This window comes from Marichromatium sp. AB32, assembly GCF_003718675.1.
In the GTDB taxonomy this organism is placed as follows: Bacteria; Pseudomonadota; Gammaproteobacteria; order Chromatiales; family Chromatiaceae; genus Marichromatium; species Marichromatium gracile.
Window position 1 is genome coordinate 170569 of record NZ_RHFJ01000001.1, and the last position, 56190, is coordinate 226758.

Consider the following 56190-nt stretch of genomic DNA (forward strand, 5'->3'; position numbering starts at 1 on the left):
ACGCACTCGCTGCGCTGCTGGGCGAGATAGGCCTCGAGACGCGGGTACATCGCCACCGCCTCGTCGAGCTGGGGATCGGTGCCCTTGCGATAGGCGCCGACGGCGATCAGGTCGCGGTTGGCGGCATAGGTGGCCATCATGCCGCGAAAGCGCCGCGCCGCCTGTTCGTGTTCGGGGCTGATCAGCGCGCTCATCACCCGCGAGACCGAGGCGCCGACGTCGATCGCCGGATAGCGCCCGCTCTGGGCGATCTCGCGCGAGAGCACCACGTGCCCGTCGAGGATGCCGCGCGCGGCGTCGACGATCGGGTCGTTCTGGTCGTCGCCCTCGGCGAGCACGGTGTAGAAGGCGGTGATCGAGCCGCCGCCCTTGTCACCGTTGCCGGCGCGCTCGACCAGCGCGGGCAGGCGCGCGAACACCGAGGCCGAGTAGCCCTTGGTCGCCGGCGGCTCGCCGATGGCCATGGAGATCTCGCGCGCGCCCTGGGCAAAACGCGTCAGCGAGTCCATCAGCAACAGCACGTCGAGCCCCTGGTCGCGGAAGTACTCGGCCACCGTGGTCGCCACCAGCGCGCCGTGCTGACGCAGCAGCGGCGACTGGTCGGCCGGCACCGCCACCACCACGGTGCGCCGGCGCGACTCGTCGTCGAGGATGTCGTGGATGAACTCGTTGACCTCGCGACCGCGCTCGCCGATCAGCCCGACGACGATGACGTCGGCGGCGGTGAACCGGGTCATCATCCCCAAGAGCACGCTCTTGCCCACGCCACTGCCGGCGAACAGCCCGAGGCGCTGACCGCGACCGACGGTGAGCAGTCCATTGAGGGTGCGCACGCCGACATCGAGCTGGGTGCGGATCGGGTCGCGGGTGAGCGGATTGATCGGGCGCCCGTCGATCGGCATCTCTTGCTGCGCGCGCAGCGGCCCGGCGCCGTCGAGTGGCTCGCCGTTGGCGTCGATCACCCGCCCCAACAACTGCGGCCCGACGGCGATGCGCCGCTGCTGGTCGAGCGGCTCGATCCGCGCCCCCGGCACCAGTCCCTCGATCCGCCCCTCGGGCATCAGGAAGGTGCGCTCGCCCTGGAAGCCGACCACCTCGGCCGAGACCCGACCACCGCTGGCGGTATGGATGGCCGCGCGCCCGCCGACCGGTAGCCGGATCCCCTCGGCCTCGAGGGTCAGTCCGACCATCCGCGAGAGCTGCCCCTCGGGCTGGGGCGGCGCCACCTTGTCGATGCGCCGCCCCGATTGTGCCAGGCGCTCGCGCAACCCGCTGACCAGATCGCGGGTGCCCTGCTCGCGCAATCCATCGATCAGCTCGCTCATCGCTGCTCGACCTCTTCATCGGCCAGTGCGACGTCTCCCGTCTCCGGCGCGGCGTCAACGTCGGTAACGGCAGCATCCACCGAAGCCGCCGGCGACAAGGACTCGGCGCCGTCGACCACTGGCTCGTCAGGCGCCGGTTCGACCTCCCCCCAGAGCGCCTCGACACTCTGACGCAACCGCTCCTCGAGGGTGGCGTCGATCCGACTCGGGCCACTCTCGATGGTGCAGCCGCCACGGGCGACACCCGGGTCCGGGCGCCAGCTGATGCGCTCGTCACGGTCACGGGCATAGGCCTCGAGGATCTCCGCGTCCTCGGGGTTGATGCGCACGCGGATCTCGCGATTGCGCGAGGGCAGCTGCCCGAGCGCACTGCCGAGCACCCGGGCGACGTGTTCCGGGTGCTGCTCGAGCTCGGCCATCACCACCCGTCGCGCCATCGCCACCACCAGTGCCAGCAGCTCGGGCTCGAGCGCATCGGCGGCGGCAGCCAGGGGATCGGCGAGATCGCGGGCCACGCCCTCGAGGGCTTCGACCGTCTCGCGTACCTTCTTGTCGTAGCGCGCCCGGCCCTCCTTCTCCGCCTCACCCTGGCCGAGTTCGCGCCCCTCCTTGTAGCCGGATTCGAAACCGGCCTCGTAACCGGCATCACGCGCGGCCTGCTCGATCGCCTCGATCTCGGCGGCGGTCGGCAGATAACGCTCGGGTTCGGGCTCGACCTCGGGTTCGGGCTCGGGTTCGGGCGCGGGCGGCGGCGCGCCGACATCCGGCGGCTGCCAGCGTTGCACCGGCCCGTCGAGCAGGTCGGCATAGAGCACCGAAGATCCGGAGCCGCTCACACCATCTGCTCCCCGCCGGCCCCGCCGAGAACGATGTCACCGCTCTCGGAGAGTCGACGCGCCACGGCAAGGATCTCCTTCTGCGCCCCCTCGACGTCGCTCAACCGCACCGGCCCCTTGGCCTCGAGGTCCTCGCGCAGCATCTCGGCGGCGCGCTTGGACATGTTCTTGAAGATCTTGTCCTTGAGCGCGTCATCGGCGCCCTTGAGCGCAAGCACCAGCGAGTCGGTGGAGATCTCGCGCAGCAGGGTCTGGATACCGCGATCGTCGACGTCGACCAGGCTCTCGAAGACGAACATCAGCTCCTGGATGCGTTCGCCGAGATCCTCGTCGACCTGGGTGACCCCGGACATCACGTTGGTGCTCTGCGAGGCGTCCATGAAGTTGAGGATGTCGGCGGCGGTCTTGACCCCGCCGACCATCGAGGACTTGGCGGTGTTCTTGCCCGAGAGCTGGCGCTCGAGGATCTCGTCGAGCTCGTGGAGCGCTGCGGGCTGGACGCCGTCGAGGGTGGCGATGCGCAGCACGATATCCGACTGCATCCGGTCGGGGAGATAGGAGAGGGTCTCGGCGGCCTGGTCGGCGTCGAGGTGCGAGAGCACGATGGCGACGATCTGCGGGTGTTCGTGACGGATCATCTCGGCGATGGCGCGCGGATCGAGCCACTTGAGCGCCTCGAGCCCCTTGGAGTTGCGACCGAGCAGGATGCGGTCGATCAGCCCCGAGGCCTTGTCCTCGCCGAGCGCGGAGTTGAGCACCGAGCGCACATAGTCCTCGGCGCCGATCCCGAGCGAGGTGTGCTCCATGGCCGTCTCCGAGAAACGTTTCAGCACATAGTCGATATCGGTGCGCGAGACCCGCTCGAGCGAGGCCATGGCGGTGCCGATCTTCTGCACCTCCTTCGGTCCCATGTGCTTGAGCACCTCGGCGGCTGGCCCCTCACCGATGCTCATCAGGAAGATTGCCACCTGCTCGGGGCCGGGGCGCTTGGACGGATCAGTTGCCATCTTCGTTCAGCCAGCTCTTCATCACCTGTGCCACGCGTTTCGGATCCTCTTTGACCAGCTCGCGCACCGCCTCGAGATCGACCTGCTGCTGATCCCCGTCCTTCGGCCCGGTGAGCGCGGCGATCGCCGCGCTCTGCTGGGTGATCGCCACGGTATCCTCGCCGAGCTCGCCCTCGCCGCCGGCCCCACCGCCCTCGCCCGACTGGTCCTCGAGCGCGGCGGCAGCCTCGTCGGCGGACGGCGGCGCGAGCTGACGTACCGCCGGACGCACGATGGTCAAGAGTACCATCAGCGCGAGGATCAGCCCGGCGCCGATCTTGGCCAGCTCGAGGAACCACGGCTGGGTCCAGACCGGCTCGGCGTCGGTGGTGTCGGCGGGCGTGAACGAGGCGGTGATCACGTTGAGCGAATCATTGCGCGCATCGTCGAACCCCACCGCCTCACGCACCAGCGCGCGAATGCTCGCCAGCTCCTCCTCCGTGCGCGGCACCCGCACCACCTCGCCTTCCTCGTTGAGCTCCTCGCGATAGTCGACCACCACCGCCGTCGACAGCCGGCGGATATTGCCCGGCATCTCGCGCACGTGCGAGATCGCGCGATCGATCTCGTAGTTGCGCGTCTTCTGCATGCTGCGACTGCTCGGCATCATCGGGTCGGCCACCGGCGCCGCGCCGACGGCGCCACCGGCCGGCGGCTGGTTGGTCAAGGCGCCGGGGATGCCGCCGATCGCCGGGTCGCTGCCGACGCGCTCCTGCTCGCTGAGCTGCTCGGAGCGCACCGCGGTGCGCTCGGGATCGAACGACTCCTGGGTGCGCTCGACGCGGGAGAAATCGATGTCCGCGGCCACCTGCACCCGCACCCCGTCGCGCCCGATGATCGGCACCAGCAGGGTCATCACCCGATCGACATAGCTGCTCTCGAGACGGCGGATGTAGTCGAGCTGGTCGGCCGAGGTCGACAACCCCATCTCGTCGTCGTTGCTGGTGAGCAGCCGACCGTGCTGGTCAACCACGGTGACCTGCTCGGGATCGAGCGCCGGGATGCTCGAGGACACCAGATGAACGATGGCTGCGACCTGGGTGTCGTTCAAGGCCCGGGTGCCGCGCAGATGGACCACCACCGAAGCGCTCGCCGGCTTGCGCTCGCGCACGAACACCGAGCGCTCGGGCAGCGCGAGATGAACCCGCGCACTCTCCACCGGATCGAGCGCCGCGATCGAGCGCGCCAGCTCGCCTTCGAGCGCACGCTGATGGCGCGCTCCTTCCATCAAGCGACTGGCGCCGAATCCCATGTCCTCCTGCAGCAGCTCGAAGCCGAAGTCCGAGGCGCGTGGCAGCCCCTGACCGGCGAGCAATAATCGGGTCTGGGCGATCTGGGCCTGGGGGATCTCGATCCGTCCGGAGAGTTCATCGATGCGGTAGGCCACGCCGAGCTGATCGAGCGCCTGAACCACCTCGGCGGCCTCGGCATTCTCCATCCGCGAGAACAGCGGCGCATAGGTCGGGCGCATCGCCCAGTAGAGGATGGCGCCAGCCACCACCAGACCACCGGCGATCATCCCCAGCAACGCGATCTGCCGACCCACCGGCAGTTCGTTGAAGGTCTTGATTCCAGTAGAAAAGGCGGCTGTCAGCGAAGACGCCATGGATGAATCTCTCCGTGGATCTGCGCGCCGTCAGCGCTCAGACCTGCATGCTCATGACTTCCTGGTACGCCGACAACAGCCGGTTGCGCACCTGATTGGTCGCCTCGAAGGCGAGACTCGACTTGTTCATCGCCACCATCACCTGCGGCAGACTGGTATTGGCCTCACCGAGCTCGAAACTGGTCTGCACCTGCTTGGCCTCCTGCTGCAACGCATTGACCGAGCGCAACGAATCGCGCAGCGCGGTGGCGAATTCACCGCCCTCGCTCGGCGCCGTCGGCTGCTGCGTCGCAGGCATGCTCCCCTCGACCCGTCCCGACTGCGAGAGCGCGCGCATCTGCTGCAAGACGTTCTGGATCTGCATGTCACTCACGTTCACAATCTCCCATCTCTTCAATCCACGTAATCCGGTTGGATACGCAGGTGCAGCGGCGTACCCGACCCTTGGACACGATATGGGATATTGCAAATTAAGTGCCAAAAACCTCAGGCATGGCGGCAGGGCCTGACGGACAAGGGCTGCGGCAGGATTGCGCAACCCCGGGCGCAGATGACGAGCAGCATCATCACCGACAGGACGTCGAATTCTTGACGGGCAATCTCGGTCTCCCGCTCGGCCGGGGGGGCTTTGCTAGTCGCCGCCGCGCCCCAGGCCGAACTTGCGCATGCGCTCGACCAGGGTGGTGCGACGCATGCCCAGACGTCGCGCGGCACGCGCCACCACCTGATCGTTCTGTTCCAGGGCGGTGACGATCATGCGGCGCTCGAGCTCGTTGAGATAGCCGCGCAACTCCACCCCCTCAGGCGGCAGGGCGCCTTCCTCGCACCCTCCGGGGAGCGCCGGGGCGGCGACCGGGGCCGGGGGCAACCCCTCAAGCACCTCGGCGGCCGCCTCGGGGCGAAAGCGCGGCGGCAGCTGCGCCAGGTCCACCGGCTCCCCCGGATAGAGGATCGCCAACTGCTCGAGCAGATTGGAGAGTTCGCGCACATTGCCCGGCCAGGGCAGCTGCGCGAGATAGGCGATGACCGCCGGGGTCAGCCGCGCGGTCTCCACCGACTGCGCGCGCAAGCGCTCCTCGAGCGCGCCGATCAGCAGCGGGATGTCGCTGCGCCGTTCGCGCAGCGCCGGCAACTCGATGGGAAAGACGTTGAGACGAAAGAACAGATCCTGGCGAAAGGCGCCGGCATCAACCGCCTCCTGGAGGTCTCGATGGGTGGCGGAGATGATCCGCGCCTGGGCCTGGATCGGCTTGTTGGAGCCGACCCGCTCGAAGGTTCGCTCCTCGAGCACGCGCAACAACTTGACCTGCATCGGCAGCGGCATGTCGCCGATCTCGTCGAGAAACAGCACGCCATCGGCGGCGAGCTCGAAGCGCCCGGTGCGAGCGGTGAAGGCCCCGGTGAAGGCCCCCTTCTCGTGACCGAACAGCTCGCTCTCGAGCAGGTCGGGCGGGATGGCGCCACAGTTGACGGCGACGAAGGGCTTGTCGCACCGCGACGAGGCGGCATGGATCGCGCGCGCCACCACCTCCTTGCCGGAGCCGGTCTCGCCGAGGATGAGCACCGTGGCATCGCTGTTGGCGACCTGGGTGATGGCGCGCTTGACCCCACGCATGATCGGATGGGCGCCGACCAGGCCCTCGATCCCGGACGTCTCGACGGCATCGGTCGCGTCCGCCCGTAACCACTGCAACACCGCCAGCACCCGCCCGACAACAGGCGGCTCGTCGACCACACAGACATGCCCGGGCAGCGCCTCGCGGGCACCGTCGAGCGGCTGACAGATCAGTGGCAGGGAGGGTGGACGGACACGCTCGAGCTGCTCGGCCAGACGCGCCCCCGGCGCGCACAGCCAGAGTGCTGCGAGTGACATCGTGTCGAGTTCGTCGAGGGCCTCGAGTGGCTGCACCTCGCAGCCGAGGAACTCCAGGATGTGTCCGGTCCTGTCGCGCGCCGGCTGATCACCGAACACACCGATCCGCACGCGTTGCTCAAATGGGTTGCCCTCGCTCGGCATCGTAAACGCAATCCTTCCGCGGTGAACGCAGCCCCGCGCTCGTGACACTCGCGCCCGCGACACGCGGAAGGCGAGCAGACGGCCGCCGAACCGGCTTGCTGTTTGCTCCGGAGAGGGCGCATCGCGATTCTTGATGGAGCGACGAGTTTCTAACGTCCGCGTCGGCCACTGTCAAGCACGCAGACCCCATGGTGCGACCGAAGGCGCGCTATCGCCGCGCCCGCGCCACTGCGCGCCGGTGCATCCGAAACACCCAACGCCCCAGCGCCTCGCGCAGCCCGTCATCACTGAACCGCCAGCGCGCGCCCATCGCACCATCGAGTTCGCAGACCGTCTCGAGCCCGAGCACCAGCGGCTGGGCGAAGGCTGTCGAGGGGTAGAGCTCGAGCCGATCATCGGCAGTATCGAGCAGCGCGGCGGGCAACACCACCCCCTCGGCACTCAGGGTCGCGCTCACCGGCGCCGGGAGTTGCGCCTGCATCCAGGTCGAGAGCAGCTGCATCAGCAGGTCGACCTTCGCCTCGAGTCGCTGCAGCTCCAGCGAGGGCGTCTCGTCGCGCCCGCCACGGCCACCGTCTTCGAGCATCGCGATGGCATCGAGCAGCCGAACCCCCGACTCCGCCGGGGTCGGGGGGCGACGGCTCGGCGCCAGCGCCAGCACCAGGGTGATGGCCAGGCCGTCGCCCAGCACGCCCCGCCATGCGGCGGGAATGGCGGCATCGGTCGAGCCGTGTCGATCGTGCATCTTCGCTCCTTTGGGATCGAACTCGGGACTTGCTGGACGACACGCCCTGCGTCATGGTCGAGATCGCGAGGCTTCGGCTAAGATAGCGCCGACCCATGGCGCATCGTGCCCACCCCGGGGCCGGCGCCATCCCGATAGGCAGAACCGGAGTCGACCGTCATGCTCTCCAGCATCGAGAATCACTATGAACGCCTGGTCGCCGCGCGTATCAGCGAGCTGCTCGCCGAGCGCGGCGAAGCCTTCGACGCAGACTACTTTGACGATCTCGCCTGTGTCGCGCTCAATTATCTGCCGCCGCGCTACGTACGCCACAGCATCGACTTCGCCTCGCACCAGAGCGACGAGGAACGCTCGCGCATGGCCGAGGAGGTCGCCGACGCCGTGGCCTTCGCCTTCGAGACCACCCGCCGCCGCCGCACACCGCGGCCCCACGAGGAAGACTGACCCCGACAGCGAGGCTCAGGCCTCGGCGTCGAACGACCCGCGCGTCGGCGCCGCCGGCCCGGGATCCAGCGCCGCGCTCAAGCGCGCCTCCCCGCTCGTCTGCGAGGTCGTGGAGGCGGGTTCGGCGGTGTGCTCGCCGGCCTCGAGTGCGAGACGGACGCGGGCGCCGATCTCGCCACCCAGCACTGCGCCGTCGCGCGCCTGTTCGTCGCTCGGGCGGCGCGGGCCGACCGCCTCGGGATCGTTGACCGGACGTGTCGACTCGGGGCGCGTGGCCACCCGCCCGAGCCCAAGCCGCTCCGACATGCTCGGACGCGCACCGGTGGGGACGAAGGGAACCGAAACCGGGACATCGATCATGGTGCTCACTCCTGCGCTGACGCTGAACCAACACGCCTTGCGACATCCTTTTCGTCTGCCCACAGTATAGGGGAACCGGCCCGGGGACGACGTGGCCGCGGTTGAATCACGCCACGCGGCAGCCATGTCATGGAACATGATGGCCGACCAGGACCCGCGCCAACGGCTGCGCGTGGTCACCTACAATATCCACGGCGGGATCGGCCGCGACGGTCGCCGCGACCTCGGACGCATTGCCACGGTGCTGCGCGCGCTCGATGCCGACCTGATCGCGCTCCAGGAGGTCGACTCGACCCCGACAGCACACGCGCCCTCGGCACAGATGCACGAGCTGGCGCAACTCGGCGACTATCACGCCATTCCCGGTCCGACCATCCTCACCCACGATCGCCACTACGGCAACGCCCTGCTCACCCGGCTGCCGGTCATCGCACTCACCCGTCTCGACCTCAGCGAACGCCGGCGCGAGCCGCGCGGAGCCATCGTCGCCGACCTGCGCACCGTGCACGGCACCCCGCTGCGCTGTCTCGCCACCCATCTCGGGCTGAGGACCCGGGAGCGACGCCGCCAGGTCGAACGCCTGCGCCCCTGGATCAGCGACTCACCCGCCCCCCTGGTGGTACTGGGCGACTTCAACACCTGGTGGCCGCTGGCGCGCACCGAACGCCAGCTCTCCCGGCTGCTCGGGCCCACCCCGAGGCTCGCCAGCTTCCCCGCCGCCTGGCCACTGCTCGCGCTCGATCGCGTCTGGACCCGACCGGCGGGACTGTTGCAGCGACTCGAACGCAGCCGCGACCCACGGGCCCGCATCGCCTCCGACCACCTGCCGCTCTACGCAGAACTGGCGCTGCCGCGCGCCACCCGAACAGGATGACCCCCCGATGGAACGTCACACGCCCAACCCATTGCTGGTACCCGGCGAGACCTGCTGGCAGATCACCGGCACCCGCCGTCTGGCTCCACTGATCGATGGCGAACGCTACTTCGCCACCCTGCGTCGGGCACTGATCAATGCCCGGCATCGCATCCTGATCCTCGGCTGGGACCTGCACAGTCAGCTCGAGCTGGTGCGCGAGGACCCCGGCGACGGGCTGCCGACCCGACTCGGCGAGCTGCTCCATGCCCTGCTCGAACGCACCCCCGGGCTCGAGGCCTGGATCCTGCTTTGGGACTATGCGCCGATCTACGCGCTCGAGCGTGAACCGCTGCTCTTCGGCATCCACCCCTGGCGCCAGCACCCTCGCCTGCACTTCGCCCTCGATGACAATCATCCGCTGGCGGCCAGTCACCACCAGAAGCTGGTGGTCATCGACGACGCACTGGCCTTCTGCGGCGGCTTCGACCTCGGCAAGTGGCGCTGGGACAGCAGCGCGCACCAGGCCGAGGATGCCCGCCGACGCGATCCCGACGGCAAGCCCTACCCGCCCTTCCACGACCTGCAATTGATGGTCGACGGCGAGAGCGCCGGCGCACTCGCCGAGCTGGCGCGCGCGCGCTGGGCGCGCTGCGGCGAGGAGACGCCCGCGCCGAGCCCACCACCGGTACACGATCCCTGGCCCGAAGGGGTCGCTGCGCTGCTGCGCGACCAACCCTGCGCCATCGCCCGCACCCAGCCGCAGCAACCGGCGCGCGACGACCAGGCACCGGAGCGGGAGGTGCGCGAGGTCGAGCAGCTCTATCTGGCGTTGTTCGCACGTGCCGAGCGGCTGATCTATCTCGAGAACCAGTACCTGACCTCGACCACCCTGTGCAGCGCGCTGTGCGAACGCCTCGGCGAGGCGCACGGCCCGGAGGTGGTGATCGTGCTGCCGCGCGAGACCGGCGCCTGGCTCGAACAGCACACCATGGACATACTTCGCGCCCGCCAGCTCGAGCGCCTGCGCGAGGCCGATCGGCACGCTCGACTGCGCGTCTACCACCCCGAGGTCCCCGGCCTCGAGAGCGGCTGCCTGATGGTCCACGCCAAGCTGGCGATCGTCGACGACCGCTGGTTGCGGGTCGGATCGGCCAATCTCAGCAATCGATCGATGGGGTTGGATACTGAATGCGACCTCTGTCTCGAGGTCACCGACGAGGAGGGACGGGCACGCATCGCCGCGCTGCGCCGCGAACTCATCGGCAACCTGCTCGACTGCGAGCCGCAACACCTGGCAAGCGCCGAACGGGAGGCCGGCGGACTGATCGGGGCAATCGAAGCGATCCGCGCCGATGCCCCTCCGGGGCGCAAGACCCTGACCCCGCTGGAGGGCGCCGTCGACCCGGAGTGGGAACGCCAGCTCCCCGACGAGCGGCTGATCGACCCCAAGCGCCCGCTCAACGTCCTCGATGTCGGCGACGCCGTGGTCGGGCGTCGTCATCTGCCGCACGCGCGGCGCCGACTCAGATTCGGGATCGCGCTGGTCGTGCTGCTCGCCGCGCTGGCGATCCTCTGGCGCTGGAGCGGCCTGGGCGAATCACTCGATCCGCAGCAGCTCGCCGAGCAACTGACCGATCAGCTCCACGCCCCCTGGGGGCCGGCGCTGTTGCTCGCGGGTTTCGTCGTCGGCAGTCTGCTGGCGATCCCGGTAACCCTGCTGATCCTGGTCACCGCGCTGGTCTACGGCCCCCTGGCCGGGGCCAGCTATGCCCTGCTCGGCTCGCTGCTCGCGGCGCTGGCGGCCTACGGGCTCGGTGCCTATCTCGGTCGACCCGCCGTCAACCGGCTCGCCGGCGGGCGCATCCACCGCCTCAGCGAGCGCCTGGCACGGCGCGGCATCCTCACCATCATCGCCGTGCGCATCGTCCCGGTCGCCCCCTTCACCCTGCTCAACCTGCTCGCCGGGGCCTCGCACATCCGCCTGCGTGACTACGCCATCGGCACCCTGATCGGGATGCTGCCCGGGGTGGCGACGATGGCGGTGTTCGCCGAGGGGTTGATGGCGTTGCTGCGCCGCGCCGGTCCCGAGCAGTTCCTGCTGCTCACCCTGGCACTGGCGCTGATCGTCGGGCTGACCCTGCTCGCCCGACGTCTGCTGACGGTGTTCGTCGAGCAACGCTGAGCGCTCGCCGCGACAGTGTTCCGACCGAGCTCAGCCGCGCCCGGGGTCGGTGGCGATCGCCGCCAGCAGCTGTCCCTGGAGGACCTCGGCGCGCGCCAGCGACACCTCGAGTATCTCGATCTCGGTCTCATCGCGCAGCGCGACATCGAGGGTGCGGCACAACCGCTGTAGCTCGACGAACCCCAGGGTCCCGGCGACACCGCTCAATGCATGTGCGAGCCGCCGCGCCTGATCGCGATCGCCCGACTGCAACGCCCGGCGTAGCTTGGCGAGATCCTCGCGATGATGCTCCGCGTACATGCCGACCAGTCGCGTATAGACCTCGCGCTTGCCATGCAGGCTCCTGAGGGCGAAGCTCAGATCGACATGACCGAGCTGGGCGAGCCGCTCCAGGACGTCGCCGGTGGCGACCTGTTCGTCCCCCTGCTCCAGCACCACAGCGCCCGCAGCGACGGCGCCCGATGGGGGCGCACTCGGTGTCTCGGTCATGGTGCGCGAGAGCCAGTCGAGCAGGGTGGCATAGAGGGTCTGGGGGTCGACCGGCTTGGAGACATGACCGTTCATCCCCGCCGCCTCGCAACGGCGCCGGTCGTCATCATAGGCATTGGCGGTCATCGCGATGATCGGTCGCTCCTCCCAGCCGGGCAACCGGCGCAACCGCCGGGTGGCCTCGAGTCCGTCCATCTCGGGCATCTGCAGATCCATCAGGACCAAATCATAGTGAACCCGCCGCGCCATGGTCACCGCCTCGCGGCCATTGTCGGCGACGTCGACCTCCAGCCCGACATCCTTGAGGATCTCGGCGGCGACCTCCTGGTTGACCTGGTTGTCTTCCACCAGCAGCACCCGGGCACCACGATGGCGTTCGCTCAGATGCGCCGCCGCATCCCCTTCCTCGCGTGGCACACCGAGTTCGATCGGATCCTGGTTCTCGGCCTGACCGAGCCAGGCGGTGAACCAGAAGGTGCTGCCCTTGCCGGAAACGCTCTCGACCCCGGTCTGGCCTCCCATCATCAAGGCCAGCCGGCGAGTGATCGCCAACCCCAGCCCACTGCCCGAATAGCGACGGGTGGCGGAATTGTCGACCTGGGTGAAGGGCTGGAACAGCTGCTTGAGATCGGCGGGCTCGATGCCGATCCCGGTATCGGTGACGGCAAAACGGATCAACAGGCGTCTGCCACGGGTCTCGAGGACCTCGGCACGCAGCAGGATGCGGCCCTCGTGGGTGAACTTGATCGCATTGCCCAGATAGTTGAGCAACGCCTGGCGCAGTCGCGTACTGTCGCCATGGAGCACCGCCGGCAGCCCTTCGGCCTCGCAGTCGAGTGCCAGCCCCTTGGCCGCGGCCTGCGCCTGGACCAACGCCTCGACCTGGTTGAACAGCTCGGCGATGGCGAAGTCATGGGTCTCCAGCGTGAGCTTGCCCGCCTCGATCTTGGAGACGTCGAGGATGTCGTTGATGATCGACAGCAGGTGGTTGGCCGCCCCCTTGATCTTGGCCAGGGTGGCACGTTGCTGCGGCGTTGCCATCTCGCGCCCGAGCAGATAGGTCAGCCCGAGGATGGCGTTCATCGGCGAGCGGATCTCGTGACTCATGTTGGCGAGGAAGGCGCTCTTGGCCCGGCTGGCCTCCTCGGCGCGCTCACGCGCCTCGGAGAGCTGACGGGTGCGCGCCGCGACCAGCTCCTCGAGATGATCGCGATAGCGCTCGAGCTCCTCGGCGATGCGCTTCTTCTCGGTGACGTCCTCCTTGACCGCGACATAGTGGGTGATGCGCCCGTCGGGTTGACGGATCGGCGCGATCACCGCCATCTCGATGTATTCGCTGCCATCCTGACGACGGTTGACGAACTCGCCGCGCCACACCTCGCCACGGGCCAGCGTCGCCCAGAGGTCGCGATAGGTCGAGCGCGGCGTGCGCCCCGACTGCAGGATGCGCGGGTTGGCGCCGATCAGCGCCTCGCGGGCATAGCCGCTGTTGTGCACGAAGGCCTCGTTGACATACTCGATGGTGCCATCGGGGTCGGTGATGGCGATGCTCTCCGGGCTCTGCTCGATCGCCAGGGAGAGCTTGCGGATATGTTCCTCGGCGGCCTTGCGCTCGCTCAGGTCGATGTCGACGCAATACATCTGCGGCTCGCCGTCCGGGCCGCGCAACATCACGTGACTGGAGAAGACGTGCGCCGGCGAGCCATCGGCGCGACGCAGGGTCATCTCCCCGGCCGGCGGGACCGGGGCACCGTGGACCCAGGAGTCGACCGCGCTGATCACATAGTGACGCAGCGCGTCGGGAATGATCAGGTCCTCGAGCTTGACGCCGAGCGCCTCGGCCGGGCGGTAGCCGTAGAGCACCTCGCTTGCCGGGTTCCAGTAGATCACCCGACGGTTGCGATCATAGCCCTGCACCGAGATCGCCTCGACCTGCTCGAACAAGGCGTGGAACCGGGTTTCGGTATCCCAGGCCGCCTCGGCGGCGCGGCGACGCTCGGTGACATCGCGCGCACTGCCGAGCAGCGCGAACCGCCGCCCCTGCTCATCGCACAGCGGCGCACAGCTGATCTCGAACCAGCGCGACTCACCGCCACCGGGACGCTCGAGACGCTGGTCGCGGCGCGACTCGCCCCCGTCACCGAGCACCGCCGCGGCCTGCTCGCCGAGCGCGGCGGCAAAGGACGGCGGAAACAGGTCGGCCTCGGTGCACCCGATCACCTGCTCGGCGGCGATGCCGAAATGCTGCTCGAAGGCGGGATTGCAATACAGATAGCGGCCATCCAGATCCTTGACCCAGGTGGGATCGGGGAGCTGGCGCACCAGGTTCTCGAAAAAGGCCTCGGCGTTCGCGGCCTTACCGGCCCCACGCTCGCCAAGTCGGAAAAGCCATGCCATGGACTTGTCGGAAATCGCTCGATCCGTTGTTGCAAGACTCGCGCGCCTGCCGCCAGTCACGACGGGCAGGAGGTGTCGCGCACGCCCGGGTCGTCAACGTGATGTTCGTCTCCGACGACTTGCCCCACGTCACACGCTGGCGATCTCGCCCACCCCGATCAACGCGTGACGCGCCCTCCGTGACAGCGCACCCGCCGTGGTCTCTCGGCAGCATGCGCCTTGGCCATCCTTAAAGTCAGACCCCTTCGTTACATCCGGCCCGAGGGGCCGGGGTCGCTCACCTGTTTCTGGCGGCCAGCGCCGTGCTTGTCAAGCCTGGGGAGGCGCCATTCGTCTGCCCGAACATCCCCGACAGCAGGTCTGGGGAATCGGCCCGGAGGTCTACAATCGCATGTTTCGACGAGGAAAACACGACCGCCGGATGACCGTCGGCAACGCCCCACAGGGCCACCGTTCGAGCACCGACCAGACCATTGTCAACTGGAGCCATCGAGACGCAGCTGATACCATCGACTGAGAGCAGGCCCGAGGCATCCGCCCCGCGCCAGACCAGCACGGAGACCCTCAAGGTGACCCAAACCCTGGTTCGCTACTCCAAGGTCGTCGAGATCGTCGGAGACATCCTCAAGGTGAGGGTCCCGAGCCGCGGCGGCAACACTCAGACCCGTGTCGCCTTCGACGATCTGGCGCTGGTCGAGGACCCCGGTGGCTTCAGCTCGCTGGCGCGCGCCATCCGCATCGACCGCGACCTGGTCTCGCTGCAGGTCTTCGCCGGCACCAAGGGGCTCTCCACCGAGGCCTCGGTACGCTTCCTCGGGCACCCGATGCAGGTCACCTACTCGGCCAACATCCTCGGGCGGGTATTCCGTGGCGACGGCGAGCCCCTCGACACCGCCCCCGACCTCTCCCAGGACCCCAAGCTCGACATCGGTGGTCCGCCGGCCAACCCCGCGCGCCGACTGCTCGCCTCGAAGATGATCCGCACCGACGTGCCGATGATCGATGTCTTCAACTCGTTGGTCGAGAGCCAGAAGATCCCCATCTTCTCGGTCGCCGGTGAGCCTTACAACCAGCTGCTCGCGCGCATCGGCATCCAGGCCGACGCCGACATCGTGGTGTTCGGTGGCCTCGGGCTGATCTTCGACGACTATCACTACTTCCTGCGTCGCTTCGAGGATGCCGGGGTGTTCGCCCGCACGGTGATGTTCGTCAACCTCGCCTCCGACCCGGTGGTCGAGCGGCTGCTGGTGCCGGACATGGCGCTGGCGGTGGCCGAGCGCTTCGCCGTCGAGGAGGGCAAGCGGGTGCTGGTGCTCCTGACCGACATGACCGCCTATGCCGACGCCATGAAGGAGGTCGGTATCGCGATGGAGTCTGTCCCCTCGAACCGAGGCTACATGGGCGACCTCTACTCCCAGCTCGCGCGCCGCTACGAGAAGGCCGCCGACTACAAGGACGGCGGCTCACTGACCATCCTCTCGGTCACCACCATGCCCGGCGACGACGTCACCCATCCGGTCCCGGACAATACCGGCTACATCACCGAGGGGCAGTTCTATCTGCACGACGGCGCCATCGACCCCTTCGGTTCACTCTCGCGACTCAAGCAGCATGTCATCGGCAAGGTCACCCGCGAGGACCACGGCCAGATCATGAACACCATGATCCGCTTCTACTCCGGCGCCCGCGACGCCGAGCAGAAACAGGCGATGGCCTTCGAACTCTCCGAGTTCGACCACCGCCTGCTCAGGTTCGGTCGGCTGTTTCGCGAGCGCTTCATGGACATCGAGGTCAGCCTGCCGCTCGAGGCCGCGCTCGATCTCTGCTGGCAGACCCTGGCCGAGTGCTTCGAGCCCGCGGACCTGTTGATGAAGCAACAGCTCATCGACAAGTACTTCCCCCGCCTCGACGACCCGCACGACGCGGTCGCCTGACCCCGGGAGCGCGGCCATGGCACGACTGAGCCTGAGCAAGTCATCGCTGGCCAAGCAACAGCGCCAGCTGCAGACCTTCGAGCGCTATCTGCCCTCGCTCGATCTCAAGCGCCGCCAGCTACTCGCCGAGCGCGCCCGCGCCCAGGACGAGCGCACCGCGCTCGAGCAAGCCATCGCCACCCTGCGCGAACAGGTGCGCGAACAGCTGCCGATGCTCGCCAACACCGAGATCCCGCTGGCCGGACTGACCCGCGTCACCCAGATCCGCATCGACGAGGAGAATCGCATGGGCACCCGGCTGCCGCGGCTCGTCGGAGTCGACTTCGACCGTGTCGACTACGGCTGTCTGAGCCGCCCGCACTGGGTCGATCCACTGGTCGAGCGGCTCGAACAGATGCTCGAACTGCGCATCCGACTGCGTCTGCAGCAACAGCGCGTGACCCTGCTCGAGACCGCAGTGCGCAAGGTCACCCAGCGCGTCAACCTGTTCGAGAAGGTGCTGATCCCACGCACCCGCGCCCATATCAAGCGCATCCGCGTCGCCCTCTCCGACGCCGAGCGCGCCGCCGTGGTGCGTTCCAAGATCGCCAAGGCCAAGCGTCAACGGGGAGGTCTGGCATGAGCATCATGACGATGCGCCGCGTCACCCTGGCCGGACTCGCGGCCGACAAGGACGCGGTGCTCGAGCAGCTCCAGCAGCTCGGTTGCATGCACCTGGTCGAACTCGGCGCTCACCCCAGAGAGCCCGAGCGCACCCCCTCGCCCCATGCCCTGGAGGCGCGCAAGGCGCTGCGCCATCTGCGCGAGGTGCCGGACAAACGCCGCCAGGTCCGCGAGCCGACCGACTTCGACCTCGCCGCGACCATCACCCAGGTGCTCGACAACCAGCAGCGGCTGCGCGACATCAGCGATCGCCGCGACGCCCTGCGCCAGCGCCTCGCCGAACTCGAGCCCTGGGGCGAGTTCAGCCTCCCCGAGCCGGCGGCGCTCGCCGGACGCAAGCTGTGGTTCTACATCCTGCCGCTGCGTCAGCTCGACGCCCTCGCCCGACTCGAACTGCCCTGGCAGATCGTCCATCGCGACCATCGTCAGGCCTGGGTGGTGGTGATCGCCGAGCGCGAACCGCCGGCCGACGCCCTGCCGGTGGCGCGTACCCACACCGGCGCGTTCAGTCGCTCCGAGGTCGCGCGCCGGCTCGAACGCGCCGAGATCGAACTCGAGGCAGTGATCGCCGAGCGTCACGCGCTCACCCGCTGGATCTATCTGCTCTCCTCGCATCTCGCCGAGGCCGAGGACCAGGCCGGGCTCAACTACGCCCGCGCCCAGACCTATGACGACGAGGCGCTGTTCCTGGTCCAGGGCTGGGTCGCGCTCGAGGACTGCCCCGGCGTGCAGGCGCTGGCCGACCAGCTCGGCCTCGCGTTGCTGCTCGAGGCCCCGGGCGCGGATGATCAACCACCGACCCGGCTCGACAATCCGGCCCCGGTAGCCGCCGGTCAGGACCTGGTCGGCTTCTACCAGATGCCGGCCTATCGCAGCTGGGACCCGTCGCGGGTGCTGTTCTTCTCCTTCACCCTGTTCTTCGCGATGATCCTCTCCGACGCCGGCTACGCGCTGGTGCTCGGCGCCGCGCTGGCACTCGGCTGGCGCCGCCTCGGGCGCAGCGAGACCGGGGGGCGGCTGCGCCTGCTCGCGCTCGCGTTGTGCGGCGGGGCGCTGCTCTGGGGAATCCTGGTGGGGAGCTACTTCGGCGTCACGCCAGCGCCCGATGGGCTGCTCGGCCAGCTCAGGGTCTTCGATCTCGACGACTTCGCCACCATGATGTGGCTGTCGGTGGCGATCGGCGTGCTCCACCTGGTGCTGGCCAATGTCGAACGCGCGCTGAGCAGCGCTCCCGGGGCCGAGCGCCGTATCGCGCTCGCCTGGATCGCCGCCCTGCTCGGCGGCTTCGCGCTGTGGAGCGGCACCGGCCCGAGCGGACCGCTCTGGCTCGCCACCCTCGGCCAGTGGCTGCTCGGCGGCGGCCTGATCGCGCTCTTCACGCTCGGCAGCGACCGTCCGATACGCAGCCCGACCTCGGCGTTGCTACGTGTGCTCGACGGTCTGCGCCAACTGGTGCGCGTCACCCAGGCCTTCGGCGACGTGCTCTCCTATCTGCGCCTGTTCGCGCTGGGGTTGGCCTCGGCCTCGCTCGCGCTGACCTTCAACGAGCTGGCGCGCGACGTCCAGCAGGGCCAGCCCGGACTCGGACTGCTGCTCTCGATCCTCATCCTCCTCGTCGGTCACGTCCTCAACCTCGCGCTCTGTCTGATGAGCGGCGTGGTGCACGGACTGCGTCTGAACTTCATCGAGTTCTACAACTGGGCGCTGGCCGGCGAGGGCTATCCCTTCAAGCCCTTCAAGAAGACGGAGCTGAGCGAATGAACGAACTGGTGATTGCACTGGGTTGGGCGGGGCTGTGCGGTGCCATGGCGCTCGGCGCCATCGGCAGCATCATCGGCTGCGCGATCGCCGGTCAGGCGGCGATCGGCGCCATGGTCGACACCGATTCCGGCTACGGCCGCTATATCGGCATCTCGGTGATGCCCTCCTCCCAGGTCATCTACGGCATCGTGATCATGTTCACCCTGCAGCGCGAGGTCACCGTCGACACCGCCCCGGCGCTGTTCGGCATCGGCATCCTCGCCGGCCTGGCGCTGCTGTTCTCGGCGGTACGCCAGGGCCAGGCCTGTGCCTCGGCGATCCACGCGAGCAAGACCAAGCCCGAGATCTTCGGTCTGTCGCTGGCCCCGGCGGCGATCGTCGAGGGCTTCGCGGTGTTCGCCTTCGTCTTCGCGCTGGTGCTCGCCGGCGGCATCCCGGCCTGAACCGGGGGGAGCTGAACAGATGACCACCACAGACAGCGGCATCCCCGAGGGGCTCGCCTCCTCCGGTATCGAGACCCTGATCGCGCGGCTGCGCGAGGAAGGGGTGAGCGCCGGGCGCGACCAGGCCGGCGAGATCGAGCGCGCCGCGCGCCGTCAGGCCGGCGAGATCGAGCGCGCCGCCAATGAGCGCGCCGCGGCCATCGTCGAGGAGGCACGGCGCGAGGCCGAGGCCCTGCGCAAGGGCGGCGAGGAGGCGTTGCGCATCGCCATGCGCGACACCGTGCTGCGGCTCAAGTCCGAGCTCTCCGATCGCTTCAGCGACGAGGTCAAGCGGCTGATCGCCGCCGAGCTCGAACAGCAGAGCTTCCTCCAACAGTTGATCCTCGAGGTCGGTCGCGCCGCACGCGAGGAGGCCGGCATCGATGCCGGCCAGGCGGTCGACATCCAGCTGCCCAAGGCGCTGGTCGGCCCCGAGGAGTTGCGGCGCAACCCGCTGGAACTGCGCGAGGGCTCGCTGTCGCACTTCGTGCTCTCGATCGCCGGCAACGTGCTCGCCGAGGGCGTGACCTTCAGCGTCGGCGACGACGACAGCCAGGGCATCCGTCTCTCGCTGCGCGACCAGGACGTGCAGATCGACCTCACCGACGACAAGGTCGCGGCGCTGCTGCTCGCCCACCTCCAGCCTCGCTTCCGCGCCATCCTCGAGGGGATGGTGAAGTAGCGGGGTGGCGCCATGACCGACTCACACCGTTACGCCATGCTGCTGAGCGCACTGCCGGCGCACGGGGCGCTGTTCACCGCGCGCCAGACGCCGCTCTCGCGCATCCGTCTCGAACAGCGCCTGACCCAGCTCGACGCCGAGGACGCGCGCACCCTGCGCACCCTGAGAACCCTGATCGAATGGGCCGAGCAGGACCCGCACAGCAGCGACCAGGCCGTCCTCGAGCGCGCCCGGCGGCAGATCCCCACCCTGCCCGATCCCTTCGCCCGCGACCTCGCCGACTGGCGACTGGAGATGCGCACGCTGATCTGCGCGCTGCGCCGTCGCCATCGTGGCGAGCCGCCGCCGAGCGAGCGGCGCTGGGGATACGGGCGCTGGACCGAACAGGTGCGCCGCCACTGGAACGAACCGGCGTTCCGGCTCGAACGCGCCTGCCCCTGGCTGCCGGAGGCCGCGCGCCGCCTCGACCAAGGCGATGCCATCGGCGTCGAGCGACTGCTGCTGAGGACGGTCTGGGAGCATCTCGAACGACTCCACGACGGCCACCACTTCGACTTCGCCGCGGTGATCATCTACGCGCTGCGCTGGGATCTGGTGGCCCGCTGGACCAGCTATCACCACGAGCGCGCACTGGCGCGCTTCGATGACCTGATCGAGACCGCGCTCGACGGGGTCGAACTCACCCCCGAGGCGGCGGCCTGAGCGCGCCGCGCCGATCGCCCGACCTTGCCGAAGAGGAACCCGCAATGGATGACGCGCTGACACCCCAGGTCCAGGCCGACTCGCCCGCCCGGGTGGTCTCGGTCCAGGAGAGCCTGGCCACCATCGAGGCCGGCTGGCGCAACGGTACGCGCCTGCCGCTGAAGAAGAACGAGGTGGTGTTCATCCGCCCCGAGCGTAGCGACGGGGAGCGACTCAAGTCCGAGGTGCTGCGGGTGCGCGGCGAGTTCGCCGACGTGCAGGTGTTCGAGGACACCCGCGGGGTGAGCATCGGCGATCCGGTGGAGCAGTCCGATGAGCTGCTCTCGGTCGAGCTCGGCCCGGGACTGCTCGGCGAGGTCTACGACGGCCTGCAGAACCCGCTGGAGAAGATCGCCATCACCCATGGCGTGTTCCTGCCGCGCGGGGTCGATCTCGACGCCCTCGATCGCAACCGCAAGTGGTCCTTCGTGCCGCTGGTCCAGCACGGCGCGCGGCTGCGCGCCGGCGGGGTGCTCGGCACCGTCCAGGAGGGACGCTACACCCACAAGATCATGGTGCCCTTCGATCAGGAGGGCGAGGTCGAGGTGACCTGGATCCAGGAGGGCAGTATCACCGTCGACACCCCGGTGGCGCGCATCCGCGACCGGCGCGGCCACGAGCGCTCGCTCGATCTCATCCAGCGCTGGCCGGTACGCCGCGCGCTCACCGAGCACATGCTGCGCACGCGCACCACCGAGCGGCTCTATCCGGACGAGCCGATGACCACCAGCATCCGTCTGATCGACACCTTCTTTCCCATCGCCCGCGGCGGCACCGGCTGCATCCCCGGCCCCTTCGGCGCCGGCAAGACGGTGCTCCAACACCTGCTGGCCAAGCACGCCGCCGTCGACATCGTGATCGTGGTCGCCTGCGGCGAGCGCGCCGGCGAGGTGGTCGAGACCATCAGCGAGTTCCCCCAGCTCTCCGACCCCAAGACCGGCGGCTCGCTGATGGATCGCACCATCATCATCTGCAACACCTCGTCGATGCCGGTGGCCTCGCGCGAGGCCTCGATCTACACCGGCATCACCCTCGGCGAGTACTACCGCCAGATGGGCTATCAGGTGCTGCTGCTGGCCGACTCCACCTCGCGCTGGGCGCAGGCGATGCGCGAGACCTCCGGGCGGCTCGAGGAGATCCCCGGCGAGGAGGCCTTCCCCGCCTATCTCGACTCGGCGATCCGCAGCGTCTACGAGCGCGCCGGGGTGGTGCGCACCGCCGACGCCAGCGTCGGCAGCCTGACCATGATCGGCACCGTCTCGCCGGCCGGGGGCAACTTCGAGGAACCGGTCACCCAGTCGACCCTGAGCACCGTCAAGTGCTTCCTCGGACTGTCCTACGATCGCGCCTACAAGCGCTTCTATCCGGCGATCGACCCGTTGATCTCCTGGTCACGCTATCTCGGCCAGCTCGCCCCCTGGTACGAACAACATCTCGGTGCCGACTGGAACCGTCGGGTCGAGGCGATGCAGCAGCTCCTGGTCCGTGGCGAGGCGGTGCAGCAGATGATGCAGGTCACCGGCGAGGAGGGCGTGACCACCGAGGACTACGTCACCTACCAGCAGGCGCTGCTGCTCGACATGACCTTCCTCCAGCAGGACGCCTTCGACGCGGTCGACGCGGCGGTACCACTGGCGCGCCAGCGCCAGATCTTCGAGCTGATCGACAGCCTGATCGGGCGTGAGCGCGCCTTTGCCGACAAGGACGCCGCGCGCGCCTTCTTCACCCGGCTCACCGCGCTACTGAAGAACCTCAACTACGCCGCCCAGGACTCGCACGACTTCACCCGCCTGCTCGAGGAGATCGCCGCGCTCGACGAGGACACCCCGGTCGCACTGGCGGCGACCGGCTGAGTCCTTACGCCGGGTCGCGGTCCTCGCCGACGCCGGGCAGGGTGAAATAGACCTCGACCCGGCGATTGCGCGCGCGCGACGCGGCATCGATCTCCTCGACCAGCGGCTCGCTCGAGCCGACACCCTCGACCGTGATCCGCGCCGACTCGACCCCGAGCGCGACCAGCGCCGCGGCGACCGCCGCGGCGCGCGCTTGCGACAACACCAGGTTGCCCGACGCATCGCCGCTGGCATCGGTGTGCCCACTCAGCAGCAGCTGCAACTCAGGGTGCGCCTGCAGATGCTCGGCGATCGCCGTCAGCGGCGCGATCGGCCCCTCGGGCAGCTCGGCGGCACCGGGGGCGAAACGCAACCTCTCCTCCCCCAGACTCACCAGGGCGCCACGCGGGGTGAAACGCGCACCGAGTGCGGCGTAGTCGCGCAGCAACCCGGCATGCGCCACCTCTTCATCAGCGCTCTCGACGGTCTCGACGCGTTGACCGAGTACCGCGCGCAGCCCCTCGATCCGGCGCTCCAGCGCCTCCGTCTCGACGGCCTCACGCTGCGCGCGCTCACGCAGCGCCTGCTCCAAACGCTCGATGCGCTGCTGCTGCGCCTGCCAGCGCGTCTCCTGCTCGGCCAGCGCGGCGTGCAGCGACGCCAGCGGATCGGGCGACGTCGTCTCGTCCGCGACCGCGGTGCCAGTCGACACCGTCAGGCCGTCGTCGACGACATAGACCAGGGCCAGCCCGGCGACGAACATCAGCGACAGAAAGGGAATGACGAGCCAGGCCTTGGTGGCGCTCGCCGGGGTCTGTTCAGACATGGCAGATGACTCCTGAAGACGACAACCGATGACGCAACACGCTCAATGCCCGGGCACGCAGATCCCGCGCCGCAGCACCGCCCGCAGGGTCGACCACAGCAGGATCACGATGATGCCGGTGAGCATGGTGAGCATCGCCACGCCGAAATAGCGATAGAACAACGCCTCGGTCTGCTCGGCCATCACCATCGAGGCGATGCTGAAGGCGGCCAGCGGGAAGGAATAGGCCCACCAGGAGAGGAAGAAGCGCAACCGCAGGAAACGCCCGGCCTGACTGAACAGCAACAGGGTCAGGAACATCGCGGCGAAATAGAGCACCAGGGCGAAGGTATCGAGGCTGTCGACCAGTCGCGTGTAGGCGATGAAACCGACCGCCGGAGGCGCGATCAGGATGAAGAGGGTCGGGGTCAGCCGGTCCTCGATCGGGTTGTGGAACAGCACGCGGTTGAAGATGATGGTCAGCAGCACCAGCCAGAACAGCACACCGACGCTGAAGAAGAACCAGGAGACCGACTCGAACCCCAGCGGCACCCCGGCGATCGGCACCAGCACATTACCCACTGCCGGGATGAACCAGGCCGGGTTCATATGCTGCACCTTGAAGTGCTCCTGATGCATCCAGGCGCTGACGATATAGAGGGTGAAGACCAGGTGCAGCCCTGCCCCCGCGAACCACAGCATCCGGCTCACCGACGGTTGCAACGGCAGATAGGCGATGGCCAGCAACAGCAGACTGATCGAGATGGTGGGAAAGAAGTTGAGCTTGACCGGGTGGCGCAACTCGGCGAGTACCGCCTGCGGATAACGCAGCAGCTTGGCGACATAGAGCACTGCCAGGGTGAGAAACAGCAGGCTGCTGAAACCAACCAGCCAGGGGGTGATCCCGAGATCCAGGCCGAGCAGGTGCTGCGCCTTCTCCCAGCCGATGGTCAGCCCACTCATCCCCATCACCATGGCGAAGAACGGGATCGGGAAGAAGGCGAGACGCCCCTGCGGCACGCCGCCGCTGGTCTGGACATCCATCTGCGCGCCGCTCACAGCGCCGACCCGAACAGCAACAGGGCAAGCGCCAACGCGGTCGCGGTCGCCGGGACGAAGGGCCAGAGCTGGGCCGGCCACGCCGGCAGTGGGCTGGTGGTCATCGCGGTACTCCTATGGATTCCACACCGGGTCGCCGGACATCGGCCCGGCGACGGCTATCGAGGAAGGATCGAGAGGTCATGCAGTGTAGAGCCCGGCACCTCGCACACGCATTGACAAATATCACAGCTCGAAACTTGGTTATAGCGCCGCCAGCCGCCAGGCTTGAACCGCAAAGCCGCGAAGCGCGCAAAGTGAATGATGTGTGATGTCGGCGCAAGACCACAGGCAGCGGGGGTCCGCACCCACTGGTGGCTGATCGCTGGCAGCTTATTCCCCTTTGCGTCCTTGGTGTCTTCGCGGTTCAATCCCCTGGTAGCTGGTAGCTGGTAGCTGGTAGCTGGTAGCTGGTAGCTGGTAGCTGGCGGCTGGCGGCTGGCGGCTGGCGGCTGGCGGCTGGCGGCTGGCGGCCGTTAGAATGACCCATTCGGTCGAGACGCGATCGGGCACGATCAACGCACAGGAGAGACGACCCATGGACCAGTTCCCGGCCCTGCTGCAACACTGGCCACTACCGGCGATCGCCGCCGTGCTCACCGGTGTGCTGATCCTCGCCGTACCGCGGGTGCTCAACTATGCCGTCGCCGCCTATCTGCTGCTGGTCGGCATCCATGGTCTGCTGACGGCCTTCGCCGGCCAGCCGTTCGCGCCCCAGGCGGTGATCGCCCTGGTCGCCGGGGTGCTGATCCTGATCCGCCCCAACCTGCTGAGCTACGTGGTGGGGATCTACCTGATCCTGATCGGCCTGCTCGGCGCCGGGCTGCTGCACCCCTGATGGCGCGCCGCGTCTCGCCCCGCAATCATCCCTAGCCCCGGCCCGCCGACACGCGTGCCGGTCATCAGACGATCAGGGCCAAACGGCCCGAGAAGGACCCATGCCATCCATCGCCGTACTCGCGCCGCCGCGCTGGCGCCTCCTCCCGATCCTGTTGCTCGGTGCGCTGCTCGCACTCGCCGGCTGCGCCCAGGACGACGCCCCCGTGGAACTCCAGGGGCGCACCATGGGCACGCACTACAGCGTCAAGCTCTACGGGCTCCCCGACGCGCTCTCGGCCGAGCAGCTGCAGACGCGGATCGATGCCCGACTGGAACAGGTCAACGACCTGATGTCGACCTATCGTCCCGACTCGGAGCTGTCGCGCTTCAACGCCAGCGACTCGGGCGACTGGTTCCCGGTCTCCCTGGAGCTGGCCGCGCTGGTCGCGCTCGCCGAGCGCATCAGCATCTTCAGCATCGGCGCCTTCGACGTCACCGTCGGCCCGGCGGTCAACCTCTGGGGCTTCGGTCCCGGCCAGCCTCCCGAACAGCTGCCGAGCGATGCGCAGCTCGCCGAGGTACGCGAGCGCATCGGCTTCCCCCGGCTCGAGTACCGACTCGATCCCCCGGCGCTGCGCAAGGAGAAACCAGGCGTCTATGTCGATCTCTCCGGCATCGCCAAGGGCCATGGCGTCGATCAGGTCGCGGCGGTGCTCGAGGCGGCGGGCGTCACCGACTATCTCGCCGAGGTCGGCGGCGAGCTGCGCGCCAGCGGCACCAAGCCCGACGGCACCCCCTGGCGGATCGCCATCGAGCGCCCCGAGCCCGGCGTGCGCGAGGTCCATCGCATCGTCACCCTGCACGATGCCGCCATGGCCACCTCGGGCGACTATCGCAACTTCTACGAGCGCGACGGCAAGCTCTACAGCCATACCATCAACCCGATCACCGCGCGCCCGGTCACCCACACCCTGGCATCGGTGAGCGTGATCGCCGCCGACTGCGCCCAGGCCGACGCGCTTGCCACCGCCTTGCTGGTGCTCGGCCCCGAGGCCGGCCTCGCGCTGGCCGAGGCGCATGATATCGCCGCCTTCTTCGTCGTCCGCGAGGGCGACGGCTACAGCGACCGCGCCACCTCACGCTTCGCGGCGCTCACCGCCGAGTGATCGTCGGCGCCGGGCCCCTGCCCCGGCGCCATCGCCCAGGAGTCCCTCCCTCATGCACAACCAAGCCCCTACGGCCCCGCCACGGATCATGGGCATCCTCAACGTCACCCCGGACAGCTTCTCGGACGGCGGCGAGCACTTCGCACCCGAGGCGGCCGTCGCCCACGGTCTCGCACTCGCCCGCGCCGGGGCCGACATCATCGATGTCGGCGGCGAGTCGACCCGCCCCGGCTCACGCGCGGTGCCCGCCGCCGAACAGTGCGAGCGCGTGCTGCCGGTGATCGGCGCGCTGCGCAAGCGGCTCCCGGCGGGCGTGGAGATCAGCATCGACACCACCAGCGCCGAGGTCGCGCGTGCGGCGCTCGCCGCCGGCGCCAGCTGGATCAACGACACCGCCGCCGGCGAGGACGATCCCGGACTGCTCGCACTGGCCGCCGAGACCGGCGCCACCCTGGTGCTGATGCATCGTCAGGGACGCCCCGAGACCATGCAGCAGGACCCGCGCTATGGTGACGTGACCACCGAGGTCGAGGACTATCTGCTCGAGCGCGCGCGCCTCGCGCGCGCCGCCGGCGTCGCCGCCGAGCGCATCCTGCTCGACCCCGGCATCGGCTTCGGCAAGACCCTCGCGCACAACCTTGCGCTGATCGCCGCGCTCGATCGCTTGCGCGCGCACGGCTTCGCGGTGCTGCTCGGCGCCAGCCGCAAGCGCTTCCTCGGCGCGATCTGCGATGAGCCGCACCCGGCAGCACTGGATGCGGCGACCGCCGCCACCACCACCGCGGGCGTGCTCGCCGGGATCGAGGTCTTCCGCGTACACGACGTCGCCGGCAACCGTCAGGCCGCCGACGTCGCCTGGGCGCTCAGGGGCGCCGGGATGCGCGCCACCGGCACACTGGTGACAGGCTGAGGGTCGGGCTAGTCGCCGGCGGCGCGATGGCGCGGCAGCACCCGCCGCTCGGACACCGTCTCCAGCGTCTTCAGCTCGCGTGCCTCGGCGGCCAGACGGCGGTTGTCGATCGCCCGCTGCTGGCGCGCCCGTACCCCGTAGCCGAGCGCCGCGCCACCGGCGGCGCTCAGGGTCACCAGCCCGAGGGTGACGAACTGGGTCAGCATCATGGTGATCCCGATTCCCACCGTACCGCCGACCACAGCGCCGGTCTTGAGGCTCGCCCCCCAGGAGCTACGTCGCGCCTTGGCCGCCAGCCGCTCCTGCGAGCGTCCGGCCTTGGCACGCTGCTGCTCGGCCTTGACCCGGATCTTCTCGCGCTCCTTGGAGAAGCGCTCGCTCAACCGCGAGGTGGCGCGGTGGCGGTAGGCATCGGCGATGGTGTTGAACCACAGCGCGACGAGGATGCCGATGGCGCCACCGAGCAGCGCGAACAGTGGCCAGGTGGTCTGCCAGTCGGTGCTCAGCGCGGTGTAGACCAAGAGTGCGGTGACTCCCTGCAGCAGGAAGATACCGATCAGGAATCGGATCAGGCTGCCAAGGCTGTGTGGAATGATGCTCATCAATCTCATCTGCTCAGGTTGTGAAGCCACGCGCGGGCGTGGCCCGACGAAGGATCCGTGCCTGCCCGACGGCCGCTCACCCAACCACCGACGACGGCGCCGCCACGACGGTCGCGGCGCGTGGTGTCGAGGGCGCTCGAGGTTCGATCCATTCGAGCCAGTCGGCCGGCGCCTCGTCGAGCAACAGGCGCAGCCGTTCGCGCAGCCGCTCCAGCGCCGCCGCGTCCTCGACCGGCCGATCGCAGGCATCGATGATGCCGTAGAGATACTCGGCGCCGACCCCGGAGAGGTCGATCAGCAACCGGGGCGCACCGACCTCGAGCGGCAACAGCTGCGGATCGGTGCTGGTCATCAGGAAGGGGCCGGCGCCGCTCTCGAGCCGGGCCGCCGGGCCCGGTCGGCCATGGCGGCGCAACGCACGGCCGAGCCGGTAACGCATCAGGTCGGAGAGTTCGGGGGCGAGTTGATCGACCAGCGCCATGTCGCCGGAGTCGGCATAGACCGGCACCAGGAAGGCATGCGCCTCGCGCCGCGGCTCACTCACGCCACTGGCGCTCGCCACATAGGTCTCGATGATGCGGAACAGCTCGCGATAGCGCTGCACGTCGGCGGCATCGAGCGCGCTGGTGCGTCCGAGCAGCACGAAGGTATAGAGGCCGTAGCCGGACTCGGCGCGCTCGAACAGCAGGTTCATCGCCACCGCCGTCTGGGTCTCGCTGGTCGGCGCGCCCGAGGGATAGTAGCGCATGGCATAGACCAGCGACTCGCGCAACGGCCCGTCGCTGGCATCGAGCAGCCGGGCGCGACGTTCGAGCCCCTCGGCGGCGGCCAGCTCGAGCGTCTCGCGCGCGCCCGAACCGGTGAGCATCAGCGCGCGCTCGAGCACCGGATCGAAGGCCGACTCCCCGCCCTGGGCGATCATCTCGGTGACGATCTCGCTGACCGGCGCACAGCCGCCGCGCAACAGCGCCTCGGCACCTTCCCCGGGCTCCACCCCGGAGAGATAGAGATCGGTGACCAGGGTGCTCAATACCGCCCCGGTGCCACGCCCATCCATCCCCGCGCAGCGCGTCTGCAACTCCTGGCGCAGACCGAGCGGGTCGGTGCTGTAGAGCACATGGGCCGACATCGACGGACGCGGCCCATCGGCACGCTCGGCGGCGAGCTGGGCACCCGGGGTGCGCCAGGGCGCCGCCCCCTGCACCGTGCCGCCGGAACCGGCGCAGCCGCCGAGCACCAGCAACAGCGCACCGAGCACCAGCAGCGACACCACGACGGCGCCACGTCTGCGAACTGACTGCGGATCGGGATTCGGCGTCGACATCGAGGGCACCCCCGCCCAGGCGGCACAAAGCCACCATGATAGCCGATCATGCCACGGGCTCCAGTACCAGCCGCCAGCCGCCAGCCGCCAGCCGCCAGCCGCCAGCCGCCAGCCGCCAGTGAGTATGCGCCCCTGACGACGGCATTGCCTGCCATCACACGCGCTTGGTGCCAGCGCTTGGGGGCAGGCGGCCACTGGCGGCTGGCAGCTGATAGCTGGAAGCTGATAGCTGGAAGCTGATAGCTGGCAGCTGACTTGCGACCGCTCCCGGCGCGCGGCATCCTGTGGCCGATCGAGGCGCTGTCGTCGCCACCACATACGAGTCCACCGATGCAATCGACCACCAAGCCCTACGCCGAGTCCTGCGATCAGAATCGCGCCCCCATCCTCGCGGTGATCGCCCCGCTCTATGCCGGACGGCGCCGGTTGCTGGAGATCGGCAGCGGCACCGGGCAGCACGGGGTCCATTTCGCCGCGGCACTGCCCGAGCTGTGCTGGCAGTGCAGCGACCGCGCCGACGAGTTGCCGGGGATGCGTCAGTGGATCGGCGAGGCGGCGCTGCCCAACCTGCCCGAGCCGATCGCGCTCGACGTGCTGCGCGATCCCTGGCCGACACCCGGGTTCGACGCCGCTTTCAGCGCCAACACCGCGCACATCATGCCGGTCGCGGCGGTCGCGGCGATGTTCAGTGGACTCGGCGAGGTACTCGCCCCCGGTGGGCTCTTCGCCCTCTACGGCCCCTTCCACGAGGATGGCCGACCGACCAGCGAGAGCAACGCCGCCTTCGACGCCTGGCTGCGCGCGCGCGACCCGGCGATGGGGGTGCGCGATCGCACCTGGCTGCTGGGGCTGGCCGAGGACAACGGCTTCGAGGCGCTGGCCGAACATGCGATGCCGACGAACAACCGCATCCTGGTGTGGCGGCGACACTGAACGAGGGGAGGAACATGGCCAAGGAGAAACACCCGGTCACCCAGGCGGTCAGGGCGCTGCGTGCCGCCGGCATCGCCTTCACCCCGCACTGCTACGACTATGTCAGCGGCGGCGGTACGGCGCAGGTGGCGGCGACACTCGGCGTCGACGAGCACCTGGTGGTCAAGACATTGATCATGGAGGACGCCGATGCGCGGCCATTGGTCGTGCTGATGCACGGCGACTGTCAGGTCGCCACCCAGCACCTGGCGCGCGCCATCGGCACCAAGCGGGTGCGCCCCTGCGCGCCCGAGGTCGCCGATCGGCACTCCGGCTACCGGGTCGGCGGCACCTCGCCGTTCGGGACCCGTCACCCGATGCCGGTCTATTGCGAGCGCGGCATCCTCGAACTGCCGCGGATCTATATCAACGGCGGCAAGCGCGGCTTCATCCTCGAGGTCGAGACCCGGGCCGCGCTCCAGCTGCTCCAGGCCCAGCCGCTCGACCTCGCGGTCGCGGGCTGAGCCCTCAGCGCCGGGCGAGCCGGCAGTGCGCGCGCAACCCGCGCCGACGCCACCCGCGCAACAGCCCCCAGCCCGAGGTGCGATAGCGGGTCCCGGCACAGGGATCGAGCACGACCTCCGACCAGCGCTGCCGACGCAACGCGCGCAGCGGCGCGGCGAGCGCGGCATCACAGGCGACCAGGGCATCGGACCAGGCGCCAAGATCGCGCCCGTGCAGCGCCCGCCAGGGGCTCTCGTCATAGATCAGGACACCCCGCTCGCCGAGCGCCGGGTCTTGCAACCACTGGGCCGGGGTGCGGTGCCCCACCCCGGCCCAGTGTGCCAGCCCGTGGGTGAGCGGATGCTCGCCCACCACCAGGGCAGGCCCCCGCCCCGGCGCCGCCGGCAGCCGTCCCCCGCCCCAGGGCCAGAGTCCGTTGACCACCGGCTCGCCACGCGCCTCGCGGGCGCGATTGACCGGATCGGCGAAGAACAGCATCTGCACCTCGTTGAGCAGCCGGTTCCAGGCCAGCGCATCGTCGCCGCTGATCGCATCCGGGCTGAGCGCCTCGCCCATCACCCGATAGAGCGGCGTGGTACGCAGCGCGGGCGGCCGCGCCAGGCGTAGATACCAGCGCTGCGGGGTCGGCGCAACCAACTCCAGTCCGTCGTCGGCGAAGTGATCGTTGAAGCTCGCCACCAGCGCCGCGGCCTCCTCGGCGTCGAGTGCGAAGCGCTCGAGTTCGAAGAGCCGCAACCGCTCCATGTCCGGGCGCAGGTAGACCGGATCGGCATGCAGCCAGTAAGCGGCAGCGCCCTCTCCGGCGAGCAGTTCGGGGGCGTCGCCGAGCAGACACAAGGGCGCACTGGGCAGATCACAGCCTGGCTCGGCGGCGATGCCGAAGGCGGCGAACAGCGCGGCGAAAGGATCGCTGGCAACCCCGTCGACGACACTCGCACGTGCCAGTAGACGGTCGAGATTGGGCAGTATCGGAAAGGGCTCGGGACGTAGCGGCAGGGGGCCGAGCAGTCCCGGGCAGATCAGTTCCAGGGCCGTCACGACACCGCCAGCCCTCGCGCCAGGTCGGCCTGGATGTCGGCCACCGACTCCAGCCCCACCGCGACCCGCAGCAGCGACTCAGTGATACCGGCGTCGGCGCGCTCCGCGGCACTGAGTCGACCGTGGGTCGTGGTCGCCGGATGGGTGATGGTGGTCTTGGCATCACCGAGGTTGGCGGTGATCGAGATCATCCGCGTCGAGTCGATCACCCGCCAGGCCTCGGCGCGCGCACCGCGCACCTCGAAGGAGACGATACCGCCGCCGCTGCGCTGCTGGGTGCCGATCAGATGGTGCTGGGGATGCTGGGGCAGCCCCGGGTAATGGACCCGCGCCACCGCCGGATGGTCGTCGAGCCAGTGGGCGAGCTGCTCGGCGGCGCGTGTATGCGCCTGCATCCGCAGCTCGAGCGTCTCGAGCCCCTTGAGGAAGACCCAGGCGTTGAACGGACTCATCGTCGGGCCGGCGGTCCGCATCACGCCGAACACCGCCTCGCCGACCAACTTGCGATCACCGACCACGGCGCCACCGACACAGCGCCCCTGACCATCGAGATACTTGGTCGCCGAATGCACCACCACATCGGCCCCGAGTTCGAGCGGACGCTGCAGTGCCGGGGTGCAGAAGCAGTTGTCGACCACCAGCCGGCAGCCGCCTCGATGTGCGATCTCGGCCAGCTCGCGCAGATCGGCCATCTCGGTGAGCGGGTTCGACGGCGTCTCGCAGAACAGCATCCGCGTCTTCGTCCCGATCGCCGCCTCCCAGGCGGCGGGATCGGAGAGCGGGACGAAGGTCGTCGCCACCCCGAAGCGGGCGAGATATTTGCTGAACAGCGAGCTGGTACTGCCGAACACGCTGCGCGAGACCACCACGTGATCCCCGGCCTCGAGGGTCCCGAGACAGAGCGCGAGGATCGCGGCCATCCCGGAGGCGGCGGCGACGCAACACTCGCCGCCTTCGAGCGCGGCCAGCCGCTCCTCGAAGGTCCGCACCGTGGGGTTGGTGAAGCGCGAATAGATGTTGCCCTCGGCCTCACCGGCGAAGCGCGCGGCGGCCTCGGCCGCGCTCGAGAAGACGAAGCTCGAGGTGGTGAAGATGGGCTCGGCGTGCTCGCCCTCGGGCGTGCGCCGCTGACCGGCGCGTACCGCACGCGTGGCAAAGCCCGGCGCCACCGTGGCGCCAGCCGACTCCTCCGGGAGACCCGGATCAGACTGAGTTGTGCAGGTCAATGACACTCTCGCTGCGCGCTGAGCGCTGTTCCTTGGCGCCGTCGTTGCGATTGGCCTCGAGGGCGCGGAGGTATTCCGGGGTCACGTCCCCGGTCACATAGTTGCCGTCGAAGACCGAGGTATCGAAGCGATCGACATGGCTCTTGCCCTTCTTCTGCACCGCGTCGATCAGGTCCTCGAGGTCCTGGAAGATCAGGCCGTCGGCGCCGAGCTCGGCACAGATCTCCGCCTCGGTGCGACCCGAAGCGATCAGCTCGCTGGCCGCCGGCATATCGATGCCGTAGACGTTGGGGTAGCGCACCGGCGGCGCGGCCGAGGCGAGATAGACCCGGTTGGCACCGGCATCGCGCGCCATCTGGATGATCTGCTGCGAGGTGGTGCCGCGCACGATCGAGTCGTCGACCAGCAGCACGTTCTTGCGGCGGAACTCCAGATCGATGGCGTTGAGCTTCTGGCGCACCGACTTCTTGCGCACCTTCTGCCCCGGCATGATGAAGGTCCGGGCGATATAGCGGTTCTTGATGAAGCCCTCGGCATAGGGCACGCCGAGATGGTTGGCCAGCTGCAGCGCGGCGGTGCGACTGGTGTCGGGCACCGGGATCACGACATCGATGTCATGATCGCCCCACTCGCGCTTGATCTTGGTCGCGAGCTTCTTGCCCATCCGCGAACGTGCCTTGTGCACCGAGATGTTGTCGATGATCGAGTCGGGGCGGGCGAAATAGACGAACTCGAACAGACAGGGCGAGAGCACCGGCTCGGCGGCGCACTGATGGGTGTGGAGCTTGCCGTCGAGGGTGATCAGCACCGCCTCGCCGGGGGCGACATCACCGATCAGCTTGAAGCCGCTGGTATCGAGCGCGACGCTCTCCGAGGCGATCATGTACTCGTGACCATCGGCGGTCTCGCGATAGCCGTAGACCAGCGGACGGATGCCGTGCGGATCGCGGAAGCCGAGCACGCCGAAGCCCGGGATCATCGCCACCGCCGCATAGCCGCCGCGACAGCGCCGGTGCACCCCGGCCACGGCCTGGAAGACGTCCTCTTCCTCGATGTTCAGCTTGCCCTGGCTTTGCAGCTCATGGGCGAAGATGTTGAGCAACACCTCGGAGTCGGAGTCGGTGTTGAGGTGGCGCAGATCGTCGACGAACAGGTCGCGCTTGAGCGCATCGGCGTTGGTCAGATTGCCGTTGTGCGCGAGCACGATGCCGTAGGGCGAGTTGACGTAGAAGGGCTGGGCCTCGGCCGAGCTGGAGGCGCCGGCGGTGGGATAGCGCACGTGTCCCACGCCCATGTCGCCACGCAGCTGGATCATGTGCGAGGTACGGAACACGTCACGAGCCAGTCCGTTGTCCTTGCGCAGGTGCAAGCGCCCACCCTCGCAGGTGACGATACCGGCGGCGTCCTGGCCGCGGTGCTGCAAAACTAGGAGCGCGTCGTAAAGCGACTGATTAACAGGGCCCTTACCGACGATGCCGACGATCCCGCACATGAGGTCCTCGCGCGTCTGCCGCCACGGAGGATGACGACAACCGAAATTGGGTGGAATGGAAACGATCGAAATTACCCGATACGCCCTGCCCCCGCAACCCACAACGCCCAAGATCGGGGCCGGAGGGCGCATTCCAAGCCCGCCAGCGGCCAGCGGATTGAACCGCAAAGCCGCGAAGAACGCGAAGGGAAACGCTATTAGCTACCAGCCGTCAGCCACCAGCTTCCAGTAGGCGCTGTTCCTCCCGTCGTCGCCGCAAGACATCAGCCACTGCCGCCATATGGGCGCCACCCATCCCCACTGGCGACTGGCGACTGGCGGCTGGCGGCTGGTAGCTGGTCCCGCCCTCACCCGAAGCGGGCACCGAGCGAGGCCGGCAGGCGCTCGAGGATACGCTGGGCGATGCCCTCGAGGCCGCCGATCAGGCTCGAATCCTGCCACCAGGCAGATTCTGGCAATGGGGTCAGGGCGGCGAGGAATACCGCGAACGCCACGATCAGCACCCCGCGCAGCGTGCCGAACACCAGCCCCAGCAGACGATCCGGCAGCGCCAGGCCGACCCTCTCGGTGAGGCGCCCGAGGATGGCGCCGAGCACCGCGCCGGGCAGCAGCACCACGACCAGCAAGAGCGCGAAGGCCAGCGCCAGGGCGAGGGCCGGCTGTGCGACCCAGTCGGCGAGTACCGCGGCGAATGCGCGGTGCTGGGTCCAGGCGAACAGCAGGGCGATGACCCAGGCGCCGAGCGAGAACGACTCGCGGATCAGGCCCCGGGCGAGGCCGATCAAGGCCGAGAACAGCACCAGGCCGAGCAACGCCAGGTCGACCCCGGTCATCGCCGATGCGGCCTCAGGGGTAGCGCTGAATCAGGGTCTCGAGCCCCTGGCGATCGCGCAGCATGGTCGCGGCGCGCTCGGCATCGACACGATCGATCTCGGGACCGACGCGGACGCGGTAGTAGCGCTTGCCGTTGACCTCGGCCTGTTCGACGAAGGCCGAGTAGCCGGCGGCGCGCAACCGCGCCTCGAGCTCGGCGGCGCCGGCGGCGGTACCGAGGCTGGCGACCTGCACCACCCAGGAGGGCAACTGCGTGGCCGGCGCCTGCTGCTGACGCAGCTCTGGACGGGGCTGGACGCTCGGCGCAGGCTCGGGCTGCGGGCGGGACTGGCGCATCGGCTCCGGCTCCGGCACAGACTCCCGCGGCGTCTGGAAGGCAGCCTGAGGTTGGACCTGGGGCAGCGGCCTCGGCGCGATGACCTCGTCGACGTCCTCGTCGGGTGCCAGATAGGACTCGGAGCGGAAGCGATCGGCAAAGGGCGGCTGCTCGGGGATCGCGGCGGGGATCGGCTCGGGCGGGGTCAGCGGTGGTTGCTCGAAGAGCATGGGCACGAAGATCACCACCAGCGCGACGATTACCACCGCCCCTGTCAATCGTCTCTTGGCACCTTCACGCATGACACTTCACCCACGATAGCGAACGCAGCCGTCCGGCTGCGTGATGACTCGAATGGCACTCCCGGCCGAGGAGCGGGCCGGGACGCCCGCCCTGGCGAGAGTATATCAGCCGTGCCCGAGCACCCGCAGCGCCGCCCCGACGGTGGTGAAGGATCCACACACCAGCACGCAGTCCTCGCCCTCGCTGGCGGCATCGGCGCGCGCCAGCGCCTCCGCCGGGTCGACGCAGAGGCTACAGTCCTCGGCGGCGAGTCCGGCCGCACCCAGACGCGCGCGCAGCGTCTCGCGCGCCATGGCGCGGGCATCGTCGGTCTCGGTCAGGTACCAGTGCGTGACCTGATCGGCGAGCGCCGCAAACAGCGCCTCCGGCTCCTTGTCGGCGAGCATCGCCAACACCACCCGCACCGCCAGACCACGACTGGCGAAGGCGCGCAGATTGGTGGCCAACGCGGCGGCGGCCTGGGCGTTGTGGGCGACATCGAGGATATGGCTCGGCGTCCCCGGCAACACCTGGAAGCGCCCCGGCAGGCGGGCGCGCCCGAGCCCCTGACGCAAGGCGTTGCGCGGGATCGGCAGGCGCTCGCGCAGGGCATCGAGCGCGGTGATCGCCGCGGCGGCGTTGTCGCGCTGGAACTCGCCGCGCATCGCCGGCAACGGCAGCGCGTGACGGCGACCATCGGGGCCCTGCCACTCCCAGCCGGCCTCGGCGCCGTGACGGTCGAACTCCACACCCAGCTGCAGCGGACGCGCGCCGCAGCCGAGCGCGGCCTCGCGCAGGGCCGCCGGCGCGTCGCGCTGACCGATCACCGCGGCGCGAGCGGGACGGAAGATCCCCGCCTTCTCGCGGGCGATGTCATCGAGACTCTCGCCCAGCCAATCGGTATGGTCGAGCCCGATCGAGGTCACCACGGCGACATCGGCATCGATCAGGTTGACCGCATCGAGCCGTCCGCCGAGCCCGACCTCGAGCACCACCAGATCGAGCCCGGCGCGCGCGAAGAGATCGAGCGCGGCCAGGGTGGCGAACTCGAAATAGGTCAGCGAGATCTCGCCCCGGGCCTGGTCGATACGGTCGAAGGCGCCGATCAGCGCGGCGTCGTCGACCGGTTCGCCGTCGATGCGGATACGCTCGTTGTAGTGCACCAGATGCGGCGAGCCGTAGGTGCCGCAGCGATAACCGGCAGCCAGCGCGGTGGCCTCGAGCATGGCCACGCAGGAGCCCTTGCCGTTGGTGCCGGCGACGGAGATCACCGGGCAGGCGAAGGGACCGTGCTCGAGACGCCGCCACACCGCGCGGACCCGATCGAGCCCAAGCTCCATCGTCCGCGGGTGCAGCGCGGCCTGCCAGTCGAGCCAGGCCTCAAGGGTGTCGAAGCGCATCGTCAGACCGGCACCACGGTACGGCAGTAGCGCGGCCGGTGGCCGAGGATCGCCAGCAGGTCGGCGAGCCGCTCGCGCAGATCGCGACGATCGAGGATCATGTCGATCGCCCCCTTCTCGAGCAGGAACTCGCTGCGCTGGAAGCCCTCGGGGAGCTTCTCGTGCACGGTCTGTTCGATCACCCGCGGTCCGGCAAAGCCGATCAGCGCGCCGGGCTCGGCGATGTTGATGTCGCCGAGCATCGCCAGACTGGCCGAGACGCCGCCCATGGTCGGGTCGGTGAGCACCGAGACGAAGGGCAGTCCACGCTCGCGCATGCGCCCGAGCGCCGCGCTGGTCTTGGCCATCTGCATCAACGAGAACAGGCTCTCCTGCATCCGCGCGCCGCCACTGGCGGAGAAGCAGACATAGGGCGAGGACTGCTCGATCGCCGCCTCCACACCGCGCACAAAGCGCTCGCCGACCACCGAGCCCATGGAACCGCCCATGAACTTGAACTCGAAGGCGCTGGCCACGATCGGCTCGCCCTTGAGCTCGCCGCGCATGGTGATCAGCGCCTCTTTCTCGCTGCTCTGCTTCTGCGCCTGGGCGACGCGATCCTTGTACTTCTTCAGGTCCTTGAACTTGAGCGGATCGAGCGACTCGAGCTCGGCGCCGATCTCCTCACGCGAGTCGGGGTCGAGAAAGGCCTCGAGACGCTTGCGCGCGGTGAGACGGTTGTGATGGTTGCACTTGGGACAGACCTCGAGATTGCGCTCGAGCTCGGCACGATAGAGGATCGCCTGACAGCCCGGACACTTGGCCCAGACGCCTTCGGGCACGGCGCGCTTGTTGCTCGCCTCGGTGCGGATGCGGCTGGTGACCAGTTTCTCGAACCAGCTTTTGCTCTTGTCGACTGCCTGCTTCACGATGTTACCTGCTCGGGTCGGTTGGCGGCCGCGTCGGCAGCGTCGATGGCGCCACGCAGCTCGGCGATGAAGTCCCCAATGGTCGGCGCAATCGCCTCGGGCGTCTCGGCCAGCGCCTCGATCTGCTTGACGATGGCGCTGCCGACGATCACCGCGTCGGCAACGGCGGCCACCCGCGCGGCGGTCTCGCCGTCCTTGATGCCGAAGCCGACACCAACCGGCAGCGGGATGCGCGCGCGGATGGTCTCGACCTTGGCGGCCACCTCGTCGACATCGAGGTTGGCCGCCCCGGTCACACCCTTGACCGAGACGTAGTAGACAAAGCCCGAGGCGACCTCGCCGATGCGCGAGATCCGCCGCTCGGTCGAGGTCGGCGCCAGCAGATACACCAGATCGACCGATTCGGTCCGCAGCGCCTGGACCAGCTCATGCCCCTCCTCCGGGGGCACGTCGACGATCAGCGCGCCGTCGAGCCCGGCCGCGGCGGCGGCGCGGGCGAAGCGCCCGTAGCCCATCACCTCGATCGGGTTGAGATAGCCCATGGCCACCACCGGGGTATCGGCATCACGCTCGCGGAACTGGCGCACCATCTCCAGCACGTCGCTGAGCGAGACACCGCGCGCGAGGGCGCGCTCAGTGGCACGTTGGATCACCGGGCCGTCGGCGATGGGGTCGGAGAACGGCACCCCCAGTTCGATCAGGTCGGCGCCGGCTGCGACCATCGCGTGCATCAGCTCGACGGTGGTCTCGGGACGCGGGTCGCCGGCGGTGATGAAGGGGATCAGCGCGGTACGATGCGCCGCGCGCAGCTGTTCGAAACGTGTCGAGATCCGGCTCATAGCGTCAACCCATCGAGTTTGGCGACCGTGTGCATGTCCTTGTCCCCGCGCCCGGAGAGGTTCACCAGGATGCTCTGATCGGCGCGCATCCCGGGAGCGATCTTCTGCACATAGGCCAGCGCATGGCTGGACTCGAGCGCGGGGATGATGCCCTCGGTGCGGGTGAGGTGGTGGAAGGCGTCGATCACCTCGGCATCGGTGACCGCGTCATAGCTGACACGGCCGCAGTCCTTGAGCCAGGCGTGCTCGGGGCCGACACCGGGATAGTCGAGCCCGGCCGAGATCGAGTGGGTCTCGATGATCTGGCCGTCGGCGTCCTCCATCAGATAGGTGCGGTTGCCGTGCAGCACCCCGGGGGTGCCGGCGCACAGCGGCGCGGCGTGACGGCCGGTGGCGATACCCTCGCCGCCGGCCTCAACCCCATAGATCGCCACCGAGGTGTCGCCGAGGAAGGGGTGGAACAGCCCGATGGCGTTGGAGCCGCCGCCGACACAGGCGACCAGGGCATCGGGCAGGCGCCCGGTACGCTCGAGCATCTGCGCCCGCGCCTCGCGACCGATCACCGTCTGGAAATCGCGCACCATCGCCGGATAGGGGTGTGGCCCGGCGACCGTGCCGATGATGTAGAAGGTGTTGTCGATGTTGGTGACCCAGTCGCGCATCGCCTCGTTCATCGCGTCCTTGAGGGTGCGCGAGCCGGACTTGACCGGCACCACCTCGGCGCCGAGCAGACGCATGCGATAGACGTTGGCCTCCTGGCGGGCGACGTCGACCTCACCCATGTAGACCACGCACTCGAGCCCGAGCCGCGCGGCGACCGTGGCGGTGGCCACGCCGTGCTGACCGGCGCCGGTCTCGGCGATGATCCGGGTCTTGCCCATGCGCCGCGCCAGCAGCGCCTGGCCGATGGTGTTGTTGACCTTGTGCGCGCCGGTGTGATTGAGGTCCTCGCGCTTGAGATAGATCTGCGCGCCGCCGAGCTCGCGGCTCCAGCGCTTGGCGTGATAGAGCGCCGAGGGGCGACCGACATAGTCGCGCAGATCGGCGTCGAGTTCGGCGAGGAACTCGGGATCCTCGCGAAACCGCTCATAGGCCTCGCGCAACTCGTCGAGCGCATAGACCAGCGTCTCGGGCACGAAGGTACCGCCATAGGGCCCGAAGTGACCATCGGCGTCGGGCAGGTCGTAGTGCCCCTGGCTGGCGGCCCGCTGGCTCAGCGGACGCGTGCTATCGGCATCTGTCGCCATCTCTTACCCCTGTCATGAAGGCGGAAATCTTTGCGTGATCCTTGACCCCTTTCGACGCCTCGACGCCACCACTGACGTCGACGCCGAAGGGCCGCACCGCGGCGATCGCCGCGGCGACGTTGTCCGGTGCGAGACCACCGGCGAGCACGATCTCGCCGCGCAGCGCCTGCGGGATCCGCGCCCAGTCGAAACGCTCCCCGGTGCCCCCGGCGACCCCGGCGCGATAGGTATCGAGCAACAGCCCGGCGCCGCCGGCATAGCGCGCGCACACCGCCTCGAGCACGATACCCGGGCGCATCCGCACCGCCTTGATCCAGCGCCGCCCGAAGGCCGCGCAATACTCGGGCGACTCCTCGCCGTGGAACTGCAGCAGCTCCAGCGGCACCTGGCGCAGGGTCTCGCGCACCCGCTCGGGGTCGGCGTCGACGAACAAGCCCACGGCGGTGACGAAGGGCGGCAACCGCTCGCACAGTGAGCGCGCCTGCGCGATGGAGACGGCGCGCGGGCTGTCGGGATGGAACACCAGCCCGACGGCGTCGGCGCCGGCGGCGGCCGCCGCGTCGATGTCCGCCGCGCGGGTCAGCCCACAGATCTTAACCCGGGTCCTGATCATGGCGTAAACCTCCCGGGGCCTCAGTCCGCCGCCAGCCGCTGCAACGGCGTGCGATACACCGCCTGCGGCAGGGCGAAGTGTTCGGGATAGTCGGCGCGCACGAAAAACAGCCCCTGGGGCGGTGCGGTGACGCCACCGCGGGTACGATCGCAGACCTCCAGCAGTTCGCGGGTCCAACCGACCTCGGCCTCACCGCGACCGATCGCCACCAGCACCCCGGCGATGTTGCGCACCATGTGATGGAGGAAGCCGTTGGCACCGATACGCAGGACCACCAGATCGTCCTCGGCGTCGACCTCGAGATAGTGCACCCGGCGCACCGGGCTCTTGGCCTGGCAGGCCACGGCGCGGAAGCTGGAGAAGTCGTGCTCGCCGACCAGCGCGCGCGCGGCCTCGCGCATCCGCGCCAGGTCAAGGGCGTCGTGGACCCAGACGGCACGGTTGCGCGCGAGCGGCGAGCGGGTGCGACGCACCTGCAGCTGATAGCGATAGTGGCGCGCCACCGCGCTGAAACGCGCATGGAAATCGCCCTCGACCCGGTGCGCCCAACGCACCGCCACGTCGGGCGGCAGGTTGACGTTGGTGCCGAGCACCCAGGAGCGCTCGCTGCGCGAGGCGGTGGTGTCGAAGTGCACCACCTGCTCGAAGGCATGGACGCCGGTGTCGGTGCGCCCGGCGCACTGTACGCCGAGCGGATGATCGGCGACCCGCGAGATCGCCGCCTCGAGGCATTGTTGCACGGTGCGCACCCCGACCTGGGTCTGCCAGCCGTGGAAGTCAGAGCCGTCGTACTCGACGCCCATCACGATTCGTCCAGGCGTCACGCCGGTCTCTCTCCTGTGAATGGCTGCAGGGACACGGACGTGTCCCACCCCCGCCGCGCGGGGGCGATCGATCGTTTCATGCGCGCCCCGTCACCCCAGCTTGTCGAGGAGTTGACGAGCCTCCTGGCGCTGGTCCTCGCGGCCGTCGGCGATCACCTCTTCGAGGATCCCGCGCGCGGCCTCCTTGTCGTCCATGTCGAGATAGGCACGGGCGAGATCGAGCTTGGTGGCGTTCTCGTCCCACAGCCCGGAGTCCATCTCCCACTGCGAGAGCAGGAACTCGCTGGGGTCGGTATCGGCCACCGGCTTGACCTCGCCCCCGCCCGCGGGACGGGCAGAGGACTCGGGCGCGAGCGGCTGGGGCGTGCTCTGCGGCGCCAGGTCGGTATCGGAGAAGCCGTCGAGATCCTCCAGGGTCAGCATCAGCTCGGAGTCGTCGGCGGCGGACTTCGACGCCGCGCCGGGATCGAGCGACGCCTCGGGGGCGGATGGACGCGAGGCCGCAATCCGCTCGCCACCGGCGCCATCGCCACGGGCGGGGGGCGGTGTCTTGGCCGCCGCAGGCTCCTCGAGATCGGTGTCGTCGAACAGCAGCGGCAGATCGAAATCATCGTCCCTGGCCTCGGGCTCGGACTCGGGCCGGGGCTTGTCCTCGGAGGGTGCGGGCGCCGGATCGGCGACATCCTCGAGATGCAGGGAGATCGACTCCTGCGAGGCCGATGGCAGGTCGAGCCCCGCCGCTTCGACATCGCCAGCCGGCGGTGGCGCGGCCTCTGCACCGCTGCCGGCGGCAAGGGCCGAGTGCATCTCGAGCAGACGCTGCCACCCCGTCGGATCGATGCGCTCGCCATCGGCGGCGCGACCGTCCTCGAGCAACGCCTCCAGGGCCGCGACATCGCGCGTGGCGAAGTACGCCTCGGCGAGCTTGAGCCGCAGATCCATCCGCTCCGGCGCGGCATCGAGTTCGCCGCGCAACAGCCGCACCGCCTCGTCATAGCGACCATAGGCGATATAGATATCGGCCTCGGAGAGCGGATCGGCCTCGTCGAGGGTCGAGTCGAACTGGGTGAGCGAGGAGAAGGGCGAGCCCGAGGCATCCTCGTCGGCCAGGGCCGACAGCTCCGCCGCCTCGCTGATCCGGGTGTCCTGCTCGGCGGTGCGACGCGCCGGCACGTCGAGCGGCTCGAACTCGGACTCGATATCCAGGGTCGAGACCAGCTCGGTGTCCTCACGCTGGCGCCGGCGTGAGGACCACCAGGAAAAGCCGATCAGCCCGAGCGCGGCGATCGCGGCGAATCCGGCCAGCGGCAACAGCAGCGCGTGCCAGAGCGAGTCGGACGCCTCGGGCGTCGGCTCGACGACTGGCGGTGGCGGCTGGCGCGGCGACTTGCTCGGCGCCGGCTCGCTGACGGTGGACGCCTCCCGCTCGCTCACCACGGGCGCGGGCGTCTCGCTCGCTGCGGGCTCGGTCACGGGTTCAGGCGCAGCAGCGACCGAGGAGGCCATCGGCTCGGCGGCGGCCGTCGAGTCGCCATCGTCCACCGCCGTCGTGGCCGCCGTCTGCAGCCGCACCACCTCGGCATTGCGGGCGCGCAGCAGTTCCTTGATCTCGACGAGCTGGGATTCGAGCTCGCGGATGTGCGCGCGCAGCTCCAGCGTCTCCTGACGGGCGCTCTCGTGCGCCTGCATCACCGTCATCAGCTCTTGCTCGAGCGCCACCACCTCAGCCGAGCGCGCCGGCGATGAGGTGCCGCCGGGTTGCGCCTCGTCGTCACCACCGGGCATCTCGCCGACCTCGCCGGCGATCCTCAGCCGCGCCGGCTCGGGCGGTGGCGGCGCCAGGGGCGCGCGGTTGACCGACTCGCCCCGCATCGCCGCCTGGAACTCGGTCTGCGCGACCGCCGGATCGAGTGCGAACAGCTCCTCGGCGGAGGGGATGGTCAGGGTCTCGCCGGCGACCAGACGGTTGATGTCACCGCGGATGAAGGCGTCCTGGTTGGCGCGATAGAGCGCCATCGCGGTCTGCGCCAGGCTCGCCCCCTGGGACTTGGACTCGAGCGCGAACTGCCACAGCCCCATCCCCTCGGGGACCGGGCCGACCTGGACGGGGAAGACCGAGGGATCGACGCCCTCGGGCAGCTCGATGGCGGCAGGCGCTGACTGCGGACTCGGCGCGGTCTGTTCGAGGGGCGCGCGCGAGGGCGTCGGCGTGCGTGCGGGCCGCTCGGAGACCCGCGGCGCGGTGACTGCCGGGGCACGCGACGGGGTGCTCACCGGCGGGTCGAGGAGCACGGTATAGCCGCGCACCAGCTGACCCTCGGGCCAGGTGGCCGCGACCAGGAAGTCGAGATAGGGCTCGCGGATCGGCTCCCGACTGGTGATCCGGACGATCGGCAGTCCGCCCTCGCTGACCGCGGGTTCGAACTCGAGCTGGGTGAGATAGTGATAGCGCTCGAGCCCGGCCCGATTGAACGCCTCGGCGGGCGCCAGCTCGATGCGTACCGTATCCAGGGTATCCGGGTCGACGTCGATGAGCGCGATGTCGCCCCGGAAGGGCTGGTTCAACGCCGAGTACGTCTGCAGGCCTCCCAGCCCGAGCGCACCCGCGTCGGTCACGACCAGGGTCAGCGCCAGGACCGACGCCAGAGTGAGATTGCGAGACATCGTCCTCCCTCATGCACCTTGTGCAGCGACGATCCGTCGGCCGGATCCCGAGCGACTCCCGACGGGCCGAACGAAATGACTCCCGACTATATCCGATCGGTCGACGCGCACCAAGCAAACATCCTTGATTTCAGGCACCCTGCGCGAGCAGGATCGTGAGCATCCGCCGCAGCGGCTCGGCCGCGCCCCACAGCAGCTGATCGCCGACGGTGAAGGCCGAGAGATAGCGTGGACCGAGGTTCATCTTGCGCAGCCGCCCCACCGGCACCTCGAGCGTCCCGGTGACCGCCGCCGGCGAGAGTTCGCGCATGGTGCGCTCGCGCTCGTTGGGGATCACCCGCGCCCAGGGATTGGCCGCGGCGATCAGGCGCTCGATCTCGTCGAGTTCGAGATCACGCGAGAGCTTGATGGTCAGCGCCTGACTGTGACAGCGCATCGCGCCGATACGCACGCAGATCCCGTCGATCGGCAGCGGCGCGGCGGGGTCGATGCCGAGGATCTTGTTGGTCTCGGCCTGGCCCTTCCACTCCTCGCGGCTCTGACCGTTGTCGAGCTGGGTGTCGATCCAGGGGATCAGGCTGCCGGCGAGCGGTACCCCGAAACTCTCGGTCGGGAAGGCCGAGTCCCGCATCGCCGCGGTCACGCCGCGGTCGATCTCGAGGATCGCCGAGCCGGGATCGGCCAGCTGCGGCGCGACCGACTCGTGCAGCGCGTCCATCTGCGCCAGCAGCTCGCGCATGTTGCGTGCACCGGCGCCCGAGGCGGCCTGATAGGTCATGGCGCTGACCCACTCCACCGCGCCGGCGCGGAACAGCCCGCCGATGGCCATCAGCATCAGACTGACGGTGCAGTTGCCGCCGACGAAGTCACGCCGACCGGCGGCGAGCGCCGCGTCGATGACCTCGCGATTGACCGGGTCGAGGACGATGGTCGACTCCGGCGCCATGCGCAGCGCCGAGGCGGCGTCGATCCAGTAGCCGTCCCAGCCGCGCGCACGCAGCTGCGGGTGGACGCGCTTGGTGTAGTCGCCGCCCTGACAGCTGAGGATGACGTCCATCTCCGCCAGCGCGTCGAGCGAATCGGCGTCGCGCAGCGGTTGGGCGCCCCGCCCCACATCGGGACCGGGCTGCCCGGCCTGCGAGGTGGAGAAGAACACCGGCTCGGTGATGTGCGCGAAGTCCCCCTCGGCACGCATCCGCTCCATCAACACGGAGCCCACCATGCCTCGCCAGCCGACGAAACCAACCCGTTGCATTGTTCTCACCCCACAGTCATCTGATCTGGATTCGCCCGCCGGGGCGGCGCGTCGGCATACCGACGCGTTCCGTCCCGACCGGCGTTCGGCGCGATCGGCTCAGGCGCGCAGCGCCGCGACCACCGCATCGCCCATCTCGGCGGTGCCGACCTGGCGCATGCCCTCGGACATGATGTCGCCGGTGCGCAGGCCCTGATCGAGCACCTTGGAGACCGCCGCCTCGATGCGATCGGCCGCCTCGCCCGCGTCGAGCGAGTAGCGCAGCATCATCGCCACCGAGAGGATGGTGGCCAGCGGGTTGGCGATGCCGCGACCGGCGATATCGGGGGCCGAGCCGTGGATCGGCTCGTACATGCCCTGGCCCTCGGCGTTGAGCGAGGCCGAGGGCAGCATGCCGATCGAGCCGGTGAGCATGGCCGCGCAGTCGGAGAGGATGTCGCCGAACATGTTGGTGGTGACCATCACGTCGAACTGCTTGGGCGCGCGCACCAGCTGCATCGAGGCGTTGTCGACATACATGTGCGAGAGTTCGATCTCGGGGTAGTCGGCGGCGGTCTCGATCGCCACCTCGCGCCACATCTCGGTGACCTCGAGCACGTTGGCCTTGTCGACCGAGCACACCCGCTTGCCGCGCTTCATGGCGATGTCGTAGGCAACGCGGCAGATGCGCTCGACCTCGGACTCCTTGTAGCAGAGGGTGTTGTAGCCGTAGCGCTCGCCCGACTCCAGGGTCTCGACGCCGCGCGGCTCACCGAAGTAGATACCGCCGGTCAGCTCGCGCACGATCATGATGTCGAGCCCGGAGACCACCTCGGACTTGAGGGTGGAGGCGTCGGCCAGCTGCGGGTAGAGGAAGGCCGGGCGCAGGTTGGCAAACAGCCCCAGGCCGGCGCGCAGCCCGAGCAGACCGCGCTCGGGACGCTTGGAGAAATGCAGCGGCTCCCACTTCGGCCCACCCACGGCGCCGAGCAGCACCGCATCGGAGGCCTTGGCCGCCTCCAGGGTGGCCGCCGGCAGCGGATCGCCGCAGTCGTCATAGGCCGCACCGCCGACCAGGGCCTCTTCCATGGTCACGTCGATCGCGCCCTCGGCCTGCAGCGCGTCGAGCACCTTGATCGCCTCGGCGACGATCTCGGGACCGATACCGTCACCGGCGAGAACCAGAATCTTCTTGCTCAAGGGATTTCTCCGAATACTTGGACGATGGCCGCCCGAACGGCGGCCGTCAGGACCCGCCCGCGCCGGGGTGGCGCGGGCGACCGGGTCAGATGAACAGCCAGGGCGCCTCGGCGCGACGGCGCTCCTCGTAGGCGCGGATGGTGTCGACCTCCTGCAGGGTGAGGCCGATGTCGTCGAGCCCCTCGATCAGCCGGTGCTTGTTGCCGGCGTCGATGTCGAAGGCGATGCGGGTGGCGTCATCGAGGATCAGCGTCTGGCCGGGCAGGTCGACGGTGATGCGCAGTGCCTCGGGACCGGTCGCCTTGCCGAACAGGGCGTCGATCACCGGGGCCGGCAGCACGATCGGCAGGATGCCGTTCTTGAAACAGTTGTTGAAGAAGATATCGGCGAAGCTCGGTGCCAGGATCACCCGCAAGCCGAAGTCGGCCAGTGCCCAGGGGGCGTGCTCGCGCGAGGAGCCGCAACCGAAGTTCTCGCGCGCGAGCAGGATCTCGGCGCTGGCGTAACGATCGTCGTTGAGCACGAACTCGGGGTTGAGCGGACGGTTGCTGCAGTCCATCCCCGGCTCGCCGTGGTCGAGATAGCGCAGCTCGTCGAACAGATAAGGACCGAAGCCGGTGCGCTGGATGCTCTTGAGGAACTGCTTGGGGATGATCGCGTCGGTGTCGATGTTGGCCCGATCGAGCGGCGCCACCACGCCGGTGAAGTTCTTGAACGCTTCCATCACAGCTCCCTCACGTCGACAAAGTGCCCGGTCACCGCGGCGGCGGCGGCCATGGCGGGACTCACCAGGTGGGTGCGACCACCCTGCCCCTGACGGCCCTCGAAGTTACGGTTGGAGGTCGAGGCGCAACGCTCGCCCGGCTCCAGACGGTCGGCGTTCATCGCCAGACACATCGAGCAGCCCGGCTCGCGCCACTCGAACCCGGCCTCGGCGAAGACCTTGTCGAGCCCCTCGGCCTCGGCCTGCTCTTTCACCAGACCCGAGCCCGGCACCACCATCGCCAGCTTGATGCCGGGGGCGACCTTGCGGCCCTTGGCGATCTCGGCGGCGGCGCGCAGATCCTCGATGCGCGAGTTGGTGCAGGAGCCGATGAAGACCTTGTCGGGACGGATGTCGGTAATCGCCATCCCCGCCTCGAGCCCCATGTACTCGAGCGCGCGACGGATGCTGGCAGCCTTGACCGCGTCGGCCTCGGCGGCCGGATCCGGCACCCGGCCGTTGATGTCGAGCACCATCTCGGGCGAGGTGCCCCAGGTGACCTGCGGCGCGATGCTGGCGGCGTCGATCTCCACGACCTCGTCGAACGCGGCGCCCGGATCGGTGACCAGGGTGCGCCAGTGCGCGGCGGCACGCTCGAACAGCTCACCCTCGGGGGCCAGCGGACGCCCGCGCATGAACTCCACGGTCTTCTCGTCGACGCCGATCAGCCCGGCGCGCGCCCCGGCCTCGATGGCCATGTTGCAGACCGTCATGCGCCCTTCCATGGTCAGCGCCTCGATCGCCTCGCCGGCGAACTCGATGACATAGCCGGTGCCGCCGGCGGTGCCGATCTTGCCGATCACTGCAAGCACGATGTCCTTGGCGGTGACGCCCTCGCCGAGCTGGCCGTCGACGCGGATCAGCATCGACTTCGACTTGCGCTGGATCAGACACTGGGTGGCCATCACGTGCTCGACCTCGGAGGTGCCGATGCCGAAGGCCAGGGCGCCGAAGGCGCCGTGGGTGGCGGTGTGGGAGTCACCGCAGACCACGGTCGAACCCGGCAGGGTGAAGCCCTGCTCGGGACCGATCACGTGCACCACGCCCTGGCGCTGGTCGGACATCGGGAACTCGCGGATGCCGAACTCGGCGCAGTTGGCGTCGAGGGTCTCGACCTGCAGTCGCGAGACCGGGTCGGCGATGCCCTGGGCACGGCCACTGGTGGGCACGTTGTGATCCGGCACCGCGAGGTTCGCGGTGGTACGCCACGGCTGGCGCCCGGCCAGACGCAGCCCCTCGAAGGCCTGGGGCGAAGTGACCTCGTGGATCAGCTGACGATCGATATAGAGCAGTGCCGTGCCGGTCTCGTCGACGCGCACGACGTGCTCATCCCAGAGTTTGTCGTAGAGGGTCCTGGCGCCCATAGACTCTGTCCTCGGTGCGAACGGTGCGAAAAAGGGAATCCCCTAGAGTAGTCCGCTGAGGGGTAAAACTCAATTCTCACCATCGAGATCACGCCCTTGCGCCCACACCGGCTCGACCTGGAAGGGTTCGTCGGCGATCGGATCGATGGTGATCCAGACCCCACCGATCGAGGGCGACCCCGGCACCTCGACACGTACCAGCCGGTCGCCCGCCCCACCCTGCAGCGGTCGATCGTGACGCAGCCGGTGGGTGTCGCCGTGCAGCGCCAGCACCGGCCCGGGAAAGCGCGCCAGGGTCTCGGCGAGGGCCTCGCGCACCCAGCCCAGCGCGCGCGGGGCGCGACGGCGCTCGAACAGCGGATCGACATGGAAGACCACCACCAGCGCATCGAGTCCCGCCACCCGGGCCGCGTCGGCCGCCTCGCGCAGCAACGCGCGATTGGCCGCGCGCCGCGCCGCCGACTCGGCCTGTGCACGCGGCTCGGCCCGGCGCGCGCCATCGTGACTGCCGACCACGTGCAACACGACGAACATCACCCGACGATGAACGAAGCGGTAGAGTTCGGGATAGTCGGGCGTTGCGGCCCGGGCGCCGAGCTGCCCGAGCCGCAGCACGGCGGGGTCTTCAAAGAAGAGCGCGCGCACCCGCGCGAGCCGCTGCAACGGATCGTGGCCGCCGGCCAGCAGACGATGGCAATCGGTCCATTCGTTGTCGCCCGGGGTGTAGACCACCGGCACCGGCTGTGCCGCGAACAACCCGGCGATCCCCGCCAGCTGGGCGTCGGTGCACGGCTGCGAGCCGCTCTTGATGTCACCGACATGGATCAGAAAGGGGCTGCCCTCGGCAGCGGCATGCGTGAACAGCGCCCGCAACCCGGCCAGCTCGGACCCGCCGTAGGGGAGATCACCGACGGCGAACACCCGCCAGGGCGCGGCACCCGCGGCGAGCGGCAGCCACAGCGCCAGCAGGGTACAGAGCAGTGTCGTACGCATCTTCATCAGGACTCCTCGGGCATGGAACGGCGCAGCAGCGGCTGGATCTCCGATCGTGCTCCCCGGGCGGGCGGCGATCCGCGTAGAATCGTGCCATGGATACAACCGATCCCACACCCTATGCCGACCTCGGCCCCGACCGCATCCTCGATGCCATCGAGTCGGTCGACCTGGTCCCCGACGGGCGCATGCTCGCGCTCAACAGCTACGAGAACCGCGTCTACCAGATCGGTCTCGACGAGACCACGCCGGTGGTGGTCAAGTTCTATCGCCCCGGTCGCTGGAGCGATGCGGCGATCGCCGAGGAACACGACTTCGCCACCGAGCTGGCAGAGCGCGAAATCCCGGCGATCGCGCCGCTGCGTATCAAGGGGGAGACGCTGCACCACTTCGCCGGACACCGCTTCTCGGTCAGCCCGAGACGCGGCGGGCGCGACCCCGAGCTCGACGACCCCGAGGTGCTGGAGTGGGTCGGGCGCTTCATCGGCCGCATCCACGCCGTCGGCGCCACCCGCCCCTTCGCGCACCGCCCGCGACTCGACATCGACGCCTTCGGCACCGGCCCGCGCGTGTTGCTGCTCGATCAAGAGTGGATCCCCGCCGAGCTGCGCGAGACCTACACCGAGGTGAGCGCCAGCGCGCTCGCGGCGGTCGCCGAGTGCTACGCGCGCGCCGGACGGGTACGCGAGATCCGGCTGCACGGCGACTGCCATCGCGGCAACCTGCTGTGGACCGACGCCGGACCGCACTTCGTCGACTTCGACGACGCGCGCAGCGGCCCGGCGGTACAGGATCTGTGGATGCTGCTCTCGGGCAGCCGGGCCGAGCAGAGCCGACAGCTCGCCGACGTGCTCGCCGGCTACGAGGACTTCTGCGATTTCGACGTGCGCGAGCTGCACCTGGTCGAGGCGCTGCGCACCCTGCGCCTGATCCACCACGCCGCCTGGCTGGCGCGGCGCTGGCAGGACCCGGCCTTTCCCGCCGCCTTCCCCTGGTTCGCCACCACGCACTACTGGGAACAGCACATCGCCCAGCTGCGCGAGCAGCTCCTCGCCATGGAGGCCGGACCACTATGGCCCGCCTGAACACGCCAAGCCCCGTGGTGAAGACGAGCGCCTGCCCCTGCGGCAGCGGCAAGGCGCTCACGGAGTGCTGCGGGCCTTATCTGGCCGGGGAGGCGCGGCCCGAGAGCGCCGAGCGGCTGATGCGCTCGCGCTACACCGCCTTCACCCTGGAGGCGTACGATTATCTGCGCGCCACCTGGCACCCCGAACACTGCCCGAGTGATCTCGGCCCCGACGATCCGCCACCGCGTTGGCTCGGACTGCGCATCCTCGCCAGCAGCGCCGGCGGCCCCGACGACGACCAGGGCACGGTCGAGTTCGTCGCCCGCTACAAGATCGGCGGTCGCGCACACCGGCTGCACGAGCGCAGCCGCTTCATCCGGCTCGAGGGACACTGGGTCTATGTCGACGGAACCTTTCCCGCGACACGCACGACGAACTGAAACACCGCCGGGCATCGCCCGGCCCCGATCATCCAAGCCAGAAACACCGAGGAATCAGACATGAGAGACGATCACCGACGACCGACCCGCGAAGAATTCACGGTCGCCGGCGGCGCGCTGGTCGACAAGATCAAGGAACTGGTGCGCCAGGGCAACGTCAGACGGCTGATCGTGCGCCGCCCCAGCGGCCAGATCCTCACCGACGTCCCGCTCAATGCCGGACTCGGCGTCGCCGCGGCGCTCACCCTGATCGCCCCGGTGCTCACCGCGCTCGGTGCCATCGCCGCGCTGCTCGCACAGTTCCGCATCGAGATCGAGCGCGACCCGGGCCAGCCGCGCGGCCCCTACCCCGACGACCCTCGCTAGTCACCTCGCCGCGGCGGCACCGGCCGCGACCGCGGCCGATCATCTGTATCAACGAGAAACCGGAGGTTCACGATGAAGCAGATCAAGCAGACCGAGGACTATGTGATCTACCAGAAGCGCACCGGGCGCTATGCCGTGCGCGACCCACGCGAGAAGCGCTGGATCAACGGCGAGGCCAAGGAGACGATCCTGCGCACCGAGCAGCTCATCCCCGCAGCCGGCGCAACACGCCAGACGGAGCGCGCCGACTGACCGCGCCGCGCGCCCCGGGGCGGGACTGCCCGGGGCGCGCGTTTGATCGTATGATGTCCGTCGAACCAGCGAGCAGCAAGATCTCGACGCGCTCGTACCGGCACGACGGACAATCAGCAAGACGGCATGATTAAAAAGATCCGTATCGATCAGCTTCGCCCGGGGATGCACATCCATGATCTCAACTTCGGCTGGACCGATCACCCCTATGTGCGCAACGACTTCCTGATCGAGGACGAACAGTCCCTGGCGCAGGTGCGCAGCCTCGGCATCCGCGAACTCTACATCGACACCGACAAGGGGCTCGATGTCGCCAGCGCACCGAGCCGCCTGGAGGTCGAGGCGGCGCTCGAACGCGAAATGGTCGAGGTCGCCGACAACTCCCCGGACCCCCATCAGCCAACCACCCTCGAGGACGAGCAGGAGCAGGCCCGCAAGGTCCACCGCGAGGCCAACCAGCTGATTCGCGAGCTGATGGAGGACGTACGCCTGGGTCGTCAGATCGACGTCGAGCGCACCGACCCGGTGATCAGTCGCATGGTCGGCTCGATCTTCCGCAACCGCGACGCGCTGCTCGGGCTGACGCGGATCCGCCGCATGGACCGCTACACCTTCGAGCACTCGGTCAACGTCGCCGTGCTGATGACCTCCTTCGCCACCACGATGAAGCTCTCCCCCGAGCTGGTCCACCAGATCGGCGTCGGTGCCCTGCTCCACGACATCGGCAAGACCCTCACCCCCCCCGAGGTGCTCAACAAGCCCGGACGACTGAACGCCGCCGAGGTCGAGATCATACGCGGTCACGTCGTCGACAGCCGCGACATCCTCGCCCGCGCCCCCGGCATTCCACCAGTGGCCCTGGCCGTCGCCGCCGAGCATCATGAGCGCATCGACGGCAACGGCTACCCCGACGGCAAGATCGGCGACCAGATCAGCAGATACGGACGCATGGCGGCGATCGTCGACGTCTACGACGCCATCACCTCCGATCGCGTCTATCACAAGGGCATGGACCCTCACCGGGCGCTACGCAAACTGCTCGAGTGGAGCAGTCATCATCTCGATGCCGGGCTGGTGCAACACTTCATCCGCTGCGTCGGCATCTACCCGGTCGGCACCCTGGTCCGACTCAAGAGCCAGCGCCTCGCGGTGGTGGTCGGTACCGGGCGCAGCGGCGTGCGCCACCCCAAGGTACGTCTGGTGCTCGATATCCAGCGCCGCCGTTATCTTCCACCCGACGAGCTGGACCTGTCCGATCCCGCGATCGAGGCCGAGGAGTCGATCCTCAGCGCCGAGCCGCCCGAACGCTGGGGCATCCGCCCGGAGGACCTGCTGCAGCCCCTGCCATGAACGCTGGCATGCAGTCCGACCTCGCGACGAACAATGGAGACTGTCCACGGTGATCAAGAAGATCGCGATCGACCAGCTGCGCCCCGGCATGCACGTCCATGACCTCAACTTCGGCTGGTCCGACCACCCGCTCGCGCGCAGCGACTTCCTCCTTGAGGATGCGCGCGCGCTGGCGCAGATCCGCAGCCTCGGCATCCGTGAACTCTACATCGACACCGACAAGGGCCTCGACATCGCCGACGCCCGCACCCAGAACGAGGTCGAGCAGGACCTCGAGCAGGAAATGACCCAGGTTGCACTCGCCCAACCGCCCGAGCAACCGCCGACTCCGCTGGCTACCGAACTCAGACGCGCCCGCCCGCTCCAGCGTCAGGCCCTCGAGCTGATCCGTCGCGCCATGGAGCAGACCGGACGGGGCCAACCACCCGAGCTGCCGCCGCTGACCGAGTTGATCGAAGCGTTGATGGACTCGCTCGAGCGCAATCGCGACGCCCTGCTCGGTCTGACCCGGGTCCGACGCATCGGGCGCTACACCCTAGAGCACTCGTTCAACGCCGCAGTCCTCACCATCGCCTTCGCCCGCACCCTCGGACTCGAACGCGCCCATACCGCCGAGATCGCGCTCGGCGCCCTGCTCCACGACATCGGCAAGAGCCTGATCCCGGAGGGGATCGTCAACAAACCAGGCGCACTCACCGATGACGAGCTCGCCCTGGTGCACGCTCATGTGCTGCACGCCCACGAGCTGTTGCGCACCCTCCCCGGCATGCCCGAGGCCGCGCTGAGGCTGATCGCCGAGCACCACGAACGCCTGGACGGCTCGGGCTATCCACGCGGACGGCGCGGACTGGAGATCTCGCGCCAGGGGCGGATGGCGGCGATCATCGATGTCTATGACGCGATCACCGCCGACCGGGTCTACCAGACCGGCCTTGAGCCACACCTGGCGCTGCGCAAGCTGCTCGAGTGGAGCCGTTTCCACTTCGACGCCGACCTGGTCCAGCGCTTCATCCGCTGTCTCGGGATCTATCCGGTCGGCAGCCTGGTGCGACTCGACAGCGGCCTGCTCGGCGTGGTGGTGGGCGGCGGGCGCAAGGGACCCTTGCAGCCCGTGGTTCGGGTGTTCATGAACGCCAACCAGCGCCGCAGCGTGGCGCTGTACGATCTCGATCTCTCCGCCCCCGGGATCGGCGACCGGATCAGCGGTATCGAGTCGCCCGCCCACTGGCGCATGCGCCCCGAGGTGGTCCTGCTCCACACGCTCGGCTAACCCGCCCGTCCACAGGAGACCGCACCATGCCCAACCGCCAGCACCCATTCGCCCGGATCCCGCTCGCGCTCGCCCTCGGCGGCGCGCTCCAGGCCGGCGCCGCCGATGAGTTGCGACTCGACGACAGCGCCCGCGAGGGGCTCGGGGTGACCATCTACAACGAGGACCTGGCGCTGGTACGCGACCGGCGCCGGGTCGAGCTTGCAGCGGGCGAAAACCGCATCGCCTGGCGCAACGTCTCGGCCGAGATCCGCCCGGAGACGGCCCTGCTCTCCGCACCCGAGGGCGGCGGCACACTGCGACTGCTGGAACAGAACTTCGACTACGATCTGCTCACCCCCGAGAGCCTGCTGCAGAAGTACGTCGGACGCGAGATCGAGGTGGTGCGCACCGACGCCGAGGGCGAGCGTACCCGTGAACGTGCCCGGGTGCTGGCGGCCAACGGTGGCGTGGTGCTGCGCTACGACGATCGTATCGAGACCGAGGTGGTCGGCCACTTGATCTATCCCGACGTCCCCACCGACCTGCGCGATCAGCCGACCTTGGTGCTGCATCTCGAGACCGAGGCGGCGGGCGGGCGCGCGCTCGAACTCTCCTATCTCAGCGGCGGGCTGTCCTGGCGGGCCGACTATGTCGCCGAGCTCGACCCCGAGCACAACGGTCGCATGACCCTCAACGCCTGGGTCACGCTCGACAATCGTAGCGGCGTGGCCTATCGCGACGCCCGTCTCCAGCTCGTCGCCGGCGAACTCAACCAGGTGCGCGAGCGCGTCAGCGCGATAAAGTCCATACGCTTCGGGGTAAACATGGCCGAGGATGCCATGCCCGCACGCGAACAGCTCGACGCCTATCATCTCTACACCCTGCCCCGGCGCACCGATCTGCTCAACAACCAGACCAAGCAGGTCGCGCTGTTCGCCGCCGAGGCGATCCCGATCGAGCGCCTGCTGGTGGTGAACGGACGACAGCTCGGCGCCCGCAACGGCGACGGCTGGAGTCGCCTGCCGGTGCGTACCACCCTGAGCTTCGTCAACGACGCAGCGGGACCGGACATGCCGCTGCCGCGCGGGGTCATCCGAGTCTATGCGCAAGACAGCGACGGACAGGCCCAGTTCGTCGGCGAGGACGCCATCGACCACACGCCCACTGATCAGCGTGTCACCCTGACCCTCGGCGAGAGCTTCGACGTCACCGCCCGGCGCCGCCAGACCGACCTCGAACGGATCGGCGACGACACCGTCGAACTCGGCTTCGAGCTTGAGCTGGCCAACGCCCGGGACACGGCGACGACGGTCGAGGTGCGCGAGCGCATCTCCGGCGACTGGCGCATGCTCGACGAGAGCGCCGACCACACCAAGGCCGCCGCCGACCTCGCGGTGTGGCGTTTGGAGGTGCCCGCCGAGGGACGCACCACCCTGACCTGGCGAGTCCGCATCGAGCGCTGAGACAGACCAGCACCCAAGGCAGACGTTGGGTTGCCGAAAACGGCAACCCAACCTACGAAGGCTCGGCGATCAGCGATCAGAAGATTGAACCGCCAAGATACCGTCTTTCCCGTCAAGCCGCGGAAGCGTAATCGGGCTGGTAGGGACGACGGTTCTTGAACACACCGAAGCAGATGTGGGCGAGTTTCCGCATGGCGGCGCCGA

52 protein-coding genes and 1 pseudogene (1 of these 53 only partly in view) are annotated in these 56190 nt (G+C 69.0%); 23 read left to right on the top strand and 30 right to left on the bottom strand.

Annotation, left to right across the window (positions count from 1 at the left end):
* From fliI to EBL85_RS00900, 7 genes are all read right to left on the bottom strand, one after another.
* Positions 1-1325, bottom strand: partial view of a flagellar protein export ATPase FliI gene (fliI, locus tag EBL85_RS00870; protein ID WP_123140812.1) — the 5' portion only. 55 nt of this gene lie to the left of the window's left edge; 1325 of the gene's 1380 nt are visible here — the first part of the coding sequence; the start codon lies at positions 1323-1325; the stop codon falls past the left edge of the window.
* The gene (locus EBL85_RS00875; RefSeq protein WP_123140813.1) at positions 1322-2161 is read right to left on the bottom strand and encodes a FliH/SctL family protein; all 840 of its coding nucleotides are present in this window, start codon (positions 2159-2161) and stop codon (positions 1322-1324) included. The genes fliI and EBL85_RS00875 overlap by 4 nt, the downstream gene beginning before the upstream one ends.
* Positions 2158-3168, bottom strand: coding sequence for a flagellar motor switch protein FliG (gene fliG / locus EBL85_RS00880; RefSeq protein ID WP_123141885.1), 1011 nt, complete (start codon positions 3166-3168; stop codon positions 2158-2160). The genes EBL85_RS00875 and fliG overlap by 4 nt, the downstream gene beginning before the upstream one ends.
* Positions 3158-4813: a flagellar basal-body MS-ring/collar protein FliF gene (gene fliF / locus EBL85_RS00885; protein ID WP_123140815.1), complete on the bottom strand. Its 1656-nt coding sequence runs from the start codon at positions 4811-4813 to the stop codon at positions 3158-3160. Before fliF ends, fliG begins: the two co-directional genes overlap by 11 nt.
* A gap of 37 nt (positions 4814-4850) precedes the next feature.
* The gene (gene fliE / locus EBL85_RS00890) at positions 4851-5186 is read right to left on the bottom strand and encodes a flagellar hook-basal body complex protein FliE (protein ID WP_025275171.1); all 336 of its coding nucleotides are present in this window, start codon (positions 5184-5186) and stop codon (positions 4851-4853) included.
* 258 nt (positions 5187-5444) lie between these two features.
* A complete protein-coding gene (locus EBL85_RS00895) occupies positions 5445-6830 on the bottom strand; it encodes a sigma-54-dependent Fis family transcriptional regulator (RefSeq protein ID WP_123140816.1) in 1386 nt (461 codons plus the stop codon).
* Between the two features lie 208 nt (positions 6831-7038).
* Positions 7039-7575, bottom strand: a complete 537-nt coding sequence (locus EBL85_RS00900) for a PilZ domain-containing protein (RefSeq protein WP_123140817.1) — start codon at positions 7573-7575, stop codon at positions 7039-7041.
* Positions 7576-7734: 159 nt separating this feature from the next.
* Between EBL85_RS00900 and EBL85_RS00905 the strand changes: the two genes are divergently transcribed.
* Complete coding sequence (locus tag EBL85_RS00905; protein ID WP_123140818.1) at positions 7735-8019, top strand: late competence development ComFB family protein; 285 nt, start codon at positions 7735-7737, stop codon at positions 8017-8019.
* Positions 8020-8034: 15 nt separating this feature from the next.
* Here EBL85_RS00905 and EBL85_RS00910 read toward each other — a convergent pair whose 3' ends face one another.
* Positions 8035-8379 (bottom strand): hypothetical protein, encoded by a 345-nt coding sequence (locus tag EBL85_RS00910; RefSeq protein WP_123140819.1) that lies wholly within the window; start codon positions 8377-8379, stop codon positions 8035-8037.
* A 124-nt stretch (positions 8380-8503) separates the two neighbouring features.
* On the opposite strand from EBL85_RS00910, the gene EBL85_RS00915 reads away from it, so the two are divergent.
* Positions 8504-9253, top strand: coding sequence for an endonuclease/exonuclease/phosphatase family protein (locus tag EBL85_RS00915; RefSeq protein WP_123141886.1), 750 nt, complete (start codon positions 8504-8506; stop codon positions 9251-9253).
* A gap of 7 nt (positions 9254-9260) precedes the next feature.
* Positions 9261-11417 carry a VTT domain-containing protein gene (locus EBL85_RS00920; protein ID WP_123141887.1) on the top strand — a complete coding sequence of 719 codons (2157 nt, stop codon included), beginning with the start codon at positions 9261-9263 and terminating at the stop codon, positions 11415-11417.
* 30 nt (positions 11418-11447) lie between these two features.
* On the opposite strand, the gene EBL85_RS00925 is transcribed toward EBL85_RS00920, so the two are convergent.
* Positions 11448-14303 carry a PAS domain-containing hybrid sensor histidine kinase/response regulator gene (locus EBL85_RS00925; RefSeq protein WP_123140822.1) on the bottom strand — a complete coding sequence of 952 codons (2856 nt, stop codon included), beginning with the start codon at positions 14301-14303 and terminating at the stop codon, positions 11448-11450.
* Between the two features lie 569 nt (positions 14304-14872).
* On the opposite strand from EBL85_RS00925, the gene EBL85_RS00930 reads away from it, so the two are divergent.
* The 7 genes from EBL85_RS00930 to EBL85_RS00960 are packed head-to-tail and all read left to right on the top strand — an operon-like array spanning position 14873 to position 22419.
* Entirely contained in the window at positions 14873-16237 is a 1365-nt protein-coding gene (locus EBL85_RS00930; protein WP_123141888.1) for a V-type ATP synthase subunit B, read from the top strand.
* A 16-nt stretch (positions 16238-16253) separates the two neighbouring features.
* A complete protein-coding gene (locus EBL85_RS00935; protein ID WP_123140824.1) occupies positions 16254-16859 on the top strand; it encodes a V-type ATP synthase subunit D in 606 nt (201 codons plus the stop codon).
* Positions 16856-18661 (top strand): V-type ATP synthase subunit I, encoded by a 1806-nt coding sequence (locus EBL85_RS00940; RefSeq protein WP_123141889.1) that lies wholly within the window; start codon positions 16856-16858, stop codon positions 18659-18661. The genes EBL85_RS00935 and EBL85_RS00940 overlap by 4 nt, the downstream gene beginning before the upstream one ends.
* Complete coding sequence (locus tag EBL85_RS00945; protein ID WP_005224595.1) at positions 18658-19104, top strand: ATP synthase subunit C; 447 nt, start codon at positions 18658-18660, stop codon at positions 19102-19104. The genes EBL85_RS00940 and EBL85_RS00945 overlap by 4 nt, the downstream gene beginning before the upstream one ends.
* A gap of 19 nt (positions 19105-19123) precedes the next feature.
* Entirely contained in the window at positions 19124-19825 is a 702-nt protein-coding gene (locus EBL85_RS00950) for a hypothetical protein (RefSeq protein ID WP_123140826.1), read from the top strand.
* 12 nt (positions 19826-19837) lie between these two features.
* Positions 19838-20527 (top strand): hypothetical protein, encoded by a 690-nt coding sequence (locus EBL85_RS00955; protein WP_123140827.1) that lies wholly within the window; start codon positions 19838-19840, stop codon positions 20525-20527.
* Between the two features lie 44 nt (positions 20528-20571).
* Positions 20572-22419 (top strand): V-type ATP synthase subunit A, encoded by a 1848-nt coding sequence (locus tag EBL85_RS00960; protein WP_123141890.1) that lies wholly within the window; start codon positions 20572-20574, stop codon positions 22417-22419.
* A gap of 4 nt (positions 22420-22423) precedes the next feature.
* Here EBL85_RS00960 and EBL85_RS00965 read toward each other — a convergent pair whose 3' ends face one another.
* Positions 22424-23224, bottom strand: a complete 801-nt coding sequence (locus tag EBL85_RS00965) for an OmpA family protein (RefSeq protein ID WP_123141891.1) — start codon at positions 23222-23224, stop codon at positions 22424-22426.
* Between the two features lie 42 nt (positions 23225-23266).
* On the bottom strand, positions 23267-24247 hold the full coding sequence (locus EBL85_RS00970) for an SLAC1 anion channel family protein (RefSeq protein ID WP_190288010.1): 981 nt from the start codon (positions 24245-24247) through the stop codon (positions 23267-23269).
* A 592-nt stretch (positions 24248-24839) separates the two neighbouring features.
* Between EBL85_RS00970 and EBL85_RS17595 the strand changes: the two are divergent.
* From EBL85_RS17595 to folP, 4 genes and pseudogenes are all read left to right on the top strand, one after another.
* A pseudogene (locus EBL85_RS17595) lies at positions 24840-24977 on the top strand (DUF3096 domain-containing protein); the annotation flags it as partial.
* A gap of 45 nt (positions 24978-25022) precedes the next feature.
* Positions 25023-25139, top strand: a complete 117-nt coding sequence (locus EBL85_RS17600) for a DUF3096 domain-containing protein (protein WP_369958070.1) — start codon at positions 25023-25025, stop codon at positions 25137-25139.
* 100 nt (positions 25140-25239) lie between these two features.
* The gene (locus tag EBL85_RS00980) at positions 25240-26286 is read left to right on the top strand and encodes an FAD:protein FMN transferase (protein ID WP_123141894.1); all 1047 of its coding nucleotides are present in this window, start codon (positions 25240-25242) and stop codon (positions 26284-26286) included.
* A gap of 52 nt (positions 26287-26338) precedes the next feature.
* Positions 26339-27196, top strand: coding sequence for a dihydropteroate synthase (gene folP / locus EBL85_RS00985; RefSeq protein WP_123141528.1), 858 nt, complete (start codon positions 26339-26341; stop codon positions 27194-27196).
* An 8-nt stretch (positions 27197-27204) separates the two neighbouring features.
* On the opposite strand, the gene EBL85_RS00990 is transcribed toward folP, so the two are convergent.
* Both EBL85_RS00990 and EBL85_RS00995 read right to left on the bottom strand, forming a co-directional pair.
* Entirely contained in the window at positions 27205-27798 is a 594-nt protein-coding gene (locus EBL85_RS00990) for a hypothetical protein (RefSeq protein WP_123141895.1), read from the bottom strand.
* A 76-nt stretch (positions 27799-27874) separates the two neighbouring features.
* Complete coding sequence (locus EBL85_RS00995; RefSeq protein ID WP_132230557.1) at positions 27875-29122, bottom strand: hypothetical protein; 1248 nt, start codon at positions 29120-29122, stop codon at positions 27875-27877.
* 330 nt (positions 29123-29452) lie between these two features.
* On the opposite strand from EBL85_RS00995, the gene EBL85_RS01000 reads away from it, so the two are divergent.
* Complete coding sequence (locus tag EBL85_RS01000; protein WP_123141897.1) at positions 29453-30055, top strand: DUF938 domain-containing protein; 603 nt, start codon at positions 29453-29455, stop codon at positions 30053-30055.
* A 14-nt stretch (positions 30056-30069) separates the two neighbouring features.
* On the top strand, positions 30070-30558 hold the full coding sequence (locus EBL85_RS01005; protein WP_123141532.1) for an aminoacyl-tRNA deacylase: 489 nt from the start codon (positions 30070-30072) through the stop codon (positions 30556-30558).
* A gap of 4 nt (positions 30559-30562) precedes the next feature.
* On the opposite strand, the gene EBL85_RS01010 is transcribed toward EBL85_RS01005, so the two are convergent.
* The 17 genes from EBL85_RS01010 to EBL85_RS01090 all read right to left on the bottom strand — a co-directional run bounded on the left by EBL85_RS01010 (position 30563) and on the right by EBL85_RS01090 (position 49802).
* Positions 30563-31597 (bottom strand): phosphoglycerate mutase, encoded by a 1035-nt coding sequence (locus EBL85_RS01010; protein ID WP_123141533.1) that lies wholly within the window; start codon positions 31595-31597, stop codon positions 30563-30565.
* Positions 31594-32823 (bottom strand): O-succinylhomoserine sulfhydrylase, encoded by a 1230-nt coding sequence (locus tag EBL85_RS01015; protein WP_223805977.1) that lies wholly within the window; start codon positions 32821-32823, stop codon positions 31594-31596. The genes EBL85_RS01010 and EBL85_RS01015 overlap by 4 nt, the downstream gene beginning before the upstream one ends.
* A complete protein-coding gene (purF, locus tag EBL85_RS01020; protein ID WP_123141535.1) occupies positions 32801-34315 on the bottom strand; it encodes an amidophosphoribosyltransferase in 1515 nt (504 codons plus the stop codon). Before purF ends, EBL85_RS01015 begins: the two co-directional genes overlap by 23 nt.
* A 347-nt stretch (positions 34316-34662) precedes the next feature.
* Complete coding sequence (locus EBL85_RS01025) at positions 34663-35148, bottom strand: CvpA family protein (protein ID WP_123141536.1); 486 nt, start codon at positions 35146-35148, stop codon at positions 34663-34665.
* A 13-nt stretch (positions 35149-35161) separates the two neighbouring features.
* Positions 35162-35767, bottom strand: a complete 606-nt coding sequence (locus EBL85_RS01030) for an SPOR domain-containing protein (protein ID WP_123141537.1) — start codon at positions 35765-35767, stop codon at positions 35162-35164.
* A gap of 105 nt (positions 35768-35872) precedes the next feature.
* A complete protein-coding gene (folC, locus tag EBL85_RS01035; RefSeq protein WP_123141900.1) occupies positions 35873-37147 on the bottom strand; it encodes a bifunctional tetrahydrofolate synthase/dihydrofolate synthase in 1275 nt (424 codons plus the stop codon).
* 2 nt (positions 37148-37149) lie between these two features.
* Positions 37150-38055 carry an acetyl-CoA carboxylase, carboxyltransferase subunit beta gene (gene accD, locus EBL85_RS01040; RefSeq protein WP_123141539.1) on the bottom strand — a complete coding sequence of 302 codons (906 nt, stop codon included), beginning with the start codon at positions 38053-38055 and terminating at the stop codon, positions 37150-37152.
* Positions 38052-38894 carry a tryptophan synthase subunit alpha gene (gene trpA, locus EBL85_RS01045; protein ID WP_123141901.1) on the bottom strand — a complete coding sequence of 281 codons (843 nt, stop codon included), beginning with the start codon at positions 38892-38894 and terminating at the stop codon, positions 38052-38054. Before trpA ends, accD begins: the two co-directional genes overlap by 4 nt.
* Positions 38891-40141 (bottom strand): tryptophan synthase subunit beta, encoded by a 1251-nt coding sequence (gene trpB / locus EBL85_RS01050; RefSeq protein WP_123141903.1) that lies wholly within the window; start codon positions 40139-40141, stop codon positions 38891-38893. Before trpB ends, trpA begins: the two co-directional genes overlap by 4 nt.
* Positions 40122-40751, bottom strand: coding sequence for a phosphoribosylanthranilate isomerase (locus tag EBL85_RS01055; protein ID WP_123141931.1), 630 nt, complete (start codon positions 40749-40751; stop codon positions 40122-40124). Before EBL85_RS01055 ends, trpB begins: the two co-directional genes overlap by 20 nt.
* 23 nt (positions 40752-40774) lie before the next feature.
* A complete protein-coding gene (gene truA, locus EBL85_RS01060; protein ID WP_123141542.1) occupies positions 40775-41557 on the bottom strand; it encodes a tRNA pseudouridine(38-40) synthase TruA in 783 nt (260 codons plus the stop codon).
* A gap of 111 nt (positions 41558-41668) precedes the next feature.
* Entirely contained in the window at positions 41669-44242 is a 2574-nt protein-coding gene (locus EBL85_RS01065; RefSeq protein WP_123141905.1) for a FimV/HubP family polar landmark protein, read from the bottom strand.
* A 130-nt stretch (positions 44243-44372) separates the two neighbouring features.
* Positions 44373-45497 (bottom strand): aspartate-semialdehyde dehydrogenase, encoded by a 1125-nt coding sequence (gene asd, locus EBL85_RS01070; protein ID WP_123141906.1) that lies wholly within the window; start codon positions 45495-45497, stop codon positions 44373-44375.
* 99 nt (positions 45498-45596) lie between these two features.
* Positions 45597-46676 carry a 3-isopropylmalate dehydrogenase gene (leuB, locus tag EBL85_RS01075; protein WP_123141908.1) on the bottom strand — a complete coding sequence of 360 codons (1080 nt, stop codon included), beginning with the start codon at positions 46674-46676 and terminating at the stop codon, positions 45597-45599.
* A gap of 85 nt (positions 46677-46761) precedes the next feature.
* Complete coding sequence (gene leuD / locus EBL85_RS01080; protein WP_005224567.1) at positions 46762-47400, bottom strand: 3-isopropylmalate dehydratase small subunit; 639 nt, start codon at positions 47398-47400, stop codon at positions 46762-46764.
* Complete coding sequence (leuC, locus tag EBL85_RS01085) at positions 47400-48803, bottom strand: 3-isopropylmalate dehydratase large subunit (RefSeq protein WP_123141546.1); 1404 nt, start codon at positions 48801-48803, stop codon at positions 47400-47402. The genes leuD and leuC overlap by 1 nt, the downstream gene beginning before the upstream one ends.
* A 69-nt stretch (positions 48804-48872) precedes the next feature.
* Positions 48873-49802, bottom strand: coding sequence for a metallophosphoesterase (locus tag EBL85_RS01090; protein ID WP_123141910.1), 930 nt, complete (start codon positions 49800-49802; stop codon positions 48873-48875).
* Between the two features lie 89 nt (positions 49803-49891).
* Between EBL85_RS01090 and EBL85_RS01095 the strand changes: the two genes are divergently transcribed.
* The 7 genes from EBL85_RS01095 to EBL85_RS01125 all read left to right on the top strand — a co-directional run bounded on the left by EBL85_RS01095 (position 49892) and on the right by EBL85_RS01125 (position 55986).
* Positions 49892-50881, top strand: coding sequence for a serine/threonine protein kinase (locus EBL85_RS01095; RefSeq protein WP_123141548.1), 990 nt, complete (start codon positions 49892-49894; stop codon positions 50879-50881).
* A complete protein-coding gene (locus EBL85_RS01100; protein WP_123141912.1) occupies positions 50869-51303 on the top strand; it encodes a YchJ family protein in 435 nt (144 codons plus the stop codon). The genes EBL85_RS01095 and EBL85_RS01100 overlap by 13 nt, the downstream gene beginning before the upstream one ends.
* 60 nt (positions 51304-51363) lie before the next feature.
* A complete protein-coding gene (locus EBL85_RS01105; RefSeq protein WP_123141913.1) occupies positions 51364-51669 on the top strand; it encodes a DUF4342 domain-containing protein in 306 nt (101 codons plus the stop codon).
* 72 nt (positions 51670-51741) lie between these two features.
* Positions 51742-51921 (top strand): hypothetical protein, encoded by a 180-nt coding sequence (locus tag EBL85_RS01110; protein ID WP_123141915.1) that lies wholly within the window; start codon positions 51742-51744, stop codon positions 51919-51921.
* 126 nt (positions 51922-52047) lie between these two features.
* Positions 52048-53271, top strand: a complete 1224-nt coding sequence (locus tag EBL85_RS01115) for an HD-GYP domain-containing protein (protein ID WP_123141551.1) — start codon at positions 52048-52050, stop codon at positions 53269-53271.
* A gap of 49 nt (positions 53272-53320) precedes the next feature.
* Positions 53321-54541 carry an HD-GYP domain-containing protein gene (locus EBL85_RS01120; RefSeq protein ID WP_123141552.1) on the top strand — a complete coding sequence of 407 codons (1221 nt, stop codon included), beginning with the start codon at positions 53321-53323 and terminating at the stop codon, positions 54539-54541.
* A gap of 26 nt (positions 54542-54567) precedes the next feature.
* Positions 54568-55986 carry a DUF4139 domain-containing protein gene (locus EBL85_RS01125; protein ID WP_123141917.1) on the top strand — a complete coding sequence of 473 codons (1419 nt, stop codon included), beginning with the start codon at positions 54568-54570 and terminating at the stop codon, positions 55984-55986.
* Positions 55987-56190: the final 204 nt, after the last annotated feature.

What these genes read in the sequence shown, in the direction of transcription:
- EBL85_RS01095 (WP_123141548.1), top strand. Translation starts at nt 49,892, where the DNA reads ATGGATACAACCGATCCCACACCCTATGCCGACCTCGGCCCCGACCGC.
- EBL85_RS00965 (WP_123141891.1), bottom strand. Translation starts at nt 23,224, where the DNA reads ATGTCTGAACAGACCCCGGCGAGCGCCACCAAGGCCTGGCTCGTCATT.
- EBL85_RS00955 (WP_123140827.1), top strand. Translation starts at nt 19,838, where the DNA reads ATGACCGACTCACACCGTTACGCCATGCTGCTGAGCGCACTGCCGGCG.
- folP (WP_123141528.1), top strand. Translation starts at nt 26,339, where the DNA reads ATGCACAACCAAGCCCCTACGGCCCCGCCACGGATCATGGGCATCCTC.
- EBL85_RS00995 (WP_132230557.1), bottom strand. Translation starts at nt 29,122, where the DNA reads ATGTCGACGCCGAATCCCGATCCGCAGTCAGTTCGCAGACGTGGCGCC.
- EBL85_RS00900 (WP_123140817.1), bottom strand. Translation starts at nt 7,575, where the DNA reads ATGCACGATCGACACGGCTCGACCGATGCCGCCATTCCCGCCGCATGG.
- asd (WP_123141906.1), bottom strand. Translation starts at nt 45,497, where the DNA reads ATGCAACGGGTTGGTTTCGTCGGCTGGCGAGGCATGGTGGGCTCCGTG.
- EBL85_RS00925 (WP_123140822.1), bottom strand. Translation starts at nt 14,303, where the DNA reads ATGGCATGGCTTTTCCGACTTGGCGAGCGTGGGGCCGGTAAGGCCGCG.
- purF (WP_123141535.1), bottom strand. Translation starts at nt 34,315, where the DNA reads ATGTGCGGGATCGTCGGCATCGTCGGTAAGGGCCCTGTTAATCAGTCG.
- EBL85_RS00895 (WP_123140816.1), bottom strand. Translation starts at nt 6,830, where the DNA reads ATGCCGAGCGAGGGCAACCCATTTGAGCAACGCGTGCGGATCGGTGTG.
- EBL85_RS01110 (WP_123141915.1), top strand. Translation starts at nt 51,742, where the DNA reads ATGAAGCAGATCAAGCAGACCGAGGACTATGTGATCTACCAGAAGCGC.
- leuC (WP_123141546.1), bottom strand. Translation starts at nt 48,803, where the DNA reads ATGGGCGCCAGGACCCTCTACGACAAACTCTGGGATGAGCACGTCGTG.
- EBL85_RS01100 (WP_123141912.1), top strand. Translation starts at nt 50,869, where the DNA reads ATGGCCCGCCTGAACACGCCAAGCCCCGTGGTGAAGACGAGCGCCTGC.
- folC (WP_123141900.1), bottom strand. Translation starts at nt 37,147, where the DNA reads ATGCGCTTCGACACCCTTGAGGCCTGGCTCGACTGGCAGGCCGCGCTG.
- EBL85_RS00915 (WP_123141886.1), top strand. Translation starts at nt 8,504, where the DNA reads ATGTCATGGAACATGATGGCCGACCAGGACCCGCGCCAACGGCTGCGC.
- EBL85_RS01000 (WP_123141897.1), top strand. Translation starts at nt 29,453, where the DNA reads ATGCAATCGACCACCAAGCCCTACGCCGAGTCCTGCGATCAGAATCGC.
- fliG (WP_123141885.1), bottom strand. Translation starts at nt 3,168, where the DNA reads ATGGCAACTGATCCGTCCAAGCGCCCCGGCCCCGAGCAGGTGGCAATC.
- EBL85_RS00970 (WP_190288010.1), bottom strand. Translation starts at nt 24,247, where the DNA reads ATGGATGTCCAGACCAGCGGCGGCGTGCCGCAGGGGCGTCTCGCCTTC.
- trpB (WP_123141903.1), bottom strand. Translation starts at nt 40,141, where the DNA reads ATGGCGACAGATGCCGATAGCACGCGTCCGCTGAGCCAGCGGGCCGCC.
- EBL85_RS00920 (WP_123141887.1), top strand. Translation starts at nt 9,261, where the DNA reads ATGGAACGTCACACGCCCAACCCATTGCTGGTACCCGGCGAGACCTGC.
- EBL85_RS01030 (WP_123141537.1), bottom strand. Translation starts at nt 35,767, where the DNA reads ATGCGTGAAGGTGCCAAGAGACGATTGACAGGGGCGGTGGTAATCGTC.
- EBL85_RS00990 (WP_123141895.1), bottom strand. Translation starts at nt 27,798, where the DNA reads ATGAGCATCATTCCACACAGCCTTGGCAGCCTGATCCGATTCCTGATC.
- EBL85_RS01025 (WP_123141536.1), bottom strand. Translation starts at nt 35,148, where the DNA reads ATGACCGGGGTCGACCTGGCGTTGCTCGGCCTGGTGCTGTTCTCGGCC.
- EBL85_RS01090 (WP_123141910.1), bottom strand. Translation starts at nt 49,802, where the DNA reads ATGAAGATGCGTACGACACTGCTCTGTACCCTGCTGGCGCTGTGGCTG.
- EBL85_RS00940 (WP_123141889.1), top strand. Translation starts at nt 16,856, where the DNA reads ATGAGCATCATGACGATGCGCCGCGTCACCCTGGCCGGACTCGCGGCC.
- EBL85_RS01125 (WP_123141917.1), top strand. Translation starts at nt 54,568, where the DNA reads ATGCCCAACCGCCAGCACCCATTCGCCCGGATCCCGCTCGCGCTCGCC.
- leuD (WP_005224567.1), bottom strand. Translation starts at nt 47,400, where the DNA reads ATGGAAGCGTTCAAGAACTTCACCGGCGTGGTGGCGCCGCTCGATCGG.
- fliF (WP_123140815.1), bottom strand. Translation starts at nt 4,813, where the DNA reads ATGGCGTCTTCGCTGACAGCCGCCTTTTCTACTGGAATCAAGACCTTC.
- EBL85_RS01115 (WP_123141551.1), top strand. Translation starts at nt 52,048, where the DNA reads ATGATTAAAAAGATCCGTATCGATCAGCTTCGCCCGGGGATGCACATC.
- EBL85_RS01005 (WP_123141532.1), top strand. Translation starts at nt 30,070, where the DNA reads ATGGCCAAGGAGAAACACCCGGTCACCCAGGCGGTCAGGGCGCTGCGT.
- trpA (WP_123141901.1), bottom strand. Translation starts at nt 38,894, where the DNA reads ATGAGCCGGATCTCGACACGTTTCGAACAGCTGCGCGCGGCGCATCGT.
- EBL85_RS00910 (WP_123140819.1), bottom strand. Translation starts at nt 8,379, where the DNA reads ATGATCGATGTCCCGGTTTCGGTTCCCTTCGTCCCCACCGGTGCGCGT.
- EBL85_RS00960 (WP_123141890.1), top strand. Translation starts at nt 20,572, where the DNA reads ATGGATGACGCGCTGACACCCCAGGTCCAGGCCGACTCGCCCGCCCGG.
- EBL85_RS00945 (WP_005224595.1), top strand. Translation starts at nt 18,658, where the DNA reads ATGAACGAACTGGTGATTGCACTGGGTTGGGCGGGGCTGTGCGGTGCC.
- EBL85_RS00950 (WP_123140826.1), top strand. Translation starts at nt 19,124, where the DNA reads ATGACCACCACAGACAGCGGCATCCCCGAGGGGCTCGCCTCCTCCGGT.
- EBL85_RS00935 (WP_123140824.1), top strand. Translation starts at nt 16,254, where the DNA reads ATGGCACGACTGAGCCTGAGCAAGTCATCGCTGGCCAAGCAACAGCGC.
- EBL85_RS00980 (WP_123141894.1), top strand. Translation starts at nt 25,240, where the DNA reads ATGCCATCCATCGCCGTACTCGCGCCGCCGCGCTGGCGCCTCCTCCCG.
- EBL85_RS00905 (WP_123140818.1), top strand. Translation starts at nt 7,735, where the DNA reads ATGCTCTCCAGCATCGAGAATCACTATGAACGCCTGGTCGCCGCGCGT.
- truA (WP_123141542.1), bottom strand. Translation starts at nt 41,557, where the DNA reads ATGGGCGTCGAGTACGACGGCTCTGACTTCCACGGCTGGCAGACCCAG.
- EBL85_RS01105 (WP_123141913.1), top strand. Translation starts at nt 51,364, where the DNA reads ATGAGAGACGATCACCGACGACCGACCCGCGAAGAATTCACGGTCGCC.
- EBL85_RS01065 (WP_123141905.1), bottom strand. Translation starts at nt 44,242, where the DNA reads ATGTCTCGCAATCTCACTCTGGCGTCGGTCCTGGCGCTGACCCTGGTC.